The sequence below is a fragment of the Haloarcula sp. NS06 genome (assembly GCF_051122755.1).
GTDB lineage: Archaea > Halobacteriota > Halobacteria > Halobacteriales > Haloarculaceae > Haloarcula.
The window spans coordinates 1-57671 of record NZ_CP184843.1 but is presented as its reverse complement, the minus strand read 5'-3'; the positions used below and the strand labels follow the sequence as shown (position 1 = coordinate 57671).

At 55.4% G+C, this 57671-nt stretch carries 30 protein-coding genes and 30 pseudogenes (1 of these 60 running past the window's edge); 25 read left to right on the top strand and 35 right to left on the bottom strand.

Going from position 1 to position 57671, the window contains the following annotated elements; genetic code table 11:
• The 7 genes and pseudogenes from ACODNH_RS02650 to ACODNH_RS02620 all read right to left on the bottom strand — a co-directional run.
• Positions 1-668, bottom strand: a pseudogene (locus tag ACODNH_RS02650) (IS1595 family transposase); its annotated part reaches 144 nt to the left of the window's first position; the annotation flags it as partial.
• Between the two features lie 15 nt (positions 669-683).
• Positions 684-1298: pseudogene (locus ACODNH_RS02645) on the bottom strand (transposase); the annotation flags it as partial.
• Between the two features lie 7 nt (positions 1299-1305).
• Positions 1306-2402 (bottom strand): annotated as a pseudogene (locus ACODNH_RS02640) (IS630 family transposase).
• A gap of 44 nt (positions 2403-2446) precedes the next feature.
• Positions 2447-3107 (bottom strand): annotated as a pseudogene (locus ACODNH_RS02635) (IS4 family transposase); the annotation flags it as partial.
• 114 nt (positions 3108-3221) lie between these two features.
• Positions 3222-3395: pseudogene (locus tag ACODNH_RS02630) on the bottom strand (IS1595 family transposase); the annotation flags it as partial.
• Between the two features lie 147 nt (positions 3396-3542).
• Positions 3543-4199 carry a hypothetical protein gene (locus ACODNH_RS02625; RefSeq protein WP_434530294.1) on the bottom strand — a complete coding sequence of 219 codons (657 nt, stop codon included), beginning with the start codon at positions 4197-4199 and terminating at the stop codon, positions 3543-3545.
• Complete coding sequence (locus ACODNH_RS02620) at positions 4193-4444, bottom strand: HAMP domain-containing protein (protein ID WP_434530293.1); 252 nt, start codon at positions 4442-4444, stop codon at positions 4193-4195. The genes ACODNH_RS02625 and ACODNH_RS02620 overlap by 7 nt, the downstream gene beginning before the upstream one ends.
• Before the next feature lie 245 nt (positions 4445-4689).
• Here ACODNH_RS02620 and ACODNH_RS02615 point away from each other — a divergent pair, with 245 nt between their 5' ends.
• Entirely contained in the window at positions 4690-4824 is a 135-nt protein-coding gene (locus ACODNH_RS02615) for a hypothetical protein (protein WP_434530292.1), read from the top strand.
• Positions 4825-4933: 109 nt separating this feature from the next.
• On the opposite strand, the gene ACODNH_RS02610 is transcribed toward ACODNH_RS02615, so the two are convergent.
• The 3 genes and pseudogenes from ACODNH_RS02610 to ACODNH_RS02600 form a co-directional block, all read right to left on the bottom strand.
• Positions 4934-5374, bottom strand: coding sequence for a hypothetical protein (locus ACODNH_RS02610; protein ID WP_434530291.1), 441 nt, complete (start codon positions 5372-5374; stop codon positions 4934-4936).
• A 95-nt stretch (positions 5375-5469) separates the two neighbouring features.
• Positions 5470-6333, bottom strand: a complete 864-nt coding sequence (locus ACODNH_RS02605; RefSeq protein ID WP_434530290.1) for a glycine betaine ABC transporter substrate-binding protein — start codon at positions 6331-6333, stop codon at positions 5470-5472.
• Between the two features lie 92 nt (positions 6334-6425).
• A pseudogene (locus ACODNH_RS02600) lies at positions 6426-8142 on the bottom strand (PAS domain S-box protein).
• A gap of 44 nt (positions 8143-8186) precedes the next feature.
• Between ACODNH_RS02600 and ACODNH_RS02595 the strand changes: the two are divergent.
• A pseudogene (locus ACODNH_RS02595) lies at positions 8187-9180 on the top strand (transposase).
• A gap of 19 nt (positions 9181-9199) precedes the next feature.
• Here the strand turns inward: ACODNH_RS02595 and ACODNH_RS02590 are convergent.
• Both ACODNH_RS02590 and ACODNH_RS02585 read right to left on the bottom strand, forming a co-directional pair.
• Positions 9200-9421, bottom strand: a pseudogene (locus ACODNH_RS02590) (TRIC cation channel family protein); the annotation flags it as partial.
• Positions 9421-10395, bottom strand: a complete 975-nt coding sequence (locus ACODNH_RS02585; RefSeq protein WP_135806853.1) for a DMT family transporter — start codon at positions 10393-10395, stop codon at positions 9421-9423. The pseudogene ACODNH_RS02590 and the gene ACODNH_RS02585, both read right to left, overlap by 1 nt.
• Positions 10396-10552: 157 nt before the next feature.
• Here ACODNH_RS02585 and ACODNH_RS02580 point away from each other — a divergent pair, with 157 nt between their 5' ends.
• Complete coding sequence (locus tag ACODNH_RS02580; protein ID WP_135806854.1) at positions 10553-11032, top strand: Lrp/AsnC family transcriptional regulator; 480 nt, start codon at positions 10553-10555, stop codon at positions 11030-11032.
• A gap of 122 nt (positions 11033-11154) precedes the next feature.
• Positions 11155-11516: pseudogene (locus ACODNH_RS02575) on the top strand (NAD(P)-dependent oxidoreductase); the annotation flags it as partial.
• Positions 11517-11577: 61 nt separating this feature from the next.
• On the opposite strand, the gene ACODNH_RS02570 reads toward ACODNH_RS02575, so the two are convergent.
• Positions 11578-12012, bottom strand: a complete 435-nt coding sequence (locus tag ACODNH_RS02570; protein ID WP_135822951.1) for a DUF488 domain-containing protein — start codon at positions 12010-12012, stop codon at positions 11578-11580.
• Positions 12013-12302: 290 nt separating this feature from the next.
• Between ACODNH_RS02570 and ACODNH_RS02565 the strand changes: the two genes are divergently transcribed.
• The gene (locus ACODNH_RS02565) at positions 12303-12626 is read left to right on the top strand and encodes a DMT family transporter (protein WP_114579067.1); all 324 of its coding nucleotides are present in this window, start codon (positions 12303-12305) and stop codon (positions 12624-12626) included.
• Positions 12627-12654: 28 nt separating this feature from the next.
• On the opposite strand, the gene ACODNH_RS02560 is transcribed toward ACODNH_RS02565, so the two are convergent.
• On the bottom strand, positions 12655-13119 hold the full coding sequence (locus ACODNH_RS02560) for a nucleoside deaminase (RefSeq protein WP_135822952.1): 465 nt from the start codon (positions 13117-13119) through the stop codon (positions 12655-12657).
• 244 nt (positions 13120-13363) lie between these two features.
• Between ACODNH_RS02560 and ACODNH_RS02555 the strand changes: the two genes are divergently transcribed.
• A complete protein-coding gene (locus ACODNH_RS02555) occupies positions 13364-14287 on the top strand; it encodes an NADP-dependent oxidoreductase (protein ID WP_237560641.1) in 924 nt (307 codons plus the stop codon).
• A 170-nt stretch (positions 14288-14457) separates the two neighbouring features.
• A pseudogene (locus tag ACODNH_RS02550) lies at positions 14458-15623 on the top strand (MFS transporter).
• Positions 15624-15662: 39 nt separating this feature from the next.
• Here ACODNH_RS02550 and ACODNH_RS02545 read toward each other — a convergent pair.
• Positions 15663-16400 carry a uroporphyrinogen-III synthase gene (locus ACODNH_RS02545; RefSeq protein WP_434530289.1) on the bottom strand — a complete coding sequence of 246 codons (738 nt, stop codon included), beginning with the start codon at positions 16398-16400 and terminating at the stop codon, positions 15663-15665.
• A 91-nt stretch (positions 16401-16491) separates the two neighbouring features.
• Between ACODNH_RS02545 and ACODNH_RS02540 the strand changes: the two genes are divergently transcribed.
• Positions 16492-17466, top strand: coding sequence for a deoxyhypusine synthase (locus tag ACODNH_RS02540; RefSeq protein ID WP_434530288.1), 975 nt, complete (start codon positions 16492-16494; stop codon positions 17464-17466).
• 90 nt (positions 17467-17556) lie between these two features.
• On the opposite strand, the pseudogene ACODNH_RS02535 reads toward ACODNH_RS02540, so the two are convergent.
• Positions 17557-19992 (bottom strand): annotated as a pseudogene (locus tag ACODNH_RS02535) (heavy metal translocating P-type ATPase).
• A gap of 1 nt (position 19993) precedes the next feature.
• Positions 19994-20818 (bottom strand): sulfite exporter TauE/SafE family protein, encoded by an 825-nt coding sequence (locus ACODNH_RS02530; RefSeq protein ID WP_434530287.1) that lies wholly within the window; start codon positions 20816-20818, stop codon positions 19994-19996.
• Positions 20819-21504: 686 nt separating this feature from the next.
• On the opposite strand from ACODNH_RS02530, the pseudogene ACODNH_RS02525 reads away from it, so the two are divergent.
• A pseudogene (locus ACODNH_RS02525) lies at positions 21505-21976 on the top strand (pyruvoyl-dependent arginine decarboxylase); the annotation flags it as partial.
• A 36-nt stretch (positions 21977-22012) separates the two neighbouring features.
• Here the strand turns inward: ACODNH_RS02525 and ACODNH_RS02520 are convergent.
• Positions 22013-22813, bottom strand: coding sequence for an IclR family transcriptional regulator (locus ACODNH_RS02520; protein ID WP_434530286.1), 801 nt, complete (start codon positions 22811-22813; stop codon positions 22013-22015).
• 480 nt (positions 22814-23293) lie between these two features.
• On the opposite strand from ACODNH_RS02520, the gene dpsA reads away from it, so the two are divergent.
• On the top strand, positions 23294-23839 hold the full coding sequence (gene dpsA, locus ACODNH_RS02515; protein WP_434530285.1) for a DNA starvation/stationary phase protection protein DpsA: 546 nt from the start codon (positions 23294-23296) through the stop codon (positions 23837-23839).
• 164 nt (positions 23840-24003) lie between these two features.
• Positions 24004-25336, top strand: a pseudogene (trkA, locus tag ACODNH_RS02510) (Trk system potassium transporter TrkA).
• Between the two features lie 12 nt (positions 25337-25348).
• Here trkA and ACODNH_RS02505 read toward each other — a convergent pair.
• The 3 pseudogenes from ACODNH_RS02505 to ACODNH_RS02495 all read right to left on the bottom strand — a co-directional run.
• Positions 25349-26116 (bottom strand): annotated as a pseudogene (locus ACODNH_RS02505) (deoxyhypusine synthase); the annotation flags it as partial.
• A gap of 20 nt (positions 26117-26136) precedes the next feature.
• A pseudogene (locus ACODNH_RS02500) lies at positions 26137-27130 on the bottom strand (transposase).
• A 54-nt stretch (positions 27131-27184) separates the two neighbouring features.
• Positions 27185-27403, bottom strand: a pseudogene (locus tag ACODNH_RS02495) (deoxyhypusine synthase family protein); the annotation flags it as partial.
• 80 nt (positions 27404-27483) lie between these two features.
• Between ACODNH_RS02495 and ACODNH_RS02490 the strand changes: the two are divergent.
• Positions 27484-28139: pseudogene (locus tag ACODNH_RS02490) on the top strand (uroporphyrinogen-III synthase).
• 315 nt (positions 28140-28454) lie between these two features.
• Here the strand turns inward: ACODNH_RS02490 and ACODNH_RS02485 are convergent.
• Together ACODNH_RS02485 and ACODNH_RS02480 are read right to left on the bottom strand one after the other, a co-directional pair.
• A pseudogene (locus ACODNH_RS02485) lies at positions 28455-29620 on the bottom strand (MFS transporter).
• A 354-nt stretch (positions 29621-29974) separates the two neighbouring features.
• Positions 29975-30912, bottom strand: a pseudogene (locus tag ACODNH_RS02480) (dihydrodipicolinate synthase family protein).
• Between the two features lie 584 nt (positions 30913-31496).
• Here ACODNH_RS02480 and ACODNH_RS02475 point away from each other — a divergent pair.
• Positions 31497-31673, top strand: a complete 177-nt coding sequence (locus ACODNH_RS02475) for a hypothetical protein (RefSeq protein ID WP_434530284.1) — start codon at positions 31497-31499, stop codon at positions 31671-31673.
• Between the two features lie 1086 nt (positions 31674-32759).
• Here ACODNH_RS02475 and ACODNH_RS02470 read toward each other — a convergent pair.
• Positions 32760-33885, bottom strand: a pseudogene (locus ACODNH_RS02470) (aspartate aminotransferase family protein).
• Positions 33886-34437: 552 nt separating this feature from the next.
• On the opposite strand from ACODNH_RS02470, the pseudogene ACODNH_RS02465 reads away from it, so the two are divergent.
• A pseudogene (locus tag ACODNH_RS02465) lies at positions 34438-35316 on the top strand (ornithine cyclodeaminase family protein).
• Positions 35317-35495: 179 nt separating this feature from the next.
• Here ACODNH_RS02465 and ACODNH_RS02460 read toward each other — a convergent pair.
• From ACODNH_RS02460 to ACODNH_RS02445, 4 genes and pseudogenes are all read right to left on the bottom strand, one after another.
• A complete protein-coding gene (locus tag ACODNH_RS02460; RefSeq protein ID WP_256397746.1) occupies positions 35496-35561 on the bottom strand; it encodes a transposase in 66 nt (21 codons plus the stop codon).
• Positions 35562-35596: 35 nt separating this feature from the next.
• Positions 35597-35812 carry an IS200/IS605 family accessory protein TnpB-related protein gene (locus ACODNH_RS02455; RefSeq protein ID WP_256397747.1) on the bottom strand — a complete coding sequence of 72 codons (216 nt, stop codon included), beginning with the start codon at positions 35810-35812 and terminating at the stop codon, positions 35597-35599.
• Positions 35813-36151: 339 nt separating this feature from the next.
• On the bottom strand, positions 36152-36685 hold the full coding sequence (locus ACODNH_RS02450) for an Rrf2 family transcriptional regulator (RefSeq protein ID WP_256397709.1): 534 nt from the start codon (positions 36683-36685) through the stop codon (positions 36152-36154).
• Positions 36686-37046: 361 nt separating this feature from the next.
• Positions 37047-37329 (bottom strand): annotated as a pseudogene (locus ACODNH_RS02445) (transcriptional regulator).
• 291 nt (positions 37330-37620) lie between these two features.
• Between ACODNH_RS02445 and ACODNH_RS02440 the strand changes: the two are divergent.
• From ACODNH_RS02440 to ACODNH_RS02425, 4 genes and pseudogenes are all read left to right on the top strand, one after another.
• A pseudogene (locus ACODNH_RS02440) lies at positions 37621-38581 on the top strand (transcription initiation factor IIB).
• Positions 38582-38609: 28 nt separating this feature from the next.
• Positions 38610-40056, top strand: a pseudogene (locus tag ACODNH_RS02435) (amidase).
• Positions 40057-40347: 291 nt separating this feature from the next.
• Positions 40348-40959, top strand: a pseudogene (gene sod, locus ACODNH_RS02430) (superoxide dismutase).
• Positions 40960-41010: 51 nt separating this feature from the next.
• Positions 41011-41334: a hypothetical protein gene (locus ACODNH_RS02425; protein ID WP_434530283.1), complete on the top strand. Its 324-nt coding sequence runs from the start codon at positions 41011-41013 to the stop codon at positions 41332-41334.
• 161 nt (positions 41335-41495) lie between these two features.
• Here ACODNH_RS02425 and gdhB read toward each other — a convergent pair whose 3' ends face one another.
• On the bottom strand, positions 41496-42803 hold the full coding sequence (gdhB, locus tag ACODNH_RS02420; protein ID WP_434530282.1) for a glutamate dehydrogenase GdhB: 1308 nt from the start codon (positions 42801-42803) through the stop codon (positions 41496-41498).
• Positions 42804-43139: 336 nt separating this feature from the next.
• Here gdhB and ACODNH_RS02415 point away from each other — a divergent pair, with 336 nt between their 5' ends.
• Together ACODNH_RS02415 and ACODNH_RS02410 are read left to right on the top strand one after the other, a co-directional pair.
• Positions 43140-44057, top strand: coding sequence for a DUF1152 domain-containing protein (locus tag ACODNH_RS02415; protein ID WP_256397716.1), 918 nt, complete (start codon positions 43140-43142; stop codon positions 44055-44057).
• Between the two features lie 53 nt (positions 44058-44110).
• Positions 44111-44836 (top strand): annotated as a pseudogene (locus tag ACODNH_RS02410) (transposase); the annotation flags it as partial.
• A gap of 414 nt (positions 44837-45250) precedes the next feature.
• Here the strand turns inward: ACODNH_RS02410 and ACODNH_RS02405 are convergent.
• Positions 45251-45809 (bottom strand): annotated as a pseudogene (locus tag ACODNH_RS02405) (hypothetical protein).
• A gap of 11 nt (positions 45810-45820) precedes the next feature.
• A complete protein-coding gene (locus ACODNH_RS02400; protein WP_010890434.1) occupies positions 45821-46474 on the bottom strand; it encodes a winged helix-turn-helix domain-containing protein in 654 nt (217 codons plus the stop codon).
• Between the two features lie 285 nt (positions 46475-46759).
• On the opposite strand from ACODNH_RS02400, the pseudogene fni reads away from it, so the two are divergent.
• Positions 46760-47843 (top strand): annotated as a pseudogene (fni, locus tag ACODNH_RS02395) (type 2 isopentenyl-diphosphate Delta-isomerase).
• A 515-nt stretch (positions 47844-48358) separates the two neighbouring features.
• A pseudogene (locus tag ACODNH_RS02390) lies at positions 48359-50033 on the top strand (transposase).
• Positions 50034-50421: 388 nt separating this feature from the next.
• Here ACODNH_RS02390 and ACODNH_RS02385 read toward each other — a convergent pair.
• Positions 50422-52161 carry a transposase gene (locus ACODNH_RS02385; RefSeq protein ID WP_434530228.1) on the bottom strand — a complete coding sequence of 580 codons (1740 nt, stop codon included), beginning with the start codon at positions 52159-52161 and terminating at the stop codon, positions 50422-50424.
• A gap of 489 nt (positions 52162-52650) precedes the next feature.
• Between ACODNH_RS02385 and ACODNH_RS02380 the strand changes: the two are divergent.
• Positions 52651-53909, top strand: a pseudogene (locus tag ACODNH_RS02380) (tyrosine-type recombinase/integrase).
• 100 nt (positions 53910-54009) lie between these two features.
• On the opposite strand, the gene ACODNH_RS02375 reads toward ACODNH_RS02380, so the two are convergent.
• The 3 genes from ACODNH_RS02375 to ACODNH_RS02365 form a co-directional block, all read right to left on the bottom strand.
• Complete coding sequence (locus tag ACODNH_RS02375; RefSeq protein ID WP_310930780.1) at positions 54010-54516, bottom strand: hypothetical protein; 507 nt, start codon at positions 54514-54516, stop codon at positions 54010-54012.
• Entirely contained in the window at positions 54516-55427 is a 912-nt protein-coding gene (locus ACODNH_RS02370) for a ParA family protein (protein ID WP_310930781.1), read from the bottom strand. The genes ACODNH_RS02375 and ACODNH_RS02370 overlap by 1 nt, the downstream gene beginning before the upstream one ends.
• A 490-nt stretch (positions 55428-55917) precedes the next feature.
• Positions 55918-56301 carry a hypothetical protein gene (locus ACODNH_RS02365; protein ID WP_310930782.1) on the bottom strand — a complete coding sequence of 128 codons (384 nt, stop codon included), beginning with the start codon at positions 56299-56301 and terminating at the stop codon, positions 55918-55920.
• A 601-nt stretch (positions 56302-56902) separates the two neighbouring features.
• Here ACODNH_RS02365 and ACODNH_RS02360 point away from each other — a divergent pair.
• Both ACODNH_RS02360 and ACODNH_RS02355 read left to right on the top strand, forming a co-directional pair.
• A complete protein-coding gene (locus ACODNH_RS02360) occupies positions 56903-57115 on the top strand; it encodes a KTSC domain-containing protein (protein ID WP_310930783.1) in 213 nt (70 codons plus the stop codon).
• Positions 57116-57418: 303 nt separating this feature from the next.
• A complete protein-coding gene (locus tag ACODNH_RS02355; RefSeq protein ID WP_434530281.1) occupies positions 57419-57553 on the top strand; it encodes a hypothetical protein in 135 nt (44 codons plus the stop codon).
• Positions 57554-57671 lie beyond the last annotated feature (118 nt).

Sequence of the window (57671 nt, the reverse complement as noted above, 5' to 3'; positions counted from 1 at the left end):
AGCCACGGCTGAACGAGCGAAAACAGGCATTCAGCTTGGTTAATGTGGACGCCGTCGGGTGAAACATACCGCTCTTTGTGCACGACCGTGCGATGGTCAAACTCCATCTGTCGGTACGCTTGGAGTCCGTCGGTCCAGACCTCTCCCAGCGGCTGGGAGAGGTCTTCAGCCTCCTGTATCACCGGTTCAAGATCGCCGCTGTAGTCGATGCCCAGTTGGCCGCGAATCACGCGTAGCGAGTCGCGGCACGCCGCGACGAGCGTCAGCTGATCACCGTGACGACCTCGCCAGCGTGATCGGCCTGTTTGGGACGAGCCGCCGCGAGAACGGCTGTTCCGCGGCGGCTCTTGGCCTTTGTAGCCCGAACAAACCTCCCCAGATTCGTCGACTTGCGTCGGTTCATCGATTGTCTGGTCGAGTAGCTTCCAGACGACGGGGAAGCCGCGTTGAACCGCGCCTTCCACGTCCCGAATGGCTGTATAGACGGTTCTATAGGCTCGACCGAGAAACGGCGCGATCTGGTTGATACTCAGCAACGTATCAGCGTACAGCGTGAACGCGAGAAGCACCTCGCCGCAGGAGAGGTGCTTCTCGTGAAACGGCGTGCCGTAGGTGAAAACCGGCTTGAAATTGCAGTCACGGCACCAGATTCGGTCGATACTCTCCCAGGCATTCGTCTTTAGCTAAGACTCACACCTCGGTTGTGTAGCGGTAGCGAGCGTCTCCTGTAAGACCGGTCGTTGCTGGTGAATCTTCTGAGCGTCCTCGATCAATCGCTCCAGTAACGGCGGTGGCGAGTGACCGAGATACTCACCGAGTTCGTGGAGTATGAGCTGGGCGTGCGACCGGAAGGTCGCCGCCCAGCGTTGCGGCGGAAACACGATCTCGTCGTCAGCCTGCTCGGTGACCAGACCCAACAGCTCACGACTCACCAGCAGTGACAGCAACGCCGCATACAGCAGAATTTTCACGACATCCGGGTCGCTTGTGTGAAACTCATCCAACTCGTACTGCGTCTTCAGTTCACGAAACAGCGTTTCTACCTCCCATCGACACCGATACAGCGTTCCTAGATCCGCCGGGAAGAACTCGTCTCGCGGCAAGTTCGTGATGTAGAGATGGTAGTCGTCGGCGTCCTCGTCACGGACGCCGACGACGCGGAATCGCTTCGTATCCAGCGAGCGCGTTCCTTCGTACTGCCCTCGCTTGAACTCCGCTTCGACCTCGACGTCGATGTACTTCCGCGAGAGATCATCGACCACATCGTGGATCTGCTTGCCCTCCAAGGGAATGGCGCGGTAATCATCAAGATAACTTCTGAACGCTAAGGAACTTCTCACACCACTTTTTAGCGTAGCTGACTCGCTGTGTCACTTGTTCAAATACGTCCTTGACGAGTTCGTGAAATTCGTCCTCGTCGCCGACGATAATCGGCGACATCGTCCATTTCAGCTGTTTCCAGACTTGCTCGATTGGGTTGAGATGCGGCGAACCTGATGGAAGGAAGATCAGGTCGATTCCTAGTTGATGTGCGCGCTTGCGCGTGTATTCACAGATGTGCGATCCGTGCTTATCCAAGACGAGCAGAATCCGCTGTCCCGGATTCTGCTCGCGGACCGTCTCTAAGACGCTGCAAATCTTCTTCTTTCTCCTCTGTTTCAGTCCAGCGAACCAGACTTTCTCCGTTCAATGCGTAGAATCCGACCGCTGAGTCTTCGGTCTTGACTAGCGGCCGTTCAACATGCGGGTCATCGACGTACCACACCCGCCGCGAATTATCGTACGGCTGTGGGTGTGAGGCATCGAAAAAGCCGATGACTGTCCCGCCGTCTGTACAAATATCGTCGTCGACAATCCATCCGTCTTCTTCGTCACCTTCCTCCTTGTTGTGGGGTTGGTCGTCAGTCTCGTCAAGCGCGTCGGCGACGCGCTCGTCGAGGACTTCCTCGGGATTCTCTGGCCTATTCGGTCGTTTCGGCCGGGGTTTCGCGTACGACAACCCAAGATCTCGGAGAAACTTCCCGAGGTAATCTGGGTGGTACTCGACACCGAACTCTTCGGCCAGAAGATGCTGTATCTCCTGTGATTTCCATGGCTGGCCCTCTTGGAGTAGTTCGAGCAGTTCTTGTTGTTCGTCCTCGTCGAGTTTCGGGGACGGCCGCCCCGAAACTCGGCATCAGTTCTTCTATTCCGCCTTCGTTCCAAGCACCCGCCCATCGGCGGCCGGTCGCTGCCGACCGAGCTTCCCGGTCGGCAGCTTCCGCAATCGTGTCGCCTTGGTAGAGATTCTTCACGAACCCGAGACGCCGAATCCTGTGTTTGTCTTCGGCGTCGCGGAGAAGCTCGTCGAGCTTCTCCTCTGAGATGTGACGCTTGATCTCTTTGCGTCGCTCGCGTCCCATTGCCAGCACATCGAACCGACCCCACAAAAGATTCCTCACTCATTACCGCGCCATTCCCGTAATTCCTCTGTTATCACCGGGTTCGCGCTCTTCTTCAGCCGACTCACGAAGTAGCCGTCGTTCTCGTCGATCAACGCGAAGCGACGGTATTTGAAATGCAGCTAGGTCAAGCAGAACGAGCCGCCCTTGCAGCCACGAACCCGTCTTGAACAGCGTGCTGTCGTGCGTTTTCTCATCCGTTACGTCGATCCGTTCAATCGTTTCATCGGTAGCGTTGTGGAGCAGGTGGAGCTTCGCTCCAGCCTGCTCCTCGTGACGGGCTTGGAACTCCTCAGAGAGGAACTCGTGCAACCGCAACACCGTTCCATCAGCGATCATCACGTCTCTGAATCGGTCGATATCAGCGTCAACAGCGTCGGGAACAGCGACCTCGTCGAGGCCGCGCTCGACGAGGTCGCGGAGATATTCTGCAAGAGTCGGCGTCAACCGGTGATAGAAGCCACCGGGCGAGATTGTCTCGTCGGCTGTAGCGTTGTAGCAGCGTCTGAACCCAGCGAGTGTTCGGCTCTCGCCTGCGGCGAAGCCGAACGCGAGCGCCCACACGAGGACTGGAACCTGAAGCTTGCCCTCTCGCTCGACCATGCCGAGTTCCTCGGCGTGCTCTTCGAGGAACTCGGAGGGAAACAGTGTAGTAAGCCGACGCATGATTCTCGATGAGGAGGCTTCTGTGTGCACAGCGGTTGCCTCCTCATTCCTCTCGAAAAGAAGCCTCGATAAGCCGTCGCTGTCACGTGGTTCTCCTCTTAGCTAAAGACGGATGCTCTCCCAGGTTACAATGCTCTGATGGCCACACCGTGGACAGGACGTATTCTCCCAGAATTCCTTGAGTCGCCGCTCGATGCGGGCATCGAGCGGCTCTGTGTCGATCTCGACAACGCCCAACTCGATCAGCTCTCGAAACATCGCTCCGAACGCTGGCTGAGCAGTAACCATATCGCCAAATTAGCGCCGGTTCAGTGTAACAATACGGTCTTTCCGCAGCTTTGCATAAGAGCGACTCTTGGATCACCCATCAAGAGATACAGGAACTAGTACTCCGATAGTCGCTGTGAGCAATAAGTAAAAATAGCGAATAGCTGTCTACGGGCCGGTTGAAGCAGTAGGGAGCTTGATTTTGAGAGTCGTATCCTCGGGAGCGACATGTAGTTCCCCACCAGATTTCGTCACTGTCCATTCGAGACACCAGAGCGCCAGCCCCTCCGCGTGATTGAGCGGGCTCTCCTCGCCTGCGTTGACAGCTTGAACATCTAATTCGGGGAGTCCGTCGGCATCGTCATCGATTCGAAGAACAACCTTCTCCTCATCTGTTCCAGCGTCAGTAACGGTGACCGTGACGTCCACGTGAACTTCCCCTTCATTGTGCGTCGCAATCTGGTGGACAACATCTGCGACTGCGGTCGGGAACGTCTGTGTCGCTTGGATAGCTCTGTCGTTTGTCTCACCGTTGAATTCGACATCTGCGCATGGGGTGTCGGCATCAACCCCCGCTAACTTCGAGGCTACATCGTCCAAATCAACGGGTTCTGGCTCGGCGTTCTCTTCGGCGAGCAGCTGTTTGATGCGCTGTGTGCGTGACGAAATCGTACTGAGTTCCCACGCAGCATTCTGCACAGCCTCTAAATCTGCTTGGGCCGCCTCGTCGTCGATGCGAGACGCAGCCAATTCAGCTCGTCCAGTGATGACGTTCACCTCGTTCCGAACGTTGTGACGGAGGATGCGATTCAGCACGTTCACCATCTCGGACCGCTCTTCGAGACTCGCATTCGATGCTTCAAGCTCAGTCTGTGTTTCGCGGATCTCCTCGATGCGCTGCTGGAGGGCATCCGTGTCGAGGCTATCGTCCGGTTGAGGTCGCCGAACTCGTCCGGCCGGTCGGTATCGAACTCCACGTCGTACTGACCATCTTCGATCTGCTCTGCCCGGTCGGTTAGCCGAGAGAGCGCGCCGGTCACATCTCGGCCGAGAACGCCGACGACACCCACGAGCGCAAGCAGAGTGAACGCTGCAATTCCACCGATCCATCGAAGGGCTTGCTGGGTTATGACGTACGCTTCACTGGCTGGTGCGTGTTCGATGACGACCCAGTCGGTGTTCGGAACCGCAGCATACGCTGCGACGTACTCTCCCTCTGTCTCAGGCTGGGTCTCGTAGGCTGGTGATTCGGTAAACCCAGAGTCCCCCGCAGGCCACTGCTGACTGCCGGTGCACGACGATTTCCATCGCGGTATTGGGTGAGCGTCGCGGCTGCATCATCACTGAACACGACCGTCCCGTTGGAATTGACCACTCGCGTAAAGCCGCCGTCGACGGGATGTTCGAAGCGATCGAAGATAGTCGCGGTGTCGATTTCGACGACAAGTAACTGCTCCGGGGTCCGACGAATTGGGGAAATAAACCCGATAACCGTCTCGTTTTGTACTGCATACGGGTCAGTCACCTGCACGTCATCGAAATCCTGGAAGGCGAACCGTTCAGTCCAGCCGAGTTCTTCGATGGGTTGTCCCCATTTCTCCATCTGAACTGACCGAAACAGTCTGATTCCGCCGATCAATTACGTATGCCCGAACGATCTCGGTATCAGATCTGTCCCCTTGCTGTGCCTGTAAATACTCCCGAACCTCGGTGCGGTCGCCATCCTCGAAGACCGGATGTTCGGAGAGGAGCTGAGCGACGAGTCGGTTCTTGCCACACCATTCTCGCAATTCGTCCGCTTCGGTCTCGGCAGCCGCGGTCATCGACTGTTCGACGTTGTCCTCCAACAATCCCCCCACCTGTACATATAGTCCGACTGTGCCGATACTGATGATTAGGAAGACGACGAGGAGCGCCGTAGTAAGTTTCCGTCGGAACGACGACCGCACAACAGCGATGATCGTTCCCAGAACGGGGAGGGAGGACAGGTATCTACGCATCGTCGAGCACCTCGCCCTCTAAAAACTGTGTTGCGACCGCGAACGGATGCTCTCCATCGAGGAGGACCTGGCTGTTGAGGTTCCGCATTATCGACTTATTCGAGTGCTGAACCAACAGGGGAGAGAATCTCGAATACCTCCGGATGTTCGTCGATGAGCGGAGCATACGCTGTCGGGGCCGGTCGGTAGGGGAGGAAGTAGTCGCGGTCGTCCTCGAGGACTGTAACTGTCGACCGGTTGAGCTGCGGATCAGTCGCAAAACCACTCGTAATCTGCACGCGACCCTGTTCGAGTAGTTCGTACGTCAGCCCGATCGACGTGACAATGAACGGTTCGGTCTGGATTGGCTCGCCGTTCGCAGTCTCGATTTCATAATATGAAGCGAGTCCACGCCATCCGTCCTGCCGATGAAAGAATTCCTCGTTGACGGCGACACCAGGCGTATCACCACCGTTTCGGATATGGGTTGCCAAATCGCTGATGGTCGATATCTCGGTCTGTTCCGCCCATCGAGCGCCGGCAGCGATGACGTACTCGTTCGAGAACGGTGCCGGGTCAGCCAACTGGAGTCGCTGGGAATCAGCGTCCGCTTGGACCCGCTCAAAGAGTGACTCGGGGTCGGTGATCCGTCTATCGTGGCGAGGCGGGAGCTGCAGCCATGCCGTACCCGTGTACTCCCAGTACAGGTGTTGATCCCCCGATGCTGTTGCCTCCCAGTTCGATAGCGAGTTTCCTGCCCCGATTTCATCGACGGCACGAATCCAATCGATTCTCCGTAGCCGTTCGTAGGCGAGGTAGCTGAGAATCTTCTGCTCAGTGAACGGCTTCGACCCGATCCGAACGGTTACTGATTCTGATTCGGGTTGTTCACTCTTGGCGCACCCACTGAGTATGCCGGTAACGGCCACCCCGCCAGCGCGGCCTATCTGTCCGAGGAACCGGCGGCGCATGGGTGGCATATAAACATATCTGTACCGGCGAATGACATATAACTATAGGGCTTCTTGAGGAACTTCTGAAAGCCGGGGTTACGCCGAGTACGGTCTGGTTTTCACTCGGTTGAAATCTCGAACCGCGCACCCCCGCAAGCGCCGTTAGAGGCTGTGACTGTCCAGCCGTGCCTGCTCAGCGACTTCCTCGACGATGCTGAGGCCGAACCCTGTCCCGTTGTCGGCTGTCGTATATCCAGCGTCAAACACGTCTTCTCCCGCGGCCTCAGGAAGGCCGGCTCCGTCGTCGGCGACATAGAACCCGTTCGCTGTGTCTCCGACTGTTACTGTCACGGCTGGCCCGCCGTGCTCGACCGAGTTCCGAAGGAGGTTAGTTAGGAGCTGCCGGAGTTGATCGCGGTCGGCCTCGACGGTCCGTTCGGTTTCAACCCTTAATATCGCATCAGTCGCAGATACTGTCTCCCAGATGGTTTCAACAAGATTCGATAACTGGATGGACTCAAGTGTCATCGCTTCCTCGCCAGTTTGAGCGAGTGTCAGCAAGTCCTCGATGAGTGAATCCATCCGGTCCAGCGCATGGTCGATATCGTCGATGTGATCGCTGTCGCAGTCCTCACGCAGTAACTCGAGACGTCCCTCCGCGACTTGCAGCGGGTTGCGCAGGTCGTGGCTCACGACGCTCGTGAACCGGTCCAGCCGCTCGTTCTGTTGGACGAGTTCGCGTTCGCGCCGCTTCTGGTCGCTGATGTCGCGGTCCATCGCCACGAACCGGTCTTCCCCGTCCAAATTGAGCCGGATGAGATGGACCTCGATGGGGAACGTCGACCCGTCTTTGCGCTCGAGTTGGCCTTCGAATCGGTGTGGAGTATTCGGTGGGAGCGTATCCCAGAACGACGACGCCCGCGCGGGATCTGCTGTCGGGTCGAGGTCCCAGACCTTCCGTCCCAGGAGTTCTGATTCGGTATAGCCGAGTTCGTCACACAGCCGCTGGTTAACATCCCGAATCACACCGTCGATGTCGTGGACTGCAAACATATCCGGCGAGTGCTCAAACAGCGCCTCTAGTCGTGCGCTATGGGACTGTAACTGCTGTTCGTACTGTTTGCGGTCCGTGACGTCATCTTGGAACCCGACAAAGAGATCCAACTCTCCATCGTCGTCGAACAGCGGGGCGACACGGACGCGGTTCCAGAACTCAGTTCCATCTTTCCGGTAGTTTCGTAACTCGACGGTCGCCGATTCCCGACTGTCGATCGCAGTCCGGAGGGTTTGGACAGGTTCGTCTTCAGTCGCTTCGCCTTGGAGAAATCGGCAGTTCCGGCCGATTATCTCTCGTTTCCCGTAGCCGGTCAGGTCGGTGAATTCGTCGTTTGCGTAGATGATCGGATTATCCTCCTGGTGAGGGTCGGTTAGGAGAATTCCGATGGGCGCTTCGTCCATCGCTTGCTCTTTTGCAGACAGCTTTGACTCGCCGGCGTCAACCGTTGCCTGTGGACTGAGCGTGCAGATGAGTGAGCCGTCCTCTGTGTACGAGAGGGTATGTTCGATGTCGAGTTCGCTCCCGTTCTTTCGGACGAACGTCGTGGTTCCGTGCCAGCGGCCGTCGCGTGCTTCTGGGAGGAGTACGTCGTAGACGGCATCGATATCGTCGTCGTGATAGAACGTCTCCCAGTGGAGACCGATGAGCTCCTCACGGGTGTAGCCGAGTATCTCTGCACAGGCGGTGTTCGCGTACTCGATGTAGCCGTCTTCGTTGAGAATGCTGATCCCGTCTTGGGCGGTCTCGATGGCTTCAAGACCACGGTTCGAGGGTGTCATAGAACGATTACCACACCAAAGAGCAGGGTAAACGCTGAGGTGGTATGAGTTCAGCGACCCTGCAAGATGATGCTTCGATAGAGACCTTCTTCAATGTCGCGGAGACCGAAACGCTAGCGTTGTTTGAGCATCTCTCCTTCGAATTTCTCGCAGAGTTCGACGTGTTCGCCCCGGCGCAGACGGGGCGAACACGAGAGCACGAGCCACCAGAGATGATGCGTGGCTTCCTCCACTGCTACTACCACGATATCTACGGTATCCGTCCCGTTGAACGAGAGCTTCGGAACACGGTTGTCTGGCTGAGTTGTGGCTTCGATCGACCGCCGTCGAGAGACGCGGTCGATCGTTTCCTCACTGACCTCGAACACGTCGTTGACGATGTCTTCGACCGACTCGTCGAGCAGGCCGCCCGGCGCGGCCTGCTCGACGTGACCTACTGCATTGATTCAACCGACGTGAGGGCGATGCCCGCTGATTCAGATGCGTCGAAGTGCTACGATCCAACCGCTGAAGAGTACTACCACGGCTACGGCTGCACGATCGTCTCGACCGGCTCAAAGATTCCAATCGCAGCAGAGTTCACAGAGAGTAAGCAAGCGCCGGAGGAGACGGCGATGCGCGTCACGCGTGACGCGCTCGCCGTCGATACACCGGTCTGGATGCTCGGTGACAGCGCCTACGACACGCTCGACTGGCACGACCACCTGCTGGCCGCAGGGGTCGTGCCAGTCGCTCCGTACAACCCACGAAACACTGACGACCCGAAAGACATCGAGTACAGAGTCGAAGATCGAATCGAGGAACACAGTGAATGCATTCAATTGAAGCAATCGACGGCTAGACGAGACGTATAACCGCCGGACAGGAGTCGAACGAACCAATGAATCAGTCAAGGACTGCGGCCTCGGGCGAACGCACGCCCGAGGCCGCGTCCACGCACGAGCGCAAGTGTTTCTTGCGCTGAGCCTTCGCCTCGTCGTCGCAATCACAAACTACGAACGCGGAGACAATCCGGGAAGTACCGTGATCACGGTGTGAGAACTCTTCTATGACACCCTCCAAGCACTCCAAACCCGATATTTGAAAGTGTCTGGAGCGAAAGTGGGATTCGCAAGACAAGGAGATCCCGTGTTGTGCCGCCGCCAAATGCAGTAACGAGCCCAACCACACTGACGCCAAACGGATCAAATCCCTCTCGAATGGCTTTACTGGCACCAACGAGTGCAAATGCGACCAATCCGACTGCATTTGCAACCCAGAACAATGCGTTTTCCAACATCAATCACTACGAACTTCGTGGTCCGTATGTGCCGATGAATCTGTTTCTCGGAGGCTGACAATCGCTTGGCGCATTGTGGAACGACTGACAAGTGTGAACCCTGCAGCCACGGCCACAAACCCGACAACGGTTGTCATACTAATTGTTTGGCCAAGGAGTAGGACTGATACGACCGTTGCAGCTACTGGTTCCAGATACGCGACAAGTGTCGTTTCAGTCGCGCCAACCTCTCTTACCAACCGGAAGTACAATAGATACCCTCCGGCTCCAGCGACGAGAGTGATGTATACCAACGAGACAACTGCTACTGGGGAAAGCGACTGTACATCCGGCACCGATTCACCACGAAGAAAGCTACCACAAAACAGGAGTGTTGCCCCAACTAGCATTGCCCACCCTTGGAGTGCTTCCATAGGGAGCCCTTCGTCGAATAACTGGATTGTCACAGATCCAACTGCAAACAGTATCGTTCCGAGAAAGACCAAGCCGACACCGAGTGCCGTCGACGATAGTGATGTAGTACCCACTGATGGTTGTGAGAGAACTACAACGCCACTTATGCCGAGACAGAACCCAATCACGTCGGGAAGTCCACGGGATTCCCCGAGGATGGGGACTGCAACAAGAGCTGCGACGACTGGCGACATCGTGGTGACGACGGATGCGACGGCGCCTGTAATGTGCTGTGTGCCCAAGTAGAGACCCGCTTGATAGCCACCAAACATGAACCCGCCAACGATGCTGATACTCAGGAGTTCGCGTGTCGTTTCTGGTCGCAACCGGTCCGTAGTCAATCGTGCATACCCGAGGACGATACAGCCAGAGACAGCATATCGAATCCCAGCAGCACCTAGTGGGGGAAGCTGTGAAACGACGATGTCAATTGCGGGGAACCCGGCTCCCCAGAGAAGACCCAACCCGATGATAGCTAAGCCTGCCGGAATGTGAAATCGGAATGTGTTTGGGGCCCCCATATTCTGTTGGTCGAGGGTATGTGGTAGATTGGGAATAAGTGAAGGAACGCGGCATTACTCCGAGCGTATTACGGTAAGTTCGTCATCTATTCGAAACTGAGGCCGCATTTAGTGAATAAGCTGAAGTAGCTACGAACTATGGCATGAGTCACAGCGTATGGACGAGAAAGATATCCAGATTTTGAAATCGTTAGAAGAACTCGAGACGACGAGTACCGAAGCGGTGAGTGACGCAACGGGGATTCCGTTATCGACCATTCATTACCGCCTCAACAATCTCCGTGATGCTGGGGTCATCACAAACGAACGATTAGACCTCGATCTCGACGAATTCGGACTTGGAGTAACAATCCTTGTACAGATATTTACGAAGGATGATCAATCCCATACCGAGAGTGGGCAAGCTATTGCGGGTATTGAAGGGGTAACAAAAGTCTTCTTCACGATGGGGAGTACTGACTTTATCGCGTTAGCACGGTTGCCAAACAGTGACAGCGTGGAGCGATTGATTTCCGATTTTGAAGCGCTTGACGAGGTTGCTCGTACTAACTCAACGTTTGTCATCGAACGGGAACTCGATAGTCACTACCCCCTCCAACAGTACAGCGAAGAGACTCTCGTTGAAGAAGTCGGGTAGTAGTTTAACTGACGCGGTCGTATCATCCAGATAGGGGAGTTGCGCGTTGCCACAAGACATTCAATTGTCGCTCGAATCTATAGACGATCTCTGCCTCTATCACACCTACTACACCAAACCAGAATTCGAAGTTTGTCGTGCTCGCGGTTCCGCTCGTCGACGAGACTCGCCATCTCATGTCCACCGAGGAATTCGCCGCGATGCGTGACGATGCGATTCTGATCAACGTCGCGCGTGGCCCTGTGGTCGACCAGGCGGCGCTCGTCGACGCTCTCGAAGCTGGGGCGCTCGGTGGGGCTGCACTCGACGTTTTCGAGGCGGAACCGCTGCCCGAGGAGTCCCCCTTTGGGAGTTCGAGGAGGTTCTCATCACTCCCCACTGCGCAGGATTCACTGAGGACTACTATCGGAACGTCGCGGATCTCGTCCGGGAGAACATCGCCCACATCGACGCCGGCGAGGAACTCGTCAATCGATCCGTGTAGCTGAGTGGGTTGGGATTACGCGGATCGCACAGATCGAACAGAGGCACACGATAGACTTCCACTATAGCTGTTCAGTGATATGCTCCTTGAGCAGCGTCCGGTGACAGCGTTTCTGGTCGGTGTTCTCGAAACAGACGAAGACGAGGTGTTCACCATCACGAAGCCTGTTCGTGAGTTCACCGGCTGCCTCCTGAGCATCCGCTGCTTCGGTGAGATGTGTTCGGTACCGGTCTTCGAATCCGACCTCGTCCCAGGCAGCATTATGGGCGCCTTCGTCACACATCCCCTGCATTTTGAAATCCTCGTGGCGCTGTTTGAACTCGTCCAGGAGGTCTGGCGGTGGACCGAGTGCCGGGTAGTTCTCGTTGATCGTCGTTCTGAACCAGCCAGTGGGCCGTCGTACCACACCCACGAGCGTAGCCTCCGGGGAGATGTCTACGAGATCATGCTGTAGCGCTGCGACGTACGTGTCCTCGAGGAGGTCAGAGGTGGTCACGATCTCTGTCTTTGCCGTTCGGCGCCCAGCGTAGTCAACCTCCCGGTGGATGTCTATGGCCCCTGCCCGCTGGGGGGTTTTGTGATCGTTCGCAGAGCGAGAATATGGCTGGGTTATGCTGTCGAGACTGTCCAGCGGGTAGGACGACCGACATCGATTCGGGCAGCGGATTGACGCATTACTGCCGGAGTACGGTTCAAATAGAGACGGCACGTCCAACAGGTATCGAATCAACGGCTGTCTGTCGATATCGAAAGCTATAGTCCGATTTGTGAGCAAGAGCTAGGGGAATGTCGTGGATCTTGCTCTTTGTAGCTGGCCTGTTCGAGATCGCTTGGGCAATTGGCTTAGAGTATTCTGACGGCCTCTCAGAACCAATCCCGACAGCGGGTACAGTCATCGCGCTCATCATCAGTATGGTATTACTCGCGAAAGCGATACAAAACCTGCCGATCGGGACCGCGTATGCTGTCTGGACGGGGATCGGCGCCGTTGGCACTGCCACGCTCGGCATCGTCTTATTCGACGAACCGGCGACGAGTGCCCGTCTCCTCTTCATCTCCGTGATCGTCTTCGGGATCGTTGGCCTCCACTTCGTCTCTGGAGGCCACTAACGACGACTCACCGAACGGAGTCCGGCGGTTACCAGCCGTACTCCTGGTGGACCTGACGACCTTCTTCGTTCAACAGTGGTCCGACCACATCGCTGACGCCATCCAGAATTTCCGCGCACCGAACTGTTGGCTCGCTCCCGGTGAACGCTGCGATTTCATCACTCCCGACACTGTAGGCGACGCGACCGAACCCAGCTGTCGCCATCCCGCCAGCACACATCGGACACGGTTCGGTGCTCGTATACATGACCATCGCAGCGCGCTCATCGGCGTCGTACTCTCGGCACGCGCGATACGCGAGATGGAGCTCGGGGTGGCGGCGGATATCGTCCTCCGTACTCTCGCGATTCGAATCGCTCATGATGACAGTATCGTCGCGGACGAGTACGGTGCCGAACGGTTTGTCGCCACGAGCGGTAGCCTCGCGCGCTAGCTCGAAGGTCTCGCGCATATGTGCGTCGTGGTCGAACTCGTCGAAATTGGGAGCTGCCATAGCTGTATGGTAGTCTCTCTGGGTGAAGTACTTGGTTGGAACGGCGACTCAGGCTTCGTTTGGCCTGTGACGGTCCCTGTCGGTTGGTCTATCCTTCGGGAGGTGATGACGGTGATTTTTCACCCCGCTGCCAGCCTACCCTCTGACCTCCAGTATTCTAGATGTAGAGTGGTTAAGAGTCTGCAACGCGGACCTACCGACCGAGGAATGATTCTAAGTGACGGATAGAATGAAGGCTGTTCGCATGCACGAGTTCGGCTCGCCGGATGTCCTCAGATACGAGGATGCGCCCCGTCCGGATCCGCTTGATGATGACGTGCTCGTTCGGGTTCACGCAGCGGGTGTCAACCCAGTCGACTGGCGGATTCGTCAGGGAATGCAGCTGGTGTCGATGCTGCCCGAGAATCCGTTTCCCCTCATTCTCGGGATGGACGTTTCAGGCGTCGTCGAGGAGACCGGCGCGTCAGTTACCGAATTTGAGACGGGCGATGCAGTGTTCGGTGTCAATGGGTTCCCGGAGTTAGGTTCCTATGCGGAGTATTCGGCCACACCTGCCGAGCAACTAGCCCCGAAGCCCAAATCGCTCGATCACGAGGGGGCAGCTGGCGTGCCGGTCGTCACGCAGACCGCTTGGCAAGCGTTATTCGAGTATGCTGATTGCACGGCCGACCAGCGAGTTCTCATCCACGGTGCAGCAGGTGGTGTCGGACATATGGCCGTCCAGCTGGCGAAATGGAAGGGGGCCGACGTAATCGCCACAGCGTCGGGATACAGCGAAGACTATCTCCGGGAGTTAGGCGTCGATGAGTTCGTGAACTACCGCGAGGAGCGCTTCGAGTCAGTGATTGATGAGGTCGATATCGTGGTAGATACAGTCGGGGGTGAAACCCCAGCACGCTCAGTTGACGTGCTCAGGAAAAAGGGGGTGCTCGTTTCAGTCGTTGGACAACCATCCGGAGCGCTCACCACCAACCACGACATTGATGTACAGGTGGTAAGTGGGCGGTCGAATTCCCCATCGCTCCTAACAACGATTAGCGAACTGATTGACGCCGGAGAAGTGCGCCCCACGATCAGTGCCGAATTCCCACTCGAAAATACAGCTCAGGCACACGAAGTAGGTGAGACAGAACACGTACAAGGGAAACTCGTTCTCAGCGTAGCGTGATTCGACGTGTCGTACATTGAATTGAGATCCACAGTCAGTATCGAGTGGATCTCCCACTCCAATTCTTGTGACAATAGAATTAGAACTATTTCTCCAACACGGATTAGCGTGGCCACCGCCCTGTAGCGGATGACTTACGGGGAGCACTTACCGAGAGAGTAATAGAACGGATGGAATGGATACGGAAACTCCGGAATTCGCCAGCAGCGGCCGTGATTTTCGCGAGTACCCTCGTCGCTGTCATGGGTGTCTCACTCATCAGCCCTGTACTCCCAGCGGTCCAGGAGGCATGGAACATTTCGGAGGCACAGGCCAGCCTCTTGCTGTCGGCGTTCACGCTCCCGGAATCTTTCTCACTCTCCCGATTGGACTGCTAACCGACCGCGTCGGTCGAAAACCGATTCTAATCCCGGCGCTCGTTGTCTTCGGACTCAGTGGTGGCGGTATCATCTTCATTTCCGACTTCACCCTGATCTTGGTCCTGCGAGCCATCCAAGGGGCGGCGAGTAGTGCGATTGCGATGCTCACGGTCACGCTCCTCGGCGACCTCTATTCCGGTGAACAACGACGAGTGCTAATTGGGACCAACGCGGCGATTCTCGCGGTGGGTGCTGCTGGCTATCCGTTACTCGGCGGTGCGCTCGCGACAGTCGCTTGGTCGGCGCCCTTCGCGTGTTTTCTCCTCGCGCTGCTCGTCGCTGTACCCGGCATAACCTTGCTCGAGGAGCCACAGCGCGACGAGAACAATACGAATTCGAGTATCCGTGCATTCCTCACCGGGCCCACATCGATGACCCCCTTCGTCGTGCTCTATCTCGCAATCTTCGGTATTTTTGTCATCCTCTATGGTGCGCAGCTCACCGCCGTTCCGTTCCTACTCGCCAACGAATATCAGCTCTCTTCAGCCGGTATCGGCCTTCTCGTGGGATCACCAGCAATTTCAATGGGAGCGACAGCAATGCAAGGTGATCGCGTGCTTCGGTCGCTCACGAGCTTCCAATCGATCGCGCTCGGATTCGTGAGTTACGGGATCGGACTCGTCATTGTCGCCGTCGCGGACTCCATATACGTAGTTGCTGGTGCACTCCTTCTATTCGGACTTGGTCAAGGACTTGCAGAGCCGATTACGGATACGGCACTCAACGAACGAGCACCGGACGAATTCCGCGGGAGCATTATGAGTATTCGGACGAGTGTTCTCAGACTCGGCACGACGGTCGGTCCGCCGCTTAGTGTCGGGGCTGCAGCACTGTTCGGCTATCGTCAAACCCTGTTAGTGTCTGGTGCCGCTGCCTTCTTGATCGGAGTAACGTGGTTTACGGTGAGACGTCAGTGAACACTCAAAGTCAGCTAACAGATTGGAGACGGAATGTGTTCATTGGTGGGTATCCAGAATTCGACGTACGGTGACCTCGGCAAGCTGTGTGAAACCCACTGTATCCGGCATAACATCGACAGCGATCCCATGCTTGTCGACAGCACGTTTTGTTGGTGCTCCTATCGCTCCAACAATCGTCTCCTCTAGCTCGCGTTGGAGTGCAGCGACAGCGTCACGTTCAGTCGCAATTTGAACGAAGTACTCTACCGTCTTTGGCGAGGTGAACAGTATACCGTCCAGCTTACCGTCTACCGCAAGTGAAACCGACTGTCCCGCAGTCTCCGGTCGTTCCAAGCGATATAAGGATGTTTCGCTGACAATTGCACCAGCTGCTTCCAGTCCTTCAACAAGTACTTCGCTGCCGTGTGCACTCCGAGCAAGTTCAACGGTTTGGCCCTCGACATCAGTAGATAACTCGTCGACGAGTCCTGTGGATGTGAACGTCGATGGAACGATATCGACTGAATAGCCCCGATTGCATAATGCGGTTGCAGTCTGATCTCCGACAGCACAAACAGTGGCTCCTCGTTGTTTCCATCCCGCTGTCGCAGCTAGTTCGACACCGGTCTCGCTTGTGAAGATACAGTAATCCGCATGTTGGGGAACCTGACCGGTCGGTGTGATTGTCAGCATCGGGTCTGGAATCGGGGATACATCGAGTGACTGGAGATACTCGACCGCCTCAACGATACGGCTGTCGTCGGGTCGGAGAACAGCCACCGTCGGCTGGGACATATTGAACAGTTAGCCGATGCTGGACTTGTGTGTATCGAGAATCGGCGACCCGTCTCGAACGATTCAAACCGGCATCCTGCTAATTGCCGGTATGGACGAGAAGTCTCACGACCACGTTGTTCCGGGAAGTGCTGAAGAGTTGACCACGCCAGACGTGGAGGGCTACGACTTCCGTGGCGAATTCGATTTTCAGGAGATGCTGGAAGCGTATGCAACGACGGGCTTTCAGGCGACGCAACTCGCAGAGGCCATCGACATCGCCGAGCAAATGCAAGACGCCGATGCCACGATGTATCTCACATGCACGTCGAATATCATTTCGTCGGGATTGCGTGAAGTCGTCGCCTACCTCGTTCGTGAAGGGTACGTCGACGTGCTTATCACGACCGCGGGATCGCTGGCGGAGGATGTTATCAAAACGGCGAAGCCGTTCAAAATGGGAGAGTGGGATGCGGACGAGGCCGCGCTCCGGGAACAGGGAATCAACCGTCTTGGGAATCTCTTTGTTCCTTCCGACCGATACGTCTGGTTGGAGGAGTACCTGTACGACTTTTTCGAGGAGTTCTTCGCCGACGAAAAGGTCCGGACGCCGACGGCGTTTGCCCGCGAGTTAGGGGAGACACTCGACGATCCCGATTCGGTCCTGAAGCAAGCGGCGGACAACGACGTTCCCGTGTACTGTCCGGCGCTGACGGACGCCGAAGTTGGGAACTTTCTCTACTATTACAGACAGGGATACGACTCGGAAGTCGGCATCGAGATCCTCGACGATTATGACTCGCTTATCGAGGACGGGATGCTTGCTGACACGACAGGTCTGATCGCAGTCGGCGGGGGCGTCCCGAAACACCACGCGATTATGACAAATCTGTTCCGTGGCGGGGCGGATTACGTCGTCTACATCTCGACTGGTATGGAAGGGGATGGCTCACTCTCTGGAGCGCCCCCGAACGAGGCAGTATCGTGGGGGAAGATCAAAGACGATGAGCGGACGAATTACACGCAGGTTGAAGCAGAAGCAACGCTCGTCTTCCCACTGCTTGTAGCGGGTGCTTTCAGCAATTGAGTGCGATCTGCTGATTAAACTGGTTCTGTAGCAGACTGTAGCTAGAAAGCGTAGCAGGATGGTTACAGTTGATGCTTGGCGGTCGACCGTTCAGTCCGAGTGTGCGGGAGATCCAAGTTGATCGTTGCCTTCGCTAGGTCGGTCGCAGTCACCTGATCTCCGTTCGCCGAGAGTAGGCGGCGCTTCGAGTTGAAGACGACGATGAGACTACTGACCGCCATCATAACGGCGGCAATCAACGGCGTGATCACGCCAGTCATTGCCAGTGGAAGCGCGATCGCGTTGTAGCCAGCCGCCCAGAGCAGGTTCTGTTTGATTCGGCCCCGTGTTTCACTCGCCAGCTCGAAGACCTCAGGAACGGCGTCGAGACGGTCGTCCAGTACTACCGCGTCGGCCGCCTCGATCGCCAGATCGGTGCCGCTCGAGACCGCGATCCCGAGGTCTGCGCTCGCGAGGGCGGGCGCGTCGTTCGTTCCATCGCCGATCATTGTCGTCGTCCCGCGCTCCCGGAGACCCTGGACGATCGCTTCCTTGGACTCGGGGCGCACGCCTGCAAATACGTGATCGATCGCTGGATGGTTTGCAAATGTTTCGGTCATCCGTTCGTCGTCGCCCGTCAGCACGACGATTTCCCGGTCCGCATCCGTGAGATCGGAAACCACGCGCTCCCAATTCTCACGCGGCGTATCTCGGACCGAGACGATTCCCTGGACGACACCGTCCCAGGCAACCGCCGTGGGATGAGTGCCCGATTCGTAGGCGTCCGTGACGGCCGCGTCGATCTCCGCTGGAATCGTCCACTCGTCGGCGTCGAAGGAGTCCGGATGGCCGACAACCACACGGGTATCGTCGACGAGGGCTGACACGGTACGATCGGCGCTCTCGAAACCCGACACAGAACGTGTGGTCGGCGGGGCGGTATCGTCGATCGCAGCGGCGATGGGATGGCTCGACCGGCGTTCGACGGCGGCCGCCATCGCAAGCACTTCGTCAGGATCGTCGCCAGCGACGTCCACAAGCTCCATCTCCCCCGTGGTGAGCGTCCCAGTCTTGTCGAACACGACGACCGCGGAGTCGTCGATCCGCTCGAGCACTGTCTCGTTGAGAACGAGTATGCGATTATCGGTGGCATCGCGGGTGGCCGCCGCGAGAGCAAGCGGGGTCGCGATCCCGAGCGAGCACGGACACGAGACCACTAACACAGAGACACCGACCATTATAGCTGTATTCGGGTCGTTGCCGAGGACGAACCAGCCAGTGGCAGTCAGCGTGGCAAGCCCGAGTACGAACGGAACGAACAGTACCGCAAAGCGGTTGACAATATGCTGGACACCCGTCGCAGAACTCTTGACGTTCCAGAGGAGTTCGACGAGGCGATCCATCGTGCTGGTGTTTTCTGGACCAACTTCGACGACGATCGCATTGTCTGTAGGGATCGACCCGCCGAGTACAGTGTCCCCGACGGATTTCCGTTGCGGGAGAGATTCACCTGTGACGAGTGCCTCGTCGACCGCGGCAGTCCCGTCGACGATCTGGCCGTCGACTGGGATCCGTTCGCCAGGTTTGACTAACAGCCGGTCGCCCGGCTCACACGCTGCAATGTCGATGGTTTCGGTGGCCTCGCTGTCGCCGTCGAGCCGGCGGGCCTCCTCGACGCGTGAATCAGTGAGGTCAGCGCGATTGCCGAGTGCAGCGCGTTTGACCCGTGACTCGAGATGGTTGCCGATAGTGACGATTGCAAGGACCATCACTGCGACGTCGAAGTACGGGTCGCGCCCGCCTGTGAGGTAGGTGGCCAGCGAGTAGAGATACGCTGCGAGCACCGCAATGGCGATCAACACGTCCATGTTCGGGCGCCCGACTTTTAGACTCACGTAGGCCCCACGGAAGATGGGGTATCCGAGCCCGATAACGATGAGTGTGCTCCAGACCGCTAGCTGGCCCGAACACCATCGCCTCGACGGTACTCCCGTAGAGGAAGCTCTCGGGATAGATGCCGAGATACACCGGATAGATGAACAGGACGTAAAGAATCAACACAGGCATCATCAGTACCGCCGCGAGTACCGCACGGTATTTGCCGAATTCGACGCGCGAGCGCAGCGAGTCGTTTTCCTCGTCGGGATCGCGGGCCTGATAGCCCAGTCGACTGAGTGCCGCAGCGATCGCGTTGCGATCGATCTGGGCAGGATCGTACACCAGCTGCGCCATTTCGGTCGCGTAGCTCGCACGCGCCTCGTGAACGCCGTCCTCTTCCTCGGCAAGGAGTTCGATGAATCCTTCGCAGGTCTGACAGTGCATTCCGTCGATCGAGAGGTAAGCCGTTTCGGCACCCTCGGGGACATCCGGTCGAGAATCCTGCAGCCTCGACGCGGTCACGGACGGCCGCAATCCAGAGGTCGACGTCCTCACCGTTGTCAACCAGGCGTGCGACCTCGGTACAGCCCCGACAGCAGAATTCGCCGTCGATGGCCTCGTCGATGATTGGGTCTTCGGCGGGAGGTCACAGAGTGTGCAGGTGGACATGTTACGCAACCGCCTCCGAGCCGGCGATCGGTTGATAGTACGGAATGTCGGGCAACGGGAGCATGACGCCAAACCGCATGAGCCCCATCGCTAACAGGACGTATCCGAGCCCAATGAACAACACACCGAGTCCATAGTGGACCACCTGTCGCTGGCGGGTGCTCACTGACTGGATCACCGTTCCGTAGAGGAACACGCTGGATCGTTCCAAGCCCGAGCACGCCGAGCGAGAGGAGACCATATACAGGTCAGCCCGTGCGAACGCGTACAGAAATGCTGGATAGAGAAGCATACACGGCAACAATCCATGGAGTGCGCCGAGGCCCACGATGCCGATGCCGTTGACCCAGCGGTCGATCCGTGTCGAGATCACTGTGTAGGTTCGCGTGAATATTGATCCGATACCAGTATCAGCAATCACACCTTCGACGGCTCCTTGTTGGTAGCCGGCCAATCGGGTGATTCCAATCCCGAGGATTGCCACGCCGATGCAGATGCCGACGACACCCTGGACTGGCCCGAGAATCCCGGCGAGCCCGATGGTCCCGTAGAGGAGCGCGCCAGCAGCCCCGAAGACAGCCCCGATAAGGGCGTAGCTCAGCGTCCGGCCGAGGTTGAACAGCGCGTGCTGCCGCACTTCATAGAGGGTGAGTGCGCCCGACCAACGGTCTTCGGTTTCCATACGCTCGGCGTAGGTTGCAACGAGCGGTCCGCACATTCCAATACAGTGTGCACCGCCGAGGAGGCCAATCAGAAAAAACACCACCAGTCCATAGCCACTCGCGATGCCGATCTCACTCAGTTGTACTAGGACTGCCGAAATCATACTCACGGCTGGCAAAGCCAGCATAGATTAGAGTATACCACCTGTCCTGTGTTGTTGGTTTCGGTTCAGGCCGTGACTTCGAAGGTCACTGCTGAGATTGAATGTTACCCTGCGCACGGTGGCGCGGGGAATCCTGCTCTCACGAGGGCAGGCTTCCTGTTTCGATCACGTGATGTGCAGACACAGACTCAAACTGAGTCGTGTCCGTAGCGGTCACAATCTCCACCTTTGAGAATTCTGCTGACCTGAACTACACCACCGTTGGCGATATAATGATTTGGGGCCGCAGCGGCCGTGTTTAGACGCTAGTCAGAGGGGTTGAGAGCAGTATTTTCCGAACGTCGGAGAAGGTATCGTCAAGGAGTATCGATAATTTCTGGACACCGAGGTGGGTCTGATCAACTTGGATTGGTTGCAGCAGCTGGGCAATCTGGACTGTAGAAGCAATCAGACGAGCTGAACTGACGGTGTCTGTTTCGCCCTGATCGGTGTACAAGCTCACAATAGTCCGAAATTCGGCGTCTAAACAAGGCCCTGGGTTTGTGTACCGAGAACAGCGAAAGGGTTCTTTTCTGTTCCTGAGTCTGATGACGTTAGCCTGTCGGGCGTGAGGTGTTGGCTCTGGCGGCTAAGCAAGCTCCAAGTGAATCGAAAACTCCTTATTTCGGTGTCTGATTTGAACCTATATGGGTCAAATTAGAATCGTCTGGGGAATCGGAAATGCTTCAACCGAGAAGGCATCGTATGATGCAGCGCTAGCAGCTGCGAACGTCTATAATTACAATTTAGTTAGTGTCTCTTCAGTCATTCCGAGCGATGCTGCTCTTGAGGTTATCGGAACTGCTCCCGATTTGGGAACAGTCGGCGACCGTCTGACTGTTGTTCAAAGTCGGAAAACGGTCAAATCCGGTGAGACAGCTGCTGCTGGGGATCGGATGGGCACGCAGTAAATCCGGACGAGGTATTTTCTACGAGTCAACAGGCGATACAGAGAATACTGTCCGTGAGCGCATCAAGACTGGTTTGACTGCTGGGAAGGACCATCGAGACTGGGAATTTCTTAGTGATGGCGATGAAGTCGTCGCTGAGGCTGACCCTGATGTTGACAATTACGCTACTGCCGTCGTACTGGCGATTTATGGGCGATCTTCCCCTATTTATGTAATGCTCTTAAATATGGGAGATCACCGTGATCTAAAAATGCTCCTTTCGATAGGCTTCTTCGATTTTGTCTTCAAGTGACGTGACGTATTCATCCAGAATATTTGGAATTTCATTGTTGAATCGTTCATTCTGGAATCGGTATGTCGGACCAATAACTGCAATCGCACCAAGAATACTCCCATCCGGGTTTTTTACTATCCGACCGACTTCTCGTAACCCATTAACATATTCTTCGTCAGCAAACGCAACTCCCCGTTCCTTGATCGCATCCAGAGATTCAAAGAGCGAGTCTTGATCGGTAATTGTTTTCTCAGTCTGTTCTTGTAACCCCCACTGGTCTACTATCTCCTCAACACGATCCCTCGAGTATTCAGCAAGTATCGCTTTTCCAGTTGCGACACTGTGAAGATAATAGTAGATACCAGCAGCTGTAATCGATTTGGACGTGTGAGAATCCTTTGAGTCAAACTGGCTATCCGGATGGAATGATTCGTGAACAAGAATACCCCGACCGTTGTTTTCAACGACAAATTCTACCTCTTCATCAATCTGCTCAGAAAGATTGGATACAGTCTCTTCAGCAAGAACGTATGCCTGTTTCCGTGACCGCGCGTATTCGCCGTGGTTGAGAAATCGCAAACCAACGTGGTACATTTCACCCTCCTTCGTCAGATAGCCATGATCGATAAGCGTGCGGAGGTGCACATGTACCGTACTTCTCGCCATTGCCAGTTCGGTTGTTAATTCATCTAACGTCGCACCATCCAATCGCTGTATGGTATCTACTATGGAAAGCGAGCGAACAGTTGTTTTGGCTGTCTGATCACCCATACCTAGTCTTTCGAATGTCTAATTATAAGGATTCGGGTATAGTGGACTATTATATATTCTAGGCATTGGCGTTGTCACCATTGAGTGATCAGCGTAACTGCTGAAGACCAATCAGTAGAGCACCCGTTTTCGAGGAAGATCAGCTCAAGAATCGTTCGACAGCGACAGGAGAGCAACTACAGAAAGGTCAAGATTGATGGGCAGAACTATCCAGACTAATCACCGTAGACAGTTGCTACTGCTGGATAAGAACAGACAGGATAACAATCCAGCAAATATCGTCTGTGTCATTAAAATGTCCGACCTGAGATGAGATCGATGTTTGGCGGTGAAAGACGTAATGGAGCGAGGTCAAGATGTCGCATCACGAAGCGCCCATTGATATGAATATCCTCTTCCTGGAAATCTAATTTCGCCAGCGCAAAAAATTATTTTCGAATTGCTAACCTATAAGTGGGGGTGCACGTAGGAGAAGACGAGATGAGCACTCAGAGAAAGACCCAACAGAGCGCAGGCACTGTCGAAGAGAACGCACTCCGGCTCAAAAAGGAGAAAGCGGAACAGATAATCGACGCACTGAACACCGACCTCGCGGACGCGTACGTCCTCTATCACCAGCTCCACAAACACCACTGGAACGTCGAAGGCGCGGAATTCCGAGATATTCACGTGTTCCTCCAGGAAGTGTACGAGAACGTCGAGAACGCGGCCGACGAACTCGCAGAGCGGCTCCAGGCGCTCGGCGGCGTCCCGCACGCCAGTATGACAACGCTCGCAGAGAACGCGACAGTCGAAGCCGAGGATGAAGATGTCTATGACATCCGGACGTCGCTCTCGAACGATTTGGAGATGATGGGCGACATCATCGAGAGCTACCGAGAGCACATCGAACTCGCGGAAGGACTCGGTGACCACGCGACTGCACAGATGCTTCGCGAGCAGCTGGAAACGATCGAGGAACACACCCATCACGTCGAGCACTACCTCGAAGACGACACACTCGTCCTCGAGGCGGCGACGAATTAAGGAACAGAACTCATAATACCCGATGATTTCTAGATACTGAATACCGGTAGGTTCAGGACACTTCGTTAGAGGTTGGTCATAACCCAAAATCGTCTCAGAAATTAGTGATGAATACTGAAACTTTGTTCGGATCTATAGCTGACGATAGTTCAACTAAGGATTCGATGCGGATTACGGTAATTGGTGCTGGTGAGGTCGGGAGAGCGATTGCTGCTACTCTTTCGGACCTTCACAAAGTAGTCATCATTGAACGTGATCAGCGTATTGTAGAGGAACTTACGTATGCACACGATGTGCTTGCTGTACACGGAGACGGACGTGAGATCAAAACACTACAGCAGGCCAGAATCGAACAGGCAGACCTGGTTATTGCGTGTACCGATGATGACGAGGTGAATACTGTTATCTGCGCCACCGCAAAGCTGGTTTCTGATGCTTTCACTATCGCTCGGGTCAGACATCGCACTCTGTATGAAACGTGGGATGGGCATCCAGATGCTTTCGGTGTTGATCATATGATATGCACAAACCTACTGACGTCTGAAGCAATTTTCCGCATCTCTGGGCTTCCATCGGCTCGAGAGGTGGATACCTTTGCTAACGGCCTTGTACGAATGGCTGCATTCGAAATTGGACAAGATAGTCCTATTATCGAACGAGCCGTGCACGAGATAGATAGTGATAATTCATTAACGTTTGCAGCGATCTTCCGCGACGAGGAACTGCTAATCCCAAGTGGGGAGACAGTCATTCAATCGGATGACCACATAGTAGTTATCGGAAGTACCCAGGCTGTGGAAAATTTCGCCTCTGTGATTTCGAGGTCATTACGGAGTCAGACAGACGATATTATTATTGTTGGAGCAACTAAGGTCGGAATTCAAACGGCTAAGCTATTCGAAGAACATGGATATAACCCTCGTTTAGTCGAACAAAATAGTGAGAAAGCCCGTGAAGTTGCCGAAGCACTCCCAAACACGACAGTGCTTCATGGGGATCCAACTGAGATATCTTTCTTAAATCGAGAGAAGATGGGGAAGCTGATCTGATGATCTCTGCACTGGAACATGATGAACAAAATCTGCTCGTAACGTTGGTAGCACGTCAGCTTGGTGTTGACGAAACAGTAGCTGTCGTCGAGAATCTAAGTATACCGGATTATTCGAAACAGTCGGTGTCGACGTGACTGTCAACCCACGTGAGGAAACCGCTGAAGAGATCGTACGGTTTACTCGACTGAACCCTACTGAGAATATCGTTATGCTTGAACATAACCGTGCGGAAGTGATTGAAGTTGAGGTTGCTCAGGATAGTATTCTCACAGACCGCAAGATTGCGAATTCGATAACTGATCTTCCAGATGGAGTTGTTATTGGAGCGATCGCTCGCGACGATGAACTCGTGACTCCACGAGGCTCAACGATAATCAAATCAGAAGATCATATCATTTTATTCGTGGATGCTAATATACTCGACGAGGTTACTGAGGCAATTTAGAAACAATATTCACTACAGTTTGAAAGCTCCAGCTACAAGTAATGGAAAGACGAGTGTGGCCTCTGCCTCGACCTGTGTATAGTTCGCCCGCTCTTCCTTGATTTTACCCCATGAGACCGCCTCGTTTGGCGGTGCACCCGACAGCGATCCATCTCCCTCCATACCCGTCGAGATGTAGACAACGTAATCCGCCCCACCGCGGAAGAGGTTCGTCATAATCGCATGGCGTTTCGGTACACCACCCCCAACCGCAATGAGTCCCGTCGTGTCCGCGAGCAAGCCGTCTTCGATGAGTGAGTCGTAGTCATCCAGAATCTCGATTCCGACGTCTGAATCGTAGCCCTGGCGATAGTAGTAGAGAAAGTTCCCGACTTCGGCATCGGTCAAAGCCGGGCAGTACACTGGGACGTCATTGTCCGCCGCTTGCTTTAACACTGAATCCTCGTCGTCGAGCGTCTCACCTAACTCACGTGCGAATGCCGTCGGTGACCGAACTTTCTCCTCCGCGAAGAAGTCATCGAAGAAATCATATAGATATTCCTCCAGCCACACGTATCGATCAGAGGGAACGAAGAGATTACCAAGTCGGTTAATGCCTCGTTCCCGAAGTGCTGCCTCGTCTGCGTCCCAGTCTCCCATCTTGAACGGTTTTGCTGTCTTGATGACGTCCTCAGTTAGTGATCCGGATGTCGTAATGAGAACATCCACGTACCCTTCTCGGACGAGGTAGGCAACAGCCTCGCGCAACCCCGACGAGATAATATTTGATGTGAATGTGAGAGGGTGTCATAGAACTCTTCTCACACCGTGATGATCTTGCTTCCCGGATTGTCTCCGCGTTCGTAGTTGGTGATTGCGACAACGAGACGAAGACACAGGGCGAGAAACACCTGTGCCCGTGCGTGGACGCGGCCTCGGGCGTGCGTTCGCCCGAGGCCGCAGTCCTTCACTGATTCGTTGGTTCGTTCAACTCCTGTGCGGCGGTTATACGTCTTGTCCAAGGTTGATTGCTTCAGCTGAACGTCCTCGCTGTGTTTCTCGATGCGGTCTTCGACCCTGTACTCGATGTCCTTCGGATCGTCGGTGTTTCGCGCGTTGTACGGGGCAACTGGCACGACCCCTGCGGCCAGCAGGTGGTCGTGCCAGTCGAGCGTGTCGTAGGCGCTGTCACCAACCATCCAGATCGGCGTGGCGACGGCGAGCGCGTCACGTGTGACGCGCATCGCCGTCTCTTCTGGTGCTTGTTTGCTCTCGGTGAACTCGGCTGCAATCGGGATCTTTTGTCCGGTCGAAACGATCGTACAGCCGTAGCCGTGGTAGTATTCGTCCTTGGTTGGATCGTAGCACTTTGAAGCGTCTTGATCGGCGGGCATCGCCCTCACATCGGTTGAATCGATGCAGTAGGTCACATCGAGCAGGCCGCGACGGGCGGCCTGCTCGACGAGTCGGTCGAAGATGTCGTCAACGACGTGTTCGAGGTCGGTGAGAAAGCGATCGACCGCGTCTTCGACGGCGGTCGATCGAATCCACAGCTCAGCCAGACAACCGTGTTCCGAAGCTCCCGCTCAACCGGACGAATGCCGTAGATGTCCTTGTAGTAGCTGTGGAGAAAGCCACGCATCAACTCTGGTGGCTCGTGGTCTCGTGTTCGCCCCGTCTCCGCCGGGGCGAACACGTCGGAACTTCTTCGAGAAACTCGAAAGAGAGGTGCTCAAACAACGCTAAAGTCTCTGTCTCCGCGACATTGAAGAACGACTCTACCGAAGGATCATCCTGCAGGGTCGCTGAACTCATTCCACCTCAGCGTTCACCCTGCTCTTTGGTGTGCTACTCGTTCTATGACACCCTCGTGAATGTGAGATAGATTGTTGCATCCGCTTCTTGCATACGTTCTGCGATATCGATGGCTTCTGCGAGCTGTGTTGCTTGGAATCCTGTTGACGCATAGGAGTCAAGCATCTCGTGGAAGTCGAATTCGCCGCGAAAGTCGTAGCCACGTACGTCTGGTGTATCAAGGTCTTCCTCACTCTCGGGTACGACGTAATCGTGAGAGTCGTCGTTATCCATACGAGTGGATAACTCGACAAGGGATTTGAAGAACTCGGAATCTGTCGATCGGTTCTCGATAGCACCCAAGGCCATCAACACTGGATTATTCACTATGCCTAAGCCGAAGGTGGCTGTCCTCCGCCCTGACGACACTCGGATCGACGAAGCCGTCTGCTATCTTCAATCACTGGAAGTGTCGCCAATCGCAGATCCAATGCTGTCCATTTGTCCAACAGGACAGGCTCCACAGCAGGCGGAATACCTGCATCTTCACCAGTCCGACCGGGGTTGAACTCGCTGAGAAGCAGGGATGGCATCAAGATGGAACGACAGTATGTGCGGTAGGCCACCAGACAGCAACTGCGTTACGAAATTGCGGCTATTCAGTCGACGTGATTCCTTCGACATTTACTTCCACGGGACTCGTCGAAGAGTTGGCAGACGAAGTTGGAGGGAATACGGTGGAAATCGCTCGCAGTGCACACGGAAGTGATGTACTGATTCGGGGACTAAAGAAGCGGGTGCATCTGTTCATGAAACGCATCTATATCGCTTGAAACGACCGGATACTGCTGGCCAGTCAGTTAAACTCGCCGTAGACGGTGAGTTAGACGGCATACTGTTCACGTCACCGAAGACGGTCAAGCATTTTTTTGAGATCGCTACCGAACGTGACGCTCTCCCCGCTGCAATCCGAGCTGTAGGAGACGGTTATTGGTGCAATTGGGGCACCGACAGAGCGTGCTGTCCGTAGACATGGAGGTTCTGTCGACATTATACCAGCCAGAGCAGATTTTAGGCGGCTAGCTGAAGGATACGGTGAACCTCATTCGAGAGATACAGCATTGACATTCCTCCACGACTGAAGTCGTGGGATTTCTTTCGTGGGAGTCTCAGTCGTCCGAGTCCCCGAGAGCGACCATTCCCGCTCGATATGGTACTCTGGTTTGGATACGCCTCGTTGGCCATTGTCTCCGCAATGGAGGGCGGGTGCTGGTGTTCCGGCCAGTTGTGATTGTTCCACTTGAGGTAACTTCGCTTCGTCTCTAAGGATCCAGGAGATGAGATATTATAAACTCCTGACGGTGAACCAAGTCATTCCAATGATGAAGGCACCGGTACCAGAAACCAACAGTGTTCGTTGATAGCCGAAGATAGTGGCAGCCCCGACACTGAGCGGCGGGCCGATCGTTGTCCCGAGTCTGAGTACGCTCGTCCGGATACTCATAATGCTCCCGCGAAACTCGTCTGGCGCCCGTTCGTTGAGTGCAGTATCTGTGATCGGTTCTGCGAGGCCTTGACCAAGACCGAATAGTAAGAGTGCGCCGGCGACGACATAGATGGAGTCCGCGATAGCGACAACGACGAGACCGATTCCGTAGCTTACGAATCCGAGCGCGATCGATTGGAAGCTCGTGAGCGACCGAAGCACGCGATCACCCTGCATTGCTGTTACTCCCATTGTGACCGCGGGTAAGCCCACGAGAAGACCGATACCTGCTGAAGAGAGGTGATATTCGTTAGCGAGCAAGAACGGAACGGCGGTAAGCTGAGCGCCATAGAGGATGACGAATATGCCGAAGATTGCGAGATAGAGCACGACGAAGGGGATCATCGGTGTGGGCCCGGTGAGGAACTCACGTAGACTCGAGTTCGAGTTGTTCTCGTCCTGATGTGGCTCCTCGAGCAGGAGAACCCCAGGTACAGCGACGAGCAACGCAAGGAGAAAACACGCGAAGGGGGCTGACCATGCGAGTGTTGCGAGCGCACCGCCAAGTAATGGATATCCGGCAGCGCCAACCGCAAGAATCGCCGCGTTGGTACCGATCAACACCCGTCGCTGTTCACCGGTGAAGAGGTCCCCCAAGAGTGTGACCGTGAGCATCATGATCGCACTACTCGCTGCACCCTGGATCGCTCGCAGTGCGAGAATTATGGTAAAATCAGAGATGAATATGATGCCACCCCCACTGAGCCCGAAGACAATGAGGGCCGGGATCAAAGCCGGTTTCCGACCGATTCGATCTGTCAGCAGCCCAATCGGGAGTGTGAGAAGATCCCTGGCAGTGTAAACGCCGATAACAAGAGACTGGCTTGTGACTCCGAAATGTTCCAGGCTTCCTGCACCGCTGGAAGTGCAGGACTGATGAGTGAGACGCCCATGACAGCGACGAGAGTACTCGCAAAGATCACCGCTGCTGCCGGAGATTCTCGGAGGGGTCGTGCCTTTTCCATTCGTTCTACCGGTATCTCCACAATTGGAGCCTGTAAATCATCCGCTATTGGGTGGTCTTCGCCCTATGTCGGGAACTAGATTGACAGGTCGCGACCGCCGGGAGCGACCTCCGACCAGCCGAACGGAGACCGCGGGAAGCCGTGAGGACCTCCTTGCACGTCGCGCAGTTTCATCTGCGCGTAGCGAATCAGTGCTGATTCACGGTGAATAGCTAACTAGTCGCGTTTCATCGCGACGAACGAGTTCGGTCGCACTGACCTCCCGCCGTTCTGCACTGCCTCCGACCCGCCAGCGCCGCCATTTGCGCAACAATCGCTCACCAAGTAGAGACAGTCAACAAAATAGGGGGTCGCTTACTCGACGAGGCGAGCGATGTCGTCGTCGAGTTGACTGTAGATCTTTTCGGCGCGTTCCTCGTCCTCGGGGAAAGCTTCGGATGGGCTCGCGGACCTCGCCGGCGTGGAGGCCGGCCAGTTCAAGGCCCTTCTTGACGGCGGAGACGCTGATGGCGCCGGGGATGGTGTTCTTGACGCCGGTCTCGTCGCGGAAGTTCTGGTAGGGTATGCAGATGTTACGCAGTTCCCGAGCGCGCTTCCAGTTTTCGTTCTGGAGGGCCTCGAACAGCGCGAGGCCGACCTCGGGACGGAAGTTGCTGACGCCGGCGGAGAAACCTTCGATGCCCTCGACCCAGTAGGAGACCGCGTACGGCTCGGCCAGGCCGTTCACCCAGACGACGTCGTCGGCACCGGCATTGACGGCCTCGCCCAGCTTGACGGGGTCTTTCAGCGTGTACTTGATGCCGACGACGCCCTCGACACGAGTGAGATCGGCGAGGAATTCAACGGAGGGGTCGAGAAGTCGCGGGCGTAAGGCACCAGCGGGGCCTCGGCGGCGGCGTCCAGTTCGTGGTAGTAGTCGATGGCCGCCTTCTCGTGGATGTAGGTGTGGTCCATCGGCATGATCATGTGGGCGTCCACGCCGACGTCGTCGTACGCACGGATCAGTTCCTGGGCGTCCTTGGTGCAGCCGCCGACGCCGGCAAGCACGCAGGCGTCGTCAGGCAGGGCCTCGACGGCGGTCTGTGCGCCGTCGATGCGCTCCTGTTGAGACGGGAATGGTACTCGCTGATGTTGGCCGTCGCGAGGAACGTCCGGATGCCCTCGTCGTACAAGTCTTGGGCGTTCTCCGCGAGCTTCTCGTGGTCGATTTCGAGGTCCTGGTCGAACGGTGTGAGGAGACCGACGGCAACGCCGCGCAGACACTCCTGGACCTGGTCGGCTGACAATGACATAATTCATGAGTGCGCCGGCTGTAACATATACCCATCGCCTGCGGGAGAAATGGGGCCGAACCAGGGCGACGGTGGGGGTCCCACCAGCGGCTCGCGGCCCGGACCGCCGTTGAGCCCCGCTAGTTCCAAGCCGCGCTTGATCACGAGAGCGTTGTTGCCCGCCGATAGGGTGCTCCCGGTGCCCGGCTCCTCGCGGAGGTACTCCAACGGCCGCAGGGCGCGCTGAAACTTCCGGGCCCGGTCCCAGTCCCCAGCGTCGAGCGCGTCGAACAAGGCCAGGGCTGCCTCCGGCAGGAAGTTCCCGATGCTGTCGTGTAGCCGGTCGCCCCCTCGACGGCGTACGAGCGGACGTACCACTCGGCGATCATTGACCTAGGTCAACTCGGCGAAGGCGTTCTCGACGGGTCGAGAACTCGACAACGTTGTCGACAGTGACCTTCACGGCGACCTCCTCCTTGCGCTCGCTGAGGTCGACGAGTACGGAGCGGGGAACCGTCAGATCGCGCTTGTAGATGACGATCAGAATATCGATCTCGTCGCAGATCCGGTGGTAGTAGTCGGCCAGCCCGCTCGTGGTTGTAGGTGTGGTCCAGGTGCATGGCTCTCAGCCTGTCCGGGACGACGACTTCGTAGGCCTTAGCCAGGTTCTGGATCTCGGGGACGTTCCCGGCGGCGCCAGCGACGACGGTAGCGTCATCGGCCGTCGTCTCGACGTGAATCTCGAAGACCGCTTTCTACTCGGCGTCAGTCGGCGGCAGTGAGTCTCGCCGGTGTGCCGCAGGGGATGAACAGGTCCGCCCCCGTCGCCTCCATCGCGGCGAGGTTCTCGTCCAGCACGTCGTGATCGACCGACTGCGCGTCGTCGGTGAAGGGGACGGCGGGGTGAACCCGATGGTTTAGAAGTAAATGAGCAAGTGACTGCTGCCCACAATTCGTAAAAGTCCACTTTTATTGGACTAATATAAAGGCCCTTATAAATTGAGGCTCTTTGAATTTCACTCGTGTGAGCGGCGTATGCTCGATACGCAGGGCTGATTTATGACCTGGCATCAGCTTGAGGCCGAATTCTGCGCAGAGGGCTTTGAGATTCCACTAATAACGGCGATCCGTCAAAAGGAGCATGTGCCAGATTAGTTAATCAGACTGGCGGACACGCCCTCTTTTCTATCTAAGCATCTCGAGCACCAGAGATTCGAGTTGCATCAACTCAGAGCTCTTCGGAGCACCCAGTTTAACCCCGATTTAGCAGTGCCACATATTCTGTGACGATCGGTATTGTTTGACTGAAATCATAATAGAACTGTTGGAATTACAAGCGTAGGTCTGTAATTCTGATTCTGATTATTGAATCGGATCCGCCCTGAGCCGTAAATAACAACAGTACATTTGTTATAGTGTCTACGTAGCGTATACCAGATTGGGGCCCAGTCCAAATATACGGGACTTTTATAAGTAGATAGCCTGCTGCATCTATCATCATTTCCTAAGCTAGAATCAGCACTCTGGCTCTGTTTCCACTCTCATTTATTAATGCTCAATTGAGTTTTTCTACCATCCACTCACGACCGATACAAGGAAAGAAACCGCTATACAAAATCGCACGACGGCAAGAGAATTACAACAAGACCAGTATTCCAGAGTTCAAACTGTGAATTCACCAGTTAACCGCTCTCCCACTACACCGTGGAGACACGTGCTTGAATGCCGCGAGTTGGCCGGGAAAGTGCCTCGTACCTTATCTTCGTCGGGCGCGCGTTAGGGTCTCATCGCCTGCTCTCCATCTCTAAGACAATTTGGTCTGAAGCAGCGTCGTCAGCTATCGAAACGTCTGGACGACAGAGCATCATTCAGTCAATTATTTTCCCGAGTGCATCTACAACATGGTCAGCGTGGTTTTTATCGATGATTAGTGGAGGTAGAAGTCGAACGACAGTCCTGCCTGCAGGTAGTGCAAGGACACGATGATTCTATCGCCAGCTCCTGTAGGATACGGTTTGCTCCGCGTTTAACCTCGATACCCACCATCAACCCCTCGCCGCGGATATCCCGGAACTGATCACCGAGTTCCGCCTCTAACTGCTTCTGCAGGTATGTTCCGATCTCGGCAGCATGGATAGGCAGGTCTTCATCGGTAATCGTCGATATTGTCGCTTCAGCTGCCGCTGAGATAAGAGGGTTCCCGCTGAATGTCGACGCATCGTAGCCATATTCTTCTGCAATCCAGTCGCGACACATCGCAGCCAATGGGTAATCCGTTTCCGAGTCCCTTTGCACTTGTGAGTATGTCTGGCACAACGTCTATACGCTCACAGGCCCAAAGTTTGCCTGTCCGACCCAACCCCGTTTGAACCTCATCCAGAATTAGCGCTGCTCCAGCTTCTGTGGTCGCCTCACGGATAGCCTTCATAAAATTGGGAGAGGCAGGGTTGATGCCTCCCTCGCCTTGGACGGGTTCGACTATGACAGCCGCTGTATTGCCATCGAATTGCCGTCGATTATCGCGTCAACATCGCCATATTGGACGAACTCTACGTTCTCAAGAAGTGGCTCATAAGGATCTTTGTATTTGTCCTTCCACGTAGTGGAAAGCGCGCCCATTCTACGACCATGAAATCCCCGTACTGTGGCAATGATTTTCGTGTTACCGGTGGCTGCACGAGCAAACTTCAGTGCTGCCTCATTAGCCTCGGTTCCGGAATTACAGAGCCACACCTTCTCGATACCACCGGGCGCTACGTCCAGTGTCTCGTAGAGCTGACTCCGCACTGCAACGGGATACAAGCCCTACCACATGGTCAGATCCGAAAGCTGTGTTGTGATGGCATCCGTAACGCTCTCGTGGCCATGCCCCAACGGGACACATGCGTAGCTCGCGCCCATATCGAGGTATTCGTCCCCGTTGTCATCGTAAAGATACGGACCATCCCCTTCAACGATCTCGATAGGTTTCTCAGAATACACGAATCCACTCATGTTCAGGTATCACAGATACTACTCTGAAACGTGCTGGGAAATATCTGTCCCACTCCTCTACAGTAGCAGTTCCGACAGACCTCTATCGAACGGTCTAACCATACCCTGTGACCTGTTGTCACTTCTCCCGCTAGGTTTTTGGTAATCCGTTCCAACATTTAGATTCCTATGGGTATGGGTAACTTCGACGAACAAGAGCACGAACACCGAGTGAGAAGAAACTCTCCGAAATTGAATCAGACTCCGAAGAGCAACCGACGGAATATCAGGTCAATTAGCGTTTGACACGGAGGACACTACGGAAGCGTTCCTAGATCGTCTAAAAGAGATGAAGTCCAAGGACGAATAAGCGAATAAATCAAGAAATAAAGCAATTGTCCCAACTCGATTGGATTGATACTGGGCTAGGATTAAGTTCGATACAAGGTTAGTTGCCCATATGGAATCCCTCCTGCTTAATTCAGAAGTAATCACAATCAGTTCCCGGATCAGAGGCGATGAAAAGATGCCGTAGAAGAAGCATTCCAAGCCTACGAGCGAGGGACTGTGGTTATGCCACCGAAGTCATATATTGATCTGCCCCAGTATAATGGTGATTTTCGGTCAATGCCTGCATATGTCGGGGGAGCTGATTCGTCGCGGAGGGTGCTGCAATCAAATGGGTTAACGTCCATCCGGATAATCCATCAAACAATAACCTGCCAACGGTAATGGGGATAATTATCTACTCTGATCCCAGAGACGCTTAGTCCGTTAGCTATCATGGACGCCACCGTTCTTACTCGGAAGCGGACTGCGGCAGCTTCGGCCGTCGCTACAGATCATCTCGCGGTTGACGATGCTCACAGTTTAGGCCTTATCGGTGCTGGAACGCAATCGTATACTCAATTTGAAGCCCTCACTCAAGTCAGGCCAATCAACAAGGTCATCGTGAATGATGTGGACGATGACGCGGTGGACACATTCATTGACACATATCCCGATTTCGAGATTCAGGCTGGTACCGTTCATGAAGCGGCCGCATGTGATATTGTCTCAACTGTGACCCCTGCTGAAGAACCAATTGTTCCACTTAGCGCGGTCAATCCTCAAACGCATATTAATGCGATCGGTGCCGATGCCGAAGGTAAACAGGAACTCAATACGAATATTCTCACAGAAGGGTGCGTTTTCGTCGATAGTTTTGACCAAGCAATTCACGCAGGTGAGATCAACGTACCGTGGAGTCGAGGAGATCTTGATGAAGATGATATCTATGGCGAACTTGGTGAGTTAGTAAGTGCAGGCGATGGATTGGCAATACCACAAAATGAACTGACGATATTCGACAGCACCGGTCTCGCGATTCAAGATGTCGCTGCCGCGCATGTCGCATACGAATATGCAACCGGACTAGAGGATATTCCATCTACAAGCTTGTTCTCTAAATGATATCCTTCGCGCCATTTCACGTCGCAGTTTCCCGTGTGTTGAGATATTATGGTTCATGGGTCATCCGTTCTTATGGGACTGTCGCCCCGTAGATTTGTCGAACAGGCGCACCACAGGCGGTGCCATCCAGCCGGTATCCCTATCCTCTCGTCACAGGTGAGATTCGGGAGCACCTCCTGTCAGATATTCTCGGCTCCATTCACGTCAGCATTGGCGACCAGTCCACAATCTTCGCAGACGTACAATCACGCTCGCCACGCTGGCTATCGTCCGTGGTCCCTTACGAGGCGCACGGTTTCGATGTGTCATGTTCGTCCACGCGCCCGACGCTGATGCCGTGTTCGGCGGCTTTGTATTCCAGCATCTCGCTGAATCGATCGAACGCCCACCCGTGCAAATCGAGCTTGCCGTGGTCGCCCCAATCAGCACTGTCACGGATACCACTCAGGTCGCCCACAGCAATCGTCCCAGCATTCCAGGCGGCACATTCGGTCACCACATCCTTCGAGGCAGCGTTGAAGAAGTGGTGGCGGCGCTCGCGGCGTTTCCCGGTCCAGCCATCGCGCTTGCGGGAATCGCTGTCTTCGCACGTCGCTCGCTCCTTCTGGAAGTAATCATCGTCCTCCTTGAGTGAACTACCAGGATACAGCAGGAGTCGTCACCGACTGCAACCGCTGCGAAATTGCAGATACCGAGGCCGATACCCGCCACCCGGTGGATTGCCAGCATCTCGTCGACAATGCAAACTGTTCACTCGTGGACCGACATATGAACGGCAAAGCGGAAGATCGACTTGGTGACGACTGTGGTTTTCTCAGGTACCGACAGTGATCGATTAGTGCTCAGGTTGTTCGGCCGGCGCTTCCATACTCTTGATCCGGAGAATGAGGATGTTGTTGGTATCATCCTTCCCGTCGAGAACTCCGTTGATGACCAGTTTCGATAGCGGCGTCGGGCCGACGATGACTTCGTCGCCCTCAGAGAAGCTACGGATGGAGCCCTGGAGATGGATTTCCGCGCGACAGAGTTCAGGGTGGTGGACGCTTGAGAGGTCAATTTCCTCGACGTTGGCGTCCTCGACGGCCTCGCCGTCGTGGAAAAGTGGGACTGACGCCGGTTCTTCCATCTGTTCGACATCTAGCGCCTCGTAGGCATTCGCAGTGGGTTTGTATCCGCCCTTCGGCCCGGGGACGCCCTCGACCAATTGGAGCGCTTTGAGGCTCTGCATCTGGTTTCTAATTGTACCAGGGTTGCGGTCGACTTCAGCGGCAATATCCTCGCCCTTGACGGCGTCCTCCGTCTCAGGATAGAGATTAATCAACGCCGTGAGAATAGTTTTCTGACTCGACGTAAGCTCAATCGACGACATACGATAGACTTGGGTAGGCACCCGATTAAAGCTGTTTAAATAAAGAACCCTTCGGAGGCGTCCCTAACGTCGACGACTGAAACGACTAAGCGACGCTCACTCTTGGACTACATTATCGAAGACAACCGACGTCGACGTCTGCTTTCACCTCGGCGCTATTTCTCGAAAAGGCACGAGGAGAACCCCTGGCAAGACTGTTGGGTCACGCCAAGGGATGTTAACACCGTCGAAGAGAGCCGCCACGGAGGCTGTGAGACCGTGGTGTAAACTTCTACGTCCCTCGATTTACGGGAACCGGACTTGAAGATTCCCCATATCCAAAATTATTTTACAAATGAGTTGTTTCGATGTTGGGATATTATCATTTATCAACGCTATCAACTTCTTGAACACACCCAACCATCGTCCAAGTATCCTCATCTGGCCCCTTTCGCCCAACCAGAACGGATTCATTATCTTCACTCGATACAAATCGATATAGATTTTGTTCATTTTCACGGGTCCCCTCTGCCTGAAAATTCTTGCTGAAAAAACTCCGCCTTGGATATCTGGGGTATTATTTGCGATCCATCGTCAAGTATTATTTTGACAGAACCGGGACTAAGGTTATGAATTTGTTTAGCAATGGGGTTGAGATCTGCCATAAGCCACCTACGAGAGGGTATAGGTAAATCGTGTCGATTTGCGATATCCGGTACCTTTGTCACTCGTCTACCCCCCAACAGAATGTCTGGATTGGGTTCGTCTGCTTCGAAGGTCCTCGCCAAACCTGTTGTAGTGAACCGAAGGATGGTGAGATAGTCCGGATTCACTGGTGTTATTCCCGATGGGAAGGCACATTCTGAAATCAAGAGTCGATCATCTCAATCCTCCGATATAGGTGACAGATCTATTATTCAAACTTTATGCTGAAGCGGTTCCACTGTTAAAAACCAATGGTTTGGTCTGTCCGGCTCGATGACGAAGAGCACGAAACAGAGCAATCTGACGACGAAATTGAGGGGACTACCTGCTCAGGATGTGGTTCAGACAAAATTATCCAACAGTCTAGCCGAGGGGAGCGGATCTGTGAAGAGTGCGGGCTCGTCATAGCAGAGGACTTGGTAGATTCTGGCCCAGAGTGGCGGGCATTCAATCATCAAGAACGACAGGAAAAGTCCCGTGTCGGGGCCCCGACCACCAGCACAATGCATGATAAGGGTCTGACCACCCAGATCGACTGGAAAGACAAAGACGCGTATGGGCGAGCAATCTCGTCAAAGAAGCGGTCAGCGAATGCACCGCCTTCGGAAATGGCAGGAGCGAATCCGGACGAAGGATGCTGGGGAACGGAACCTCCAATTTGCGCTCAGCGAGATTGACCGGATGGCGAGTGCACTCGGTGTCCCGCGAGACGTTCGTGAGGTAACGAGTGTCATCTACCGCCGGGCATTAGATGAGGATCTGATTCGCGGACGGTCGATCGAAGGCGTGGCGACGGCTGCGCTCTATGCGGGCTGTCGGCAGGAAGGTATCCCGCGGTCACTGGAGGAGATAGCGGAGGTTTCGCGTGTTGAACGCATTGAAATCAGTCGTACCTATCGATATATTTCAAATGAACTTGACCTCGAACTGTTGCCGATAGACCCAAAACAGTACGTCCCGCGATTCAGTTCGAAGCTTGATCTTCCCCAAGAGGTTGAAGCAAAGGCCAACGAAATTATCGAAGAGACTGCTGATCCGTTACTGTCGGGCCGCGGACCATCCGGATTCGCTGCGGCTGCGATTTATGCCGCCGCAATGCTCTGTAACGAGAAACGCACACAGCACGAGGTGGCGGATGTGGCGCAGGTAACCGAGGTGACTATTCGCAACCGATACCAAGAACAGATTGAGATGTTAGATATACATCAGTAGAACTGGCTACGAAATTCATCCAAGAGACATGACCAAACCCACAGCCGTCTCGGTACGCGACCTTGCGTGTGAGATTAGGACTGGAAGGCAGTCTTCTCTGAATCTCCTTGAGTCAGTTCTTGACCGTATTGAGGCGATCGATGAGTTGAACGCGTTTATTACGGTAACCGAAGAATCGGCACGGAACCGTGCTCGAATGGCTGACGATGCAGCCGGCACGTGGTGACGATCTCGGCCCACTCCATGGCGTGCCGGTCGCAATCAAGGACCTCCGGACCCGAAAAGCGGGAATCCGGCATACGATGGGGCTCGCACCGTTGACTGATAATGTGGCCGACGACGATTCCATCACGGTTGAGCGGCTGGAAGCTGCAGGAGCAGTGATCGTCGGGACGACCAATACGCCAGCCCTTGGTCACACCATCAAGACGGAGAACAAGCTTGTCGGAGCGACTCCGACACCGTTCGACCATGACCGGTCAGCTGGTGGGTCTTCCGGTGGGTCTGCAGCGGCGCTTGCGGCCGGTGTGGTACCGCTCGCGACCGGATCAGACATCGGTGGCTCACTCCGAGTGCCCGCCTCCTGCTGTAACGTCGTCGGGCTGAAGCCGACGTTCGGACTCATCCCCGAGCGCGTCCCCCGTGATGGCTTTAATACGCACTCCCCGTTTTTTGTTGGTGGACCAATGGCACGGACCGTCGAAGATACGGCGGTTTTGCTTGATGTCCTTGCGGGCCAAGATGACCGGGATCCATTCAGCGTTCCTCAACCAGAGACAGACTACACGGGAGCGACTGATCGACCAACTAATGAGCTCTCAGTTGCGTATAGCCCGAATCTGGACTTGCAGCCGGTCTCACAAGTGGTGCGTGAGACGGTCAACGACGCTGTTACAGAGTTGGCGGCTGCTGGCGCTACTGTTGATACTGTCGACCTCTCACTGCCATCTTATGAGGACCTGTCGATGGCGTATGTCACACAGGTCGGCGTCTTTTTCAGTGCGTTCGCCCAACATCTCGGAGACCGATACGACATCGACTTTGCGGCCGCCGACGTCGAAGACACAGTACATTCGACGATCACATTAGGAACGGAAACAGACGCTGCCACCGACCGATTACAGAACGTACCTCGCACTGCTGCATACGAGGAAATTCAGGACACATTGGCTGGCTACGATGTCCTCGTGACACCAACTCTTACTGTTCCACCATATAGTAAGCGTCTCGCTGACGGCTATCCAACGGAGATTGACGGACACTCAGTGATGGGTGTCCCGACAGACGTTATGTTGACGTGGGTGTTTAACATGACCGGCCACCCTGTGGCATCAATTCCGGCCGGATTTACCGACGAAGGCCTCCCTGTTGGATTGCAGATTGTTGGCCGACGATTCGCCGAGGAAGACATTCTGAGCGTCGCTGCTGCGATAGAGCGAGTCCGGCCGTGGACCGATCAGTACCCTGGAGTGTGAATATCGTGGTCACCGTTGGGTAGCCCAGTGTACTGGCTCGCTCGAGAACCTCTCGAATGCCAAGATAGCACCCATATAGGCTTTCACACGAAATACACGGAGGGTCAGTCGAGCATCAAACAATTCCCCGATATTCTGGGAAGATAACATCGAGAAGATAACTGCACAGATCGCCCAGTTGATCGGGACTTTAGCGGAGTCATGGTGAGATATTCACTAAGTATAACAATTGCACTAATATTTGATTTCAGCAAATGGTTATAATGAACGGGGTACAACGTCTCAAGTGCAATGTCCGAGCAATCCGATCCCGAACTGCCACCGCTCCCGTACGACTATGATGCACTCGAACCGCACATTTCCGAGCAAGTGTTGACGTGGCACCACGATACCCACCATCAGGGCTATGTGAATGGCCTGGATAGCGCCGAAAAAACGCTGGCGGAGAACCGCGAATCAGGCAACTCGGTTCATCCGGAAGCGCGATGCGCAGCGTCACTCACAACGGCTGTGGCCATTATCTCCACACGTTGTTCTGGAACAATATGTCGCCCAACGGCGGCGGCGAACCGTCTGGCGATCTCCGCGAGCGTATCGAAGACGATTTCGGCACCTACGAGGGCTGGAAAGGGGAGTTCGAAGCCGCCGCGAGCTCCGCTGGTGGCTGGGCTCTCCTACGTGTACGATCCGGTCGCCAAGCAGCTGCGCAACGTTGTGGTCGACAAGCACGACCAGGGCGCGCTCTGGGGCGCTCATCCCGTCCTTGCGCTGGACGTCTGGGAGCATTCCTACTACTACGACTACGGCCCGGATCGGGGAAGCTTCATCGATGCCTTCTTCGAGGTCGTCGACTGGGAACACGCGACCGAGCAGTACGAGAAATCCGTCGATCACTTCGAATAAGATTATCCAGATCACCAGGCTGAGTAGGCGGCGTGCTTGGAGTCGTCCGAGATGGCAAAAAAGCCGTCTCGTGATGACGAGGGAGGTAAATCTCTCGAACCACTTGCCCTCGAGCCGGTTCACACTATAGCGCTCCACACATCGATGAGCCACGCTTGCACAGGATTGGATGTAACTCGCATCGTGGCTGCACCAAAGCCAAAGGCGATCAAACTCATCAGTATAACAAATTCCGCGTTTGCATTCTTCGTATCAAGAAGGAGTGTGAGTAGCGTGAGTGTCCCGGACATCGCACACATGAAAACTCCCGCCAGGAAGCTCGACACAATAAAGAAGGGATCGGTAAAGCTCATCACGCCGAATTCAGGATCGTAGATGCCAATCACGCTGAGTGTAAACGCGATGCATAGATACCCGAATAACCAAACAACTACAGCAGTGGTACCGAGCGAAGACAGACGGAATATCCGAAATAGTCCTCGCTCAAGCGGAGTGGATGGCTGCCGAGTTCGCCTGAGTGGAGGTTGACCCATCTATTACGGCCACAACCCCCGGGCCTCGTGAGCCTCAGCAATTCGAGAAAGCGCGACGATGTAGGCTGCATCACGCCAGGTGACATCACGGCTTTCGAACTCTGCTTGGACGTCACGCCAGGCAGCCTGCATCTCTGTTTCGAGTTCATCATTCACTCGTTCGAGAGACCAGGCTCGACGATTAATGTCTTGGAGCCACTCGAAGTAGCTCACCGTAACACCACCGGCGTTGGCGAGAATGTCGGGGATCACTGCAACATCTCGATCGGCGAGCATCGAATCTGCTGTCGAGGTGGTCGGACCGTTTGCTCCTTCGACGACGAGATCCGCAGCAATCGCCTCTGCGTTCTCTTCCGTAATAACGTTCCCCAGAGCTGCGGGAATGAGCACGTCGACGTCGAGCGTGAGTAGCTCTTCGTTCGAGATCAGGGTATCCGCGTAGTCGGTGACGGCTTCCGGCTCCTCGTCGTGCGAGGGGACCGAAGCCGTATCGATCCCCTCTGGGTCGTACATCGCTCCGTTGACGTCGCTAATCCCGACGACCGTCGCTCCCCAATCGTCAAGCAGTCGGGCAGCATTTGCGCCGACACTTCCATATCCCTGTACTGCTACCGTCGTCTCCTCGAGTTGACGGTCGTAGTACTCGCAGACGAGTTGTGTGATAATCGCCACGCTCCGTCCGGGGGCTTCTTCACGGCCTTTACTGCCTCCGACGACCGGCGGCTTGCCGGTGACGACTCCCGGTGTCGTCTCGCCTTCTTGCATCGAGTACGCGTCCATCAGCCACGCCATCGTCTGTGGATCCGTCCCCATGTCTGGGGCGGGAATGTCCTTGTTGGGACCGATGACGTTGCGAATCTCTTGTGCAAACCGACGGGTGAGCCGCTCTTTTTCCGCCGAGCTCAGCTCTTTCGGATTGACGGCGACGCCACCTTTGGCACCGCCGAACGGGAGGTCCATGACCGCACACTTCCAGGTCATCCACATGCCGAGTCCGACGCATTCATCTCTGGTCACCTCGGGGTGGTACCGGAGCCCTCCCTTATACGGACCTCTGACGCTATCATGTTGGGCTCGGTCTCCCGTGAAGACCTCGACTGTGCCGTCATCCCGTTCGACAGGGACGGTAACCTCATGGACTTTCTTCGGGTGTTTGAGCCGTTCGACGACATGCTGATCAATACTGAGATGGTCTGCGGCATGGTGGAGCTGCCGGCGTGCCGTTTCGAGGGCTGATTTCGGTTTCGTAGATTGTACTGTCGAATCCTCTGTCTTGTCGCGGTCTTTATCGGAATTGGGTGCCATGGTCATTCTACGCGACATTCGACGATTTCGCATCGGTCCGCCACAGTCAGGACAGCGGCTAGTGCTGTCCACAGCGATGACTTTTTTTTACTCGAAGCTCACGTACGGGCCCTTATTCGTTAGGCCAGCTTCGACATTTCGTATGTTAGGTTCTTTCGTTTATAATCGCACCGAACTATCTGACCCGCTCTCAATGGGCGCTGCCGTTCAGTCCGGACAACCCGCCCGGTTCGGTTTAGTATCTCTTCTATCATCTGTTCGATAGATTCAGGTTACGGCCAGTTGGCACGTCACCGCCGCAGAGGACCAAATCTACATACATCTATGGTGATTGGACTCCATATGAATACGCTGGAAGACTCCTTCGACGTCGATCGTGCGCTCGTTTTCGGTATCGGCGGGAGTGGCGACGTAGTCGGTAGTATCCCGACCGCCCGTTTTCTCGAATCGATGGGCGTCGACGTCATCCTAGGCGGGACAACCTGGGAACCGGTGCCTCGCGACTCCCGGCCTGGTCCTCGCAGCCTCTCGGAAGTGGTCGACTACGAGCGGATCAGCGAGACAGTCGGTATGGCAAACGGCGACACGAGAACCGAGGATGGGCTGGTGTTCTGCGAATCCCTCGTCGCCGACCACTTCGAACGACGGGTCGCGCTCATCGACATTAGCCGAGGTGTTCGGGAAATGACCAGTGGACTTCGGGATGCTTGCGAGACGCTAGAAGTCGATCTCGTCGTCGGTGTTGACGCCGGCGGTGACATTCTCGCCCGAGGGGACGAACCGGGACTCCGTAGTCCGGTCACCGATGGGCTCGGCCTCGTTTCCTTGGAGAAACTCGACATCGACACGTGCATCGGGGTCATTGGATTTGGAAGCGACGGCGAATTGACCCTCGATGAACTCAATCGAGCCTTCGAGTCGCTCTCCGAGGACGCGCTCCTCGGCTCATGGGGGATCACGCGTCAAGTCCGGTCGGAACTTGAAGCAGTGCTCGACATCGTTGATACGGAGGCGAGTCGGCTTCCCGTCGAAGCCGCGCGAGGTGAACTCGGGGAGCGAACGATCCGCCGCGGAGAGCTGTCCCTTGAGGTTACCGTCCCTAGCTCGGTAACGTTCTACTTCGAGACGGGCCCCGTGGCTGATCGTTCGGACGTCGCTACTCTCGTTCGCGATACGACCACCCTTGACGAAGCGGTCTCCGCCCTCCGCACCGGTGGTTACAGCATCGAATTTGACAAGGAAAAGAATCGGATCGATTGAAAGTGATAATATGACACTGCGCCATCGCTCGCAAATGGTCCCCGCTGAATTTGAGTAGAGATGATGGGGGTCGCGCGTTCAAGTTCGCGACACTCTCGATTGTTGGATGGAATATCACGCTCGTCCTGGCTGTCGAGCCGGTGCGTGAGAGTTCAGCGTGGGACGAGAACCTGTCGAACCGGATTCACCGGGTCGTCCGTCGGCTTGTCCAGCGGGCGAAAGAACACGTCCCCATCGAGACGGTCCTGTGTGACCGGAAGTTCGACTCGATGCGGGTGTTTCAGACGCTCTCGAATCTCGACGTCAACTATCTCATTCCAAAGCGGATCACCAGCTCCGAACGCGAGGTGATAGAGCAGATGGACGAGGACGATCAGGAAGTCGCTGTTGAATCGGCGTCCGTCCACGTGGAGGCAGGGTCACACCCGATGCGGTTCCTGTACGTCCCGCCGACGAGCGGTGACGGGACGACGGTGTTCGCGACGAACCTCCGAGTAGGACCGGATGAAGCCGAGACATTCTGTCGCCGGTACAGTCGTCGCTGGCAGATCGAAAACGAGTACAAGTCGATTAAAGGCGATTTTCTGGCGAAGACGTCCTCGAAGGACTACCGCGTGCGGTTGTTCTACTTCGTGTTCGCGGTGTTGTTGTACAATATTTGGCGGCCCACGTACTTCCTGCTGAAAGCGGGTGTCGACGGCGAGATGAACTACGCACCTGTGTTGACCGCGGGTGAGTGCGTCGGGATCATCGTCTCGGCGCTGATCCCACCTGACTGAGCGACTGATTCCCCATCGGGATCACCGCTTGGGAGTGGCGACGCTCTGTAGGAGCACCAAAATCCGAGCAATTTCCCAAGCTCGCTCGATTATCTCGTTCAAGGTGGGCAGGAATCGAGCGCTTCGTTGGGGGATGGACGCCAAACCGGCGGAGATTCAACCCAAAACTGGCCTATCCTCCGAAACTGCGAACTTCCAAGCCCGACCAGAAGATGAGACCGGCCTTCTCAATGCATACGGTTCTCGGACTGGTTTGTGGCTATGGACAAGGTGATCCTTCGACATTTTCGTCGATTTTACTTCTAATCACAGAAAGCCGGGAAGCTACCCATTCCAAGGCGACCAGTACATCGCGCTGACGTTGACATTAAAGTCGTAAACGTGCTAATACTGGTCTAACCGCCAAAATGCTCTCTACTCACTCCACGTGAGCTGGCCAACGGTTGGAAACTCAACCTTCGCTGTTTGGGGTGGGTTGTAGTATCGGGACTTGATATCGTAGTATCCGAATTCCGGAGGGATACGAGCGCACGCCTTTGCCAGATTTTCGTCCGCTGTGTGAGTGATCACACGGATTCGAGCATTCGCATCGAACAATCGAACTGCCAACGCGACCACCGCCGCGTCCTGCCAGTTGTTCGTCTCTGGATACTTGCTCTGCTCGTTGAGAAACTCATCTGCAACGAACCGTGCTTTCTCAACCGGTCCAGCACTACTCTCGAATCCCGCTGTACGATCACCTGGTAGCGGTGTGGCTACCCGAAGCCAGCCCTTCTTCGATAGCCGTATCGAGGTATGGATTCGTCGGTGAGTCGGCACTCCCGGTATCCGCCAGCTCGTGGTAGACCGCTGCTGGCACCCAAACTTCAGTTCCAGCTTCCTCTACGGCACTCTTGAGCGATTGTAGGTGTGGACTGGGGTGCTTCCCCAAGTTCCGAAACATCACCGTGTCCGCAATGTTCGCAGTATACATCCTCGCTCGGTTCACTTATCGGCGTATTCCTCGAGGAGATCGCCCCCCTCCGCATCGAACTCATCCGGTGTGTACGTCGTCGGGGTCGAATCGTCATCACCGAGGTCGAGAACCGAATAGAGCGCTTCGACGAGATCATACGTAGTTCCAGGAGAGAGATCTGTGAGGCTCGCGATTTGCCGGATTGTGACCTCGCCCTCACTGTGTGCGTTCACGAGATCGTATGCGAGCGCGAACGTGACGATGCCGTAGTCTTCGAGGACTCGTTCGATCGCTGGGTACTCGTTTTTCTGGGCGATTACCTCGATGATTTTGGGAGTGATCGAGACTTCCGTCTCACGGACCGTCAACGTTAGCTCGAACTCCTGAGCGGTGTATACGGCAGTCCCGGTCTCGTCGCCAACCTTGCTGATCAGGCCCGCCTGCTCCAGTTTATGCAAGTAGTCGTACACCGTCTTTTTGGAGACGGTCGTTGTTTCGACGAGTTCGGGACCTGTTGCAGTCTCTGCCTGTCTAATCGATGTATAGAGGTCCGCGAGGGACGGGTTCTCAAGTAATTCTGCGAACGTCGGAATTCCAGTGATGGTTCCTGGAGTGTCCCCCGCGTTTCGCACGTGTTCTGTATCGTAACTCATCTTGTGTAGAGTTACGAAACTGGAAACCATAAATGTTTGCCACGGAACCGGGTCACTGTAGTGTTTACAAACGGGCCCGACCGCAGAGGATAGCTTTGTTACGTGCCTTAATTACACACTACTCTCGCCCACAACGCCCATTAAGTAGAGACGCGAACTTATCACTGGTATCTCTGTCAATTTACGTCGTATAGCAGCGCAATGCTGAATACAGACACATAGCGACCCCTGAATATTATCATTTCAAGAATAGTTAGGATGGGGGAGAGTCGATACAACAGTATTGTTTTCCCATCTCTTGTACAAACCCGACTAATGACGGCGCAGGACTCCACGCAGACTGAAGACCGAAAAGACGACCACCTTCAAATCGTCCAAGAGCGGGACGTCGAAACGACAGGCACGGGCTTCGACGACGTCCACCTCGTCCACAACGCGCTTCCGGAACTCGATTACGACGCGATCGACCCCTCCATCGACTTCCTGGGTCACGACCTCTCTGCCCCAATCTTCATCGAGAGCATGACTGGCGGGCACCACAACACGACGGAGATCAATCGGGCGCTGGCCCGGGCCGCCAGCGAAACCGGTATCGCCATGGGTCTCGGTAGCCAGCGAGCAGGCCTCGAACTCGACGACGAACGCGTCCTCGAATCGTACACCGTCGTCCGCGATGCCGCACCCGATGCGTTCATCTACGGGAACCTCGGCGCTGCACAGCTCCGAGAGTACGACATCGAAATGGTCGAGCAGGCAGTCGAGATGATCGACGCCGACGCGCTCGCGGTCCACCTGAACTTCCTCCAGGAAGCCGCCCAACCAGAAGGCGACGTCGATGGCCGGAACTGTGTAGCTGCGATCGAACGAGTGTCCGAGGCACTCTCGGTGCCGATTATCGTCAAGGAAACGGGCAACGGCATCTCCGGGGAGACTGCCCGAGAGCTAACTGCGGCAGGCGTTGACGCTCTCGACGTCGCTGGCAAAGGCGGAACGACGTGGTCCGGGATCGAAGCCTATCGCGCAGCAGCCGCGAACGCGCCGCGACAGAAACAAATCGGCACCCTGTTCCGAGAATGGGGCATTCCAACCGCTGCAAGCACGATCGAGTGTGTTGCCGAACACGACCTGCGTCATTGCGAGTGGTGGTGTCCGAACGGGATTGGACGTGGCAAAAGCGATTGCCCTGGGTGCCCGCGCCGGCGGGTTGGCGAAACCATTCCTGAAACCAGCTACAGACGGGCCAGACGCTGTCATCGAACGCGTCGGGGACCTGATCGCCGAGCTGCGAACAGCGATGTTCGTCACCGGCTCGGGGTCGATCGACGAGCTCCAGCAGGTGGAGTACGTGTTGCACGGAAAGACGCGCGAGTACGTGGAACAACGAACCAGTAGCGAGTAGTCCCGGATTCCCCAGTCTCAGCAGGACGGATAGAACAACAGCGGGAAAGAGAGAGCCGACTCCGATATCTGTCCAACCTGTACTTACCGAACTACGCACCACAACGAGGCGGGTTCTCACCAGCGAATTCGTCGTGAAATAACCGTTCAGTAGGTGTGCGAATGTACCGGGTATACGGAAGCAAGAACACCAGAATTTGGTTGTCAGGAACGAAGGTAGTCCCCGAGGAAATTTGAGAGATTGTACACAGTGTAAAGACCGTACCCGATTACGAGGACGGCGACAACAAGGAGAAGTGCCCAGCTCAGGTCCATGTGTCACAGAAGAATTTCTTGTAGAATAAGATTTGTCCCCTGTGACACAACGAATTTTCACTAACCGATATACTGTTCCTCTACATCTAACGATTAGCTGCATTACCCCTGCTCGCGATTGAGGAATCCAGCAGAGCCACAGAACTCTCTATACTGGTCGGTTGGACGAACTCTTGAGCGTCTCCGGGCTATTCTTCTGTAGTGGTCGCGACTCGCGAGTCTCGGCGCAGCGTCTTTCGACGAATCGCACACCAACATATCGAGTGGCCCGCATATGACTCGACACCGCTGTACGATCGCTCCTCACTCGGTGGGTTAGAATCGGACGTTCGAGTCGTCTCGAGTGTCTGGTTCACGCACCCAAATCATAACTCACTCGAACAGTGCGTCTGCGAACTTCCGCTGGCCTACTTCCGCTTCGAGGCCCACGGACTGCTACGGAAGGTCAACACGCTACGAGATGGACACCCTCTTTCGCATGTTCTTGCTGAAAGAACTCCACGGATGGCAGCACGAAACATCTCTCGTCGAGTACCTCGATAGCCACCCCGAACTTTGTGAACGCCTCGAGTTGGAGACGGTGCCCGATCAATCGACATTGTGGCGCGGCTGGAACGAGCGCTTCACGCGCGATTTCCGTGAGACGATCCAGGAAGCGGCTCGAACAATCCTGATCAAAGCGCAGAACGCGGGTGTCGCTGTACCACGCGACCCAGAACGAAACCTCCCGGATCAAGGCGACGACGCAGACGAATCTGTCCCAAACGATCAGGCCATCCTCGACAAGGCTGAGAGGGTCACCGACCACATCAGTCGCGTCGTATGCCCCGCGTTCTCGCTCGATCGTGGTGAGGGCTGTGAGATTCCTGAGAACGCCTACTGGGGCTTACAGACCTATCTGGGCCTGCGTGAGAACCTAGCGGCTAACGAGGGCGCTCGCAGTTTCATCCACGAGTCGACGCGTGATCGAACGCCACTCGGGCACGGTCATCGCGACCAGATTCGTGACCTCCCCATCAATCAGATTCGCGAGATGTACCGACAGGCACTCCGTCAGCTCATCAACGAGCTCGCGGGGACAGAGGAGTTCTTTCGAGCTGGAATCGTCGCGATCGACATCACCGAGGACGACCCCTTTACCGGCGACCGTACCGGCCACGAGGACGAGATAATCGGAACGAAGGAGAAGAATGACGAATACGCCTACCAGTGGGCGACAGTCCAGCTGGTCGGCAACGCTGTTCCACTCGTGCTTGATGCCCGCCCAGTTCGACGAGGCGAGTCACGCAAGGAGATCGTCAAGGACCTGCTCGACTCCGCTGAGGACCTCGTTCACGTCGATAACGTGCTGATGGATCGGGAGTTCGACAGCCAGCACATTCTAGAGATGATCAGCCAGCGTGGACTGTCCTACGTCGTGCCGAAACGGATGCAAACGAGTGAGAAAGCTCAGGCCAAACGACTCCTCCAACGCGATCAAGACCGGTACGAGACCGACCGCAAGCTCCATCTTGGCAAGAACGAGTGGCACGAGACGACGCTGATCTATCGCCGGAAAGAAGACTCTGAGCACGACGACCATCGACAGTACTCGGTGTTCATGTCCAACCGGGGTGGTGGTTTTCTCAGTGAGTACGGCTACCGGTGGGAGATTGAGAGTGGCTATCGGTCGATCAAGCGATTCATGGCTGCGACGACGTCGACGGATTTCGGGCTCCGATTCTTCTACTTCGCGTTTGCGTGTCTGTTGTACTCGATTTGGCGAGCAGTCGATTTACTTGTCCAAGTCGAGTTGACTGGTGAGTACGAACACGCGCCGATTGTGACGGCCGACAATACGCTCACGCTGCTGAAGAAGGAGACTGGAATCGGATAAGGAGGTACTCTGTCGGGGCCAGTGCGGATTTCTGAGTGGCAACGCTGTCAGGAATTTCGAAAATCCACCGATTTAGTTGGGAGTGCGATAGGAAGAGACGATTGAGAGGAGATTCGAAGCCGAACTAGTCACTGTTTCGTCCGAGACTGCGCATCACAGCCTCGCTAAACCCCCTGTAGTCTCAACTTCCACGTTTTCGGGATATAGAGCGTCTACAAACGAATAGCGGTCGAATCAGACGGAGTTTGAGATGTCCTTGCGGAGATGCTATGCATCGGTTGCTGGCTGGCGAGGAGTGACAGCGGGGGGCGAGGGAATGGCCGATATCGTGCTCAGACTGCGAAGCCTGCGGCTTGCCGCAGGCAAGCAACAGAAACAGTACGCCTTCTCACCCGGCTTTTCGAAGGGAGTGACCGACCGCCCGGACGAACGTCCTGGCGGTCACGACTGGCGGCGACCTGATTTCTCGCTCCATGCCGATCTTCACCAGAAAGTCGGTGAGTCGCCAGAGGTTGTACAATAACGCCGCGAACGTGAAGTTGAACAACCGCACTCGGTAGTCTGTTGAGGAGGTCTTTGGAAGGTAAGACTGCACCGACTTGTACTGGTTTTCGATATCCCAGCGACGGCTGTAGCTGTTCGTCACGTGAGCGATCTCGTCGGGATCGACGTGATCGCGGTTAGTTACGAACACGGCATACTCACCGTCAGCGTCGTCACTGGTGGCTGGAACGTACAGATATTCTGCGGTATGGTCGACGTCCCCGTCTATCCCGACGGGGACGTCGTGGTTGACAGCGGCGTCTACCCCATCTTTGCTCTTGATGCGCTTGATTGCCTTGTAATCTGACTCGTATTTCCCCACTGGCATCGTGTACAACAGTCCACGACTGTTAATCTCTGCACGGACGTTTCTGGCGTAGAAGCCACGATCCAGTAGCACTTCGTCCAGATCGACGTACTGCTGGGCTCTCGAAAGCAGACGCGTAACGACGTCTGCTTTCGAGTCAGCGGGCGTCTCAGTTGGCTCCCAGTCTGAGTGTTCCTTGACGCCTTCAATCCCCAAAATGATCGGAACATCGTTCCCGACGATTGTGATCGTCGCGAACGTGTAGCCGTGCTTCAATTCACCGTCGTCGACGTACCCGCTTACCATCGGCGGGTACGTCGACTTCGGGATCTGTTCGTCCTTATCGATCCACGGCCAGACGTGGTAGGGGACGTGCGTGAAATCGACGGCCGCCACGACGTGGCGGTCGTCGAATGGATCTTCATACCGAATCGTCTGAAGAATATTCTCGGTCGCGGTGTCGAACGCGTCCATGAGATATTCGCGAAATACCTCGGTGAACGCGACGATATCCTCGATCTGTTGCTTTTGGAGTGGGACAGAGACTTCCTGATCAGCCGGCATTGCGAACTGCTTGATTACTCGGAGGAACGTCGAGTCGTCACAGGCATCGTTCTCGTCGAGAAACCAGCCAGCTTCACCCTCGGAGTGGGCACTTCCTTGGGTGAGACATGCCGAGGCGAACAGATCGAGGATCTGTTCGTCCTCGTAGACTCTGTTATCGGCCCTGTTGGAGTCGAACTCGCCGAAGGCGTGCCTTCGGGCGAGCTCGACGATCTTGTTCCCCTGCTTTCGAATGTGTTCGCGTGTTACGGTTGGTTCATTACCGTCTTCTTCGATATCGTCTTCATCTGGGATGATTGGTACTCGTGCTTCCAAGATGACGCCGCGGTCGACGGCTTCTTGTGCGATACCTGTAGCTGCCGCGTTGAGCGTCCGTTTGGTCTGTTGGCTGAACTGCGTCCACGCGTACGAGAGTGATTGCTGGCTCGGTGCCTTGTCCAAATCAAGCGTCTTCAGGAGTGATGGGCGATCTTCGAGGCGATCTGCGACCTCGCTCTGGGCGAGGTCGTAGATCTCCTGGTAGAGATACACCCGAGCCATCGGTTCAGTGCCGTTTGCGACCTTGTGTTGCTGGCGGTGGTCGGTAAGCCCGTCAACTGGAATCGAAACCTCTCCGAGGACACGCCAGAGATGATCCACGGTTTCACAGACTTCCCCAGCGTGATAGACGATCGCCCCCGCGAGCGCGGGGGCGTCGTCGTCACCTGCCGACATCTGCTCAGAAGTCATTGTAGTTCTGAGCCCGTCACCGAGAGGTTTCAAATCGTCACATTGGTCGCCAAATCGACTGGTTCAGATCTCTGTTGAACTCATAGCTGTCTCAGCAATCGATACCGCCACGCAAAGGAATTGTCAGCAGTCTAGTGGTTGGTAGAATTTGAGATCCCGAAAACGTGAACTTCCCACACCACAAATTTGTATAGCGGTATATAATTTATGAGTTGGCTAAAATGGCGCATTCTTGGGTTTGGACGTGTTTATCGCCGGTTTAGAGATTCAAATCGAGCCAGTAGAGCGTTTACGTTTAGTGCGATAAACGTAAACAGATTCAAGGGGGTGGCCGCCGTCTGCCACAGCGAACCCAATGCCTCCGCTCAAACCCCGGGATACAACCACTCAGAACGGCCCTGCGCGATATCGGCGCCTGTCGGCTCGTTCCCGAGAACCAACCCCACCCGAATTTGACTACAGCGAGGGATCGCGATGAGTTCCGACGAGAAGCATTCGCACTCAGGTGACGAACGCGGCGCAGCGGTACCTCTCGTCGATGTTCTCGAAGATTACCTCTCGGACAAGGGGAAGGGGCGCAACGGCGAGAGCGGACAGTATCGACGACATGCTGAACGCGAGGTGAATCGGCTCATCGAATTTCTTGCGGAGGATCGTTCGTCGTCATCGGTGACGTTTGAGGAGCTGTCCGTCGGTGATCTTCGTGAGTACGCGCGGTATCTTGCTCGGCAGGGGTGGACCGAGGGCACGGTACAGAATTACTACGCTCACGTCTCCGGATTTTGCGGTTGGGCGGCTCGCGAAGGCTATCTCTCGGGGAACATCGCCCAGCGACGCCGGGCGAAAGAGCCACTCCCCGAGGATACAGGTCGGAAGAGCGGAGAACAACAGGCCTGGTCGGCCGAGCATCGAGCACGTCTCCTGGAGTATGTGAACAAACAAGCACACGATGCCATCGACGCTGTCGCGGAGGACCGCCAAACGGCGATCAAGGCGACTCGTGATCGGGCACTCGTCTACATCCTTTGCTTCACAGGGGTTCGCGGCGCCGAGGTCCTCGCCGATGGAAACGACGATCGGCGCGGACGTGATGGATTGCGGTGGTCGGATGTCTCGTTCGAGGACAACAACATCCAGGTGCTCGGAAAAACGGGGAAATGGGATGACCGACCGCTACCAGACCCTGCTGTTCCTCCACTGGAGCGGCTGAAGCGCATCACAGACGCGTCAAGCGAGGAGTGGCCGGTGTTCCCGACCCTGGACTACCCGACACTGGTGGAGACGTTTGCCCAGACGATGACCGCCCGAAGATATGACCCGGCTGAAGTCGAGTCTATTCGCACAGAGAAAGTGAATGACGGCGAGGCGTCACCTCTCGAACTGCTTGCTGACTATGGTATCGAACCGCCTGCATTAACGACGCACGGCGCTCGCGAGGTCCTAAAACGACTCACGGCGGACGCGGACATCGACCTCGACGATAAACACGGGTATCTCAGCTCCACACGGCGCTCGTCGTGGTGTCGGTGAGGTGCTCGTCCGGGCGTACGGTCACGCCGAGGCGGCCCGATACCTAGAACAACTCCGAAGAGATCGTTCGCGAGCATTACTCGCACATTGAGGCGGGTGAGCTGGCTGAACGCGCTGAAGCCGCCTTCGCCGAGCACGATCAAGAGCTGCGAGGTCAACACGACGCCGGCGACGAGCCAACTTCCCACCCGGTCGACGAGTGACTCAGCCGGTGCTGCAGCTGCTGTATACCGATTTGTCGCAGTCAAACTTCCGAGGAGGATCTGAGGGAGAGAGGAGAGCGCGAATCTCGACGCTTGCGGGTTATTTATCCAGATATTCGATTCCCCACTCACGGAGTGTCTCGGCGACGAGTTCGGGGTGTTCCTGTGCGACTACCATCGCAGCTTCGCGCGCGTCACCCTTGTACACAGGACCATCAACGAGGTCTTGCAGGTCGTTCAAGAAGTCCTCTTCACCCTCTTTGACAAAGGGACGAACCTCGAGCAGCAGTTGCTTGGTTCGGTCCGCGTTCACCGACGCACCGCGCATCTGCCGTTGCACGAGGTACGGAAGGTCATCCAGATCGAAATCGCCCGACTGGGACGGTGTCACCGCCTGTGATTGGGTCTCTTCCTGTGGCATTTCCTCCGAAGATGGGGGCTTTGTGGTCGGATCGGATTCCGTCGGTGCGTCGGGTTGCGTCTCCGTCTCTGCTGCTCTCTCCTCCCTCTCCGATTCGGATGCTTCGGTCTCGTCCGTCTCTTCGGGCTCCTCGTCCGACTCCTCGTCGAAATCGAGGCTCCCAGTTCCCTTCTTCAACCCCGCCATTAGGACATCACCTCCGCGTCCTCAATGTTGAGTTCCGGCTCCTGAGGGGGTTCGACGCCGAACTCATCGGTGAGGTAGCTGGCAATATCGAGAATGGTCTCGAGCGTCTCGACTTCGCGCTCGCGGAGGCGACGGGTTCCCGCCTCCCCGTTGTGCCACGCTTCCTCGACGACTTTGAACGCCGTGCCTTGGGCATCCCACATCTCGTCCATCATACTTTGTCGCTCGCCAATCGTCGCGGCGATACCGTATTCATCTTCCATTTCTTCGATGTAGCGGTTGTGTGTGCTGGTTGTACCGGCACCCGAGAGGATGACTGCGGCGACGCCGACGTCGATCCCCAGGTTCTCACTCATACTCTCTAAGAGCCCTGCGAGCCCTTCGAGGCTCTTGTTGCCCTTTCCAGCGGGTTTACTCGGTGATACGAGTGTTCGAGTGGCATAGATGGCGTTATACAGCATAATCTCAGCACGAGCGTTCGGGTCGATGATGACGACGTCGTAGTCGTCCTGGACGTTGTTCTCCTCCCAGAGGACGTTATAGAGCTGCTCGTACCGGTTGAATTCGTCGCCCATATTCTCCTCGAAGCGTTCACGTTGGAGGAGAAGTTCGGTGAATTCCTCGAGCATATCGTGCGCCGGGAGGACGTCGACTCCCTCGTCGGTGCTGCGAATGAGGTCCTCGAAGTCACCGTCGGGTCGTCCGAGGACGTGTCGGACGAGATTGTCTGCCTCGGGATCGTCACGCCCCTCCTCAACATCGAAGAGGTAGGTGAGATTGGCGGCCTGGTGGTCGAGATCGATGACGAGGACATCGAATCCCTGTCGAGCGTGAGCCTCGGCGAGGTTCGCTGTCCACGTTGTTTTGTGGATTCCCCCTGATTCCGAGTAGATGGTATAGGTGATGGGCATGTGTTCTCCACATCGGTCGTTCGCATAATAAAGGTACGTCAGACATACGGCTAACCCATTCACCTAATTCATCCACATAATTTACTTACCTAATCAATAGATCCAATTACCCCACCCAATGTATGTTGATAATGGTTTTAGAGAATCCATCCACCCACCAGGAGGCACTACATTCAGATTATAAATTCAGATTAGGTTATCACATAATACACCCAAGTAGGACAGTAGGGCGTTAATACAGGACTTTCGTGGAGCCTCCCGAGAACCACCCACCAGATAGAATATTAGGTGAATTGATTAGGTGCATAGATTAGGTATATGAATTGAACGGATGGATTTGATGCGTGGGTTAGAATAGCTCTCGCGAGCAACGAAGAGACAGGCGAGAAATAGCGCTTCCTCTACCCACTATGAGGAACAGATATCACACAATAGGAAATTGATCAGTAGATCCTCCGTCACCAGAAAGGCAGAAATACCAGAGACGGCTCTAATCAGCAGCCTCTGTCGGTTCTTCCCAAGGAATATCCTGCTTATGGACTACTGCAAGCTTTGAGCTGTCATCGTCTTCGATTACACTGAGTCCCCGCTGAACGAGGGTATGCACCTGCCCAGCAGACTCTGGGAACGAAAATTGGTCATCCTCCGCGTCTGCGCGAAGCTCCAGATAGTGAAGATACAACCTGAACCTGGTATCCGCCCCAATCGGCCACCACACTGTGCCAATTTGACCATCGATCTGATCGTCCCACTGCTCCACTAGTTCACGAAGATCGTCGACGAGCTCCTCACCCGAGGCACGGAGGCGAAGAGATGGTTCTCCCTCACGCTCTATATCATCAATGACCTTCCGAAGAAGTGGCTCTGACTCCACGGCAGTCGGGGAGGTTTGATCCGCTTCGAGAAGCTGTTCTAAGCGCCGAGTTCCTCCCGACGGGCAGCGACAGCATACGCCACGTTGTACTCATCGTCTGGAAAAATTTCGTGCTGCGCTGGCTGCTGCGGTTGATGCACGGAATCGGTGGTGGATGAACTAAACAAGGTCTCGAAGAGGCCCATATTGGGCGTCCGAAAGGCATCTATAAGTACTTCGTGCCAACGTTCCCAGACACCTCGACTCGAATAGTTAGGACGGTTCGTATGAACCCCATCCCGCTATATGTAGAGCGACACCCACCAGTCGAAATCCTGGTTTACGTAATGTGCGTCTAGAAACTAGCCAAGTACTTGATGAGTGGCTAACCGACTAGAAGCCACTCCGACCGAATCGTACCCGCTATTGACGTCTCAACAGAGCTTCTTCACTAGGTTGTGTGGCTCTCAATAATGAGGTTCGTTGATATAAACAGCAACTCCCTCTCGCGGCCGTGAGATATCGGTTATCCGGCCGGCGAAAGCTTATGGTAGCTCTTTTCCTATCAATTGGTGAGAATCGAGTGTCAAATACACTGCTCACATAGAAAAACACCAAGAGCATGAATAGAACACCTGTCTCCTCCAGCAACCTTCGAAGTGTCGGCTACGACTCCGCAACAAATACCCTGGAAATCGAGTTCCACGGTGGCCGGGTGTACCAGTACTTCAACGTCCCGGAATCGGTCTACAACGGGTTGATGAACGCCGCATCACACGGCAAATACCATCACCGACGCATCAAGGACAAATTTCCATATGAGCGAATCCGATAACACCGACCCATTCGAATTTGAGCAGCCGGAATTGATCCCTCAGAAACCTCATTACGGATCGAAAACGAGGAACTCGCTGATCTTTCAGACCAAGAGTTAGATCGACTTGAACGAGCAGCGAGTGCGCTAGCGGAATACGAACAGGCCGCCGCCGACCGAGAGCGGGCAATAACTGAACGGGCGAACGCTGTCGCAGCACAGGAGAATGCCCGGGCAAAACGAGTGTTCCTTGAACGGATCGGCGAAAAGTACCTCCCCTATGCAGGTTTCCTTGTATTTGGATTCATCCCACTGGTCGTCGGTATGACGCAGGTGCTCCAATTCACGGACATCCGGCTCTGGGTCGGAAGTGGCATTCTCGGATTGGGACTCATCATTGCCCTCGCCCTCCTAGCCCTCGCTGACTGGGATCGGATATCCTCACTGCTTAACCGATAAATCTAGTAGAGCAGGTACTCGCGGAGAGTACGATTCTAGGATGTAGGCCCGTATCCAACTACCAGAAAAGTAGTCGGACAGATCGTGTTCCTGTCGCTGACTATCCTGTAATCCTGTA

Coding starts and splice junctions, on each gene's coding strand:
- ACODNH_RS02375 (WP_310930780.1), bottom strand. CDS start 54,516: ATGGCGGGGTTGAAGAAGGGAACTGGGAGCCTCGATTTCGACGAGGAG.
- ACODNH_RS02610 (WP_434530291.1), bottom strand. CDS start 5,374: ATGCGTAGATACCTGTCCTCCCTCCCCGTTCTGGGAACGATCATCGCT.
- ACODNH_RS02415 (WP_256397716.1), top strand. CDS start 43,140: ATGAATACGCTGGAAGACTCCTTCGACGTCGATCGTGCGCTCGTTTTC.
- ACODNH_RS02580 (WP_135806854.1), top strand. CDS start 10,553: ATGGACGAGAAAGATATCCAGATTTTGAAATCGTTAGAAGAACTCGAG.
- ACODNH_RS02555 (WP_237560641.1), top strand. CDS start 13,364: ATGCACGAGTTCGGCTCGCCGGATGTCCTCAGATACGAGGATGCGCCC.
- ACODNH_RS02355 (WP_434530281.1), top strand. CDS start 57,419: ATGACGCAGGTGCTCCAATTCACGGACATCCGGCTCTGGGTCGGAAGT.
- ACODNH_RS02625 (WP_434530294.1), bottom strand. CDS start 4,199: ATGGTGAACGTGCTGAATCGCATCCTCCGTCACAACGTTCGGAACGAG.
- ACODNH_RS02560 (WP_135822952.1), bottom strand. CDS start 13,119: ATGGCAGCTCCCAATTTCGACGAGTTCGACCACGACGCACATATGCGC.
- ACODNH_RS02360 (WP_310930783.1), top strand. CDS start 56,903: ATGAATAGAACACCTGTCTCCTCCAGCAACCTTCGAAGTGTCGGCTAC.
- ACODNH_RS02545 (WP_434530289.1), bottom strand. CDS start 16,400: ATGTCCCAGCCGACGGTGGCTGTTCTCCGACCCGACGACAGCCGTATC.
- ACODNH_RS02425 (WP_434530283.1), top strand. CDS start 41,011: ATGGCAAAAAAGCCGTCTCGTGATGACGAGGGAGGTAAATCTCTCGAA.
- ACODNH_RS02605 (WP_434530290.1), bottom strand. CDS start 6,333: ATGCCACCCATGCGCCGCCGGTTCCTCGGACAGATAGGCCGCGCTGGC.
- ACODNH_RS02370 (WP_310930781.1), bottom strand. CDS start 55,427: ATGCCCATCACCTATACCATCTACTCGGAATCAGGGGGAATCCACAAA.
- ACODNH_RS02540 (WP_434530288.1), top strand. CDS start 16,492: ATGGACGAGAAGTCTCACGACCACGTTGTTCCGGGAAGTGCTGAAGAG.
- ACODNH_RS02385 (WP_434530228.1), bottom strand. CDS start 52,161: ATGTCGGCAGGTGACGACGACGCCCCCGCGCTCGCGGGGGCGATCGTC.
- dpsA (WP_434530285.1), top strand. CDS start 23,294: ATGAGCACTCAGAGAAAGACCCAACAGAGCGCAGGCACTGTCGAAGAG.
- ACODNH_RS02530 (WP_434530287.1), bottom strand. CDS start 20,818: ATGATTTCGGCAGTCCTAGTACAACTGAGTGAGATCGGCATCGCGAGT.
- ACODNH_RS02565 (WP_114579067.1), top strand. CDS start 12,303: ATGTCGTGGATCTTGCTCTTTGTAGCTGGCCTGTTCGAGATCGCTTGG.
- ACODNH_RS02450 (WP_256397709.1), bottom strand. CDS start 36,685: ATGTCGTCGATTGAGCTTACGTCGAGTCAGAAAACTATTCTCACGGCG.
- ACODNH_RS02520 (WP_434530286.1), bottom strand. CDS start 22,813: ATGGGTGATCAGACAGCCAAAACAACTGTTCGCTCGCTTTCCATAGTA.
- gdhB (WP_434530282.1), bottom strand. CDS start 42,803: ATGACCATGGCACCCAATTCCGATAAAGACCGCGACAAGACAGAGGAT.
- ACODNH_RS02585 (WP_135806853.1), bottom strand. CDS start 10,395: ATGGGGGCCCCAAACACATTCCGATTTCACATTCCGGCAGGCTTAGCT.
- ACODNH_RS02400 (WP_010890434.1), bottom strand. CDS start 46,474: ATGGTTTCCAGTTTCGTAACTCTACACAAGATGAGTTACGATACAGAA.